52 protein-coding genes, 10 tRNA genes and 1 other RNA gene (2 of these 63 running past the window's edge) are annotated in these 57,671 nt (G+C 46.1%); 52 read left to right on the top strand and 11 right to left on the bottom strand.

The annotated features are described in order from the left end of the window. Positions 1-129, top strand: the final stretch of a protein-coding gene (locus VER99_RS11995; protein WP_014233014.1) for an oxidative stress defense protein. Its footprint begins 564 nt before the window's first position; the window shows 129 of its 693 coding nt (coding positions 565-693); the start codon falls outside the window, past its left edge; its stop codon occupies positions 127-129. 66 nt (positions 130-195) lie between these two features. Here VER99_RS11995 and serA read toward each other — a convergent pair whose 3' ends face one another. The 5 genes from serA to VER99_RS11970 all read right to left on the bottom strand — a co-directional run bounded on the left by serA (position 196) and on the right by VER99_RS11970 (position 3,516). Continuing rightward, a complete protein-coding gene (serA, locus tag VER99_RS11990) occupies positions 196-1,428 on the bottom strand; it encodes a phosphoglycerate dehydrogenase (RefSeq protein WP_014233013.1) in 1,233 nt (410 codons plus the stop codon). Between the two features lie 273 nt (positions 1,429-1,701). After that, positions 1,702-2,358, bottom strand: a complete 657-nt coding sequence (gene rpiA / locus VER99_RS11985; protein ID WP_014233012.1) for a ribose-5-phosphate isomerase RpiA — start codon at positions 2,356-2,358, stop codon at positions 1,702-1,704. Positions 2,359-2,416: 58 nt separating this feature from the next. Beyond that, on the bottom strand, positions 2,417-3,010 hold the full coding sequence (locus tag VER99_RS11980) for a 5-formyltetrahydrofolate cyclo-ligase (RefSeq protein WP_020333987.1): 594 nt from the start codon (positions 3,008-3,010) through the stop codon (positions 2,417-2,419). A gap of 4 nt (positions 3,011-3,014) precedes the next feature. Further along, a non-coding RNA gene (gene ssrS, locus VER99_RS11975) (6S RNA) lies at positions 3,015-3,199 on the bottom strand. Positions 3,200-3,207: 8 nt separating this feature from the next. After that, the gene (locus tag VER99_RS11970) at positions 3,208-3,516 is read right to left on the bottom strand and encodes a cell division protein ZapA (RefSeq protein ID WP_020333986.1); all 309 of its coding nucleotides are present in this window, start codon (positions 3,514-3,516) and stop codon (positions 3,208-3,210) included. A 248-nt stretch (positions 3,517-3,764) separates the two neighbouring features. Between VER99_RS11970 and VER99_RS11965 the strand changes: the two genes are divergently transcribed. From VER99_RS11965 to VER99_RS11955, 3 genes are read left to right on the top strand one after another with little or no spacing between them, the layout of a single operon-like run. Beyond that, positions 3,765-4,343, top strand: coding sequence for a YecA/YgfB family protein (locus VER99_RS11965; RefSeq protein WP_020333985.1), 579 nt, complete (start codon positions 3,765-3,767; stop codon positions 4,341-4,343). Between the two features lie 27 nt (positions 4,344-4,370). Continuing rightward, positions 4,371-5,549, top strand: a complete 1,179-nt coding sequence (ubiH, locus tag VER99_RS11960; RefSeq protein WP_020333984.1) for a 2-octaprenyl-6-methoxyphenyl hydroxylase — start codon at positions 4,371-4,373, stop codon at positions 5,547-5,549. Positions 5,550-5,591: 42 nt separating this feature from the next. Beyond that, positions 5,592-6,800, top strand: a complete 1,209-nt coding sequence (locus VER99_RS11955; protein ID WP_020333983.1) for an FAD-dependent 2-octaprenylphenol hydroxylase — start codon at positions 5,592-5,594, stop codon at positions 6,798-6,800. A gap of 60 nt (positions 6,801-6,860) precedes the next feature. Here the strand turns inward: VER99_RS11955 and VER99_RS11950 are convergent, their stop codons facing one another. The 3 genes from VER99_RS11950 to ygfZ form a co-directional block, all read right to left on the bottom strand. Next, positions 6,861-7,067 (bottom strand): DUF1107 domain-containing protein, encoded by a 207-nt coding sequence (locus tag VER99_RS11950; RefSeq protein WP_014233006.1) that lies wholly within the window; start codon positions 7,065-7,067, stop codon positions 6,861-6,863. A gap of 633 nt (positions 7,068-7,700) precedes the next feature. After that, complete coding sequence (locus tag VER99_RS11945) at positions 7,701-8,174, bottom strand: aminoacyl-tRNA deacylase (protein WP_020333982.1); 474 nt, start codon at positions 8,172-8,174, stop codon at positions 7,701-7,703. After that, entirely contained in the window at positions 8,167-9,135 is a 969-nt protein-coding gene (gene ygfZ, locus VER99_RS11940) for a tRNA-modifying protein YgfZ (RefSeq protein WP_020333981.1), read from the bottom strand. The genes VER99_RS11945 and ygfZ overlap by 8 nt, the downstream gene beginning before the upstream one ends. Before the next feature lie 185 nt (positions 9,136-9,320). Here ygfZ and VER99_RS11935 point away from each other — a divergent pair, with 185 nt between their 5' ends. Then, positions 9,321-9,581: an FAD assembly factor SdhE gene (locus VER99_RS11935; RefSeq protein ID WP_014233003.1), complete on the top strand. Its 261-nt coding sequence runs from the start codon at positions 9,321-9,323 to the stop codon at positions 9,579-9,581. Continuing rightward, positions 9,550-9,975, top strand: a complete 426-nt coding sequence (locus VER99_RS11930) for a protein YgfX (RefSeq protein WP_236614654.1) — start codon at positions 9,550-9,552, stop codon at positions 9,973-9,975. The genes VER99_RS11935 and VER99_RS11930 overlap by 32 nt, the downstream gene beginning before the upstream one ends. Positions 9,976-10,003: 28 nt before the next feature. On the opposite strand, the gene nadB is transcribed toward VER99_RS11930, so the two are convergent. Next, entirely contained in the window at positions 10,004-11,626 is a 1,623-nt protein-coding gene (nadB, locus tag VER99_RS11925; RefSeq protein WP_014233002.1) for an L-aspartate oxidase, read from the bottom strand. Positions 11,627-12,200: 574 nt separating this feature from the next. Between nadB and rpoE the strand changes: the two genes are divergently transcribed. The 11 genes from rpoE to acpS all read left to right on the top strand — a co-directional run bounded on the left by rpoE (position 12,201) and on the right by acpS (position 21,572). Next, positions 12,201-12,779 carry an RNA polymerase sigma factor RpoE gene (gene rpoE, locus VER99_RS11920; RefSeq protein ID WP_014233001.1) on the top strand — a complete coding sequence of 193 codons (579 nt, stop codon included), beginning with the start codon at positions 12,201-12,203 and terminating at the stop codon, positions 12,777-12,779. Positions 12,780-12,805: 26 nt separating this feature from the next. Beyond that, positions 12,806-13,432 (top strand): sigma-E factor negative regulatory protein, encoded by a 627-nt coding sequence (locus tag VER99_RS11915; protein ID WP_014233000.1) that lies wholly within the window; start codon positions 12,806-12,808, stop codon positions 13,430-13,432. Continuing rightward, positions 13,429-14,388 carry a sigma-E factor regulatory protein RseB gene (gene rseB, locus VER99_RS11910; RefSeq protein ID WP_014232999.1) on the top strand — a complete coding sequence of 320 codons (960 nt, stop codon included), beginning with the start codon at positions 13,429-13,431 and terminating at the stop codon, positions 14,386-14,388. The genes VER99_RS11915 and rseB overlap by 4 nt, the downstream gene beginning before the upstream one ends. A gap of 16 nt (positions 14,389-14,404) precedes the next feature. Then, complete coding sequence (locus VER99_RS11905) at positions 14,405-14,875, top strand: SoxR reducing system RseC family protein (protein ID WP_014232998.1); 471 nt, start codon at positions 14,405-14,407, stop codon at positions 14,873-14,875. 160 nt (positions 14,876-15,035) lie between these two features. Further along, complete coding sequence (lepA, locus tag VER99_RS11900) at positions 15,036-16,829, top strand: translation elongation factor 4 (protein WP_020333977.1); 1,794 nt, start codon at positions 15,036-15,038, stop codon at positions 16,827-16,829. Between the two features lie 104 nt (positions 16,830-16,933). Then, positions 16,934-17,833 (top strand): signal peptidase I, encoded by a 900-nt coding sequence (lepB, locus tag VER99_RS11895; protein WP_014232996.1) that lies wholly within the window; start codon positions 16,934-16,936, stop codon positions 17,831-17,833. Between the two features lie 148 nt (positions 17,834-17,981). Continuing rightward, on the top strand, positions 17,982-18,659 hold the full coding sequence (gene rnc, locus VER99_RS11890) for a ribonuclease III (protein ID WP_014232995.1): 678 nt from the start codon (positions 17,982-17,984) through the stop codon (positions 18,657-18,659). Next, positions 18,652-19,614 (top strand): GTPase Era, encoded by a 963-nt coding sequence (era, locus tag VER99_RS11885; protein ID WP_014232994.1) that lies wholly within the window; start codon positions 18,652-18,654, stop codon positions 19,612-19,614. The genes rnc and era overlap by 8 nt, the downstream gene beginning before the upstream one ends. Positions 19,615-19,719: 105 nt before the next feature. Next, positions 19,720-20,451: a DNA repair protein RecO gene (gene recO / locus VER99_RS11880; protein WP_014232993.1), complete on the top strand. Its 732-nt coding sequence runs from the start codon at positions 19,720-19,722 to the stop codon at positions 20,449-20,451. Next, entirely contained in the window at positions 20,448-21,179 is a 732-nt protein-coding gene (pdxJ, locus tag VER99_RS11875; protein WP_020333976.1) for a pyridoxine 5'-phosphate synthase, read from the top strand. Before recO ends, pdxJ begins: the two co-directional genes overlap by 4 nt. 12 nt (positions 21,180-21,191) lie before the next feature. Next, a complete protein-coding gene (gene acpS / locus VER99_RS11870; protein ID WP_020333975.1) occupies positions 21,192-21,572 on the top strand; it encodes a holo-ACP synthase in 381 nt (126 codons plus the stop codon). 83 nt (positions 21,573-21,655) lie between these two features. Here the strand turns inward: acpS and barA are convergent, their stop codons facing one another. Next, a complete protein-coding gene (gene barA / locus VER99_RS11865; protein ID WP_020333974.1) occupies positions 21,656-24,454 on the bottom strand; it encodes a two-component sensor histidine kinase BarA in 2,799 nt (932 codons plus the stop codon). Between the two features lie 192 nt (positions 24,455-24,646). Here barA and rlmD point away from each other — a divergent pair, with 192 nt between their 5' ends. The 13 genes from rlmD (at position 24,647) to rpoS (ending at position 39,042) form a co-directional block, all read left to right on the top strand. Then, positions 24,647-25,966, top strand: a complete 1,320-nt coding sequence (gene rlmD / locus VER99_RS11860) for a 23S rRNA (uracil(1939)-C(5))-methyltransferase RlmD (protein WP_020333973.1) — start codon at positions 24,647-24,649, stop codon at positions 25,964-25,966. Positions 25,967-26,086: 120 nt separating this feature from the next. After that, complete coding sequence (gene relA, locus VER99_RS11855) at positions 26,087-28,306, top strand: GTP diphosphokinase (RefSeq protein ID WP_014232988.1); 2,220 nt, start codon at positions 26,087-26,089, stop codon at positions 28,304-28,306. A gap of 272 nt (positions 28,307-28,578) precedes the next feature. Next, positions 28,579-29,370 (top strand): nucleoside triphosphate pyrophosphohydrolase, encoded by a 792-nt coding sequence (mazG, locus tag VER99_RS11850; RefSeq protein WP_020333972.1) that lies wholly within the window; start codon positions 28,579-28,581, stop codon positions 29,368-29,370. A gap of 214 nt (positions 29,371-29,584) precedes the next feature. After that, on the top strand, positions 29,585-31,225 hold the full coding sequence (locus VER99_RS11845) for a CTP synthase (protein WP_020333971.1): 1,641 nt from the start codon (positions 29,585-29,587) through the stop codon (positions 31,223-31,225). 81 nt (positions 31,226-31,306) lie between these two features. Beyond that, complete coding sequence (gene eno, locus VER99_RS11840) at positions 31,307-32,608, top strand: phosphopyruvate hydratase (RefSeq protein WP_014232985.1); 1,302 nt, start codon at positions 31,307-31,309, stop codon at positions 32,606-32,608. Between the two features lie 458 nt (positions 32,609-33,066). Next, positions 33,067-33,348: a cell division protein FtsB gene (gene ftsB, locus VER99_RS11835; protein ID WP_014232984.1), complete on the top strand. Its 282-nt coding sequence runs from the start codon at positions 33,067-33,069 to the stop codon at positions 33,346-33,348. 1 nt (position 33,349) lies between these two features. Continuing rightward, entirely contained in the window at positions 33,350-34,057 is a 708-nt protein-coding gene (gene ispD / locus VER99_RS11830) for a 2-C-methyl-D-erythritol 4-phosphate cytidylyltransferase (protein ID WP_020333970.1), read from the top strand. 13 nt (positions 34,058-34,070) lie between these two features. Next, positions 34,071-34,550, top strand: coding sequence for a 2-C-methyl-D-erythritol 2,4-cyclodiphosphate synthase (ispF, locus tag VER99_RS11825; protein ID WP_014232982.1), 480 nt, complete (start codon positions 34,071-34,073; stop codon positions 34,548-34,550). Between the two features lie 42 nt (positions 34,551-34,592). Continuing rightward, positions 34,593-35,636, top strand: coding sequence for a tRNA pseudouridine(13) synthase TruD (truD, locus tag VER99_RS11820; RefSeq protein ID WP_020333968.1), 1,044 nt, complete (start codon positions 34,593-34,595; stop codon positions 35,634-35,636). A 29-nt stretch (positions 35,637-35,665) separates the two neighbouring features. Next, the gene (gene surE, locus VER99_RS11815) at positions 35,666-36,412 is read left to right on the top strand and encodes a 5'/3'-nucleotidase SurE (protein WP_024372917.1); all 747 of its coding nucleotides are present in this window, start codon (positions 35,666-35,668) and stop codon (positions 36,410-36,412) included. Continuing rightward, positions 36,412-37,038: a protein-L-isoaspartate(D-aspartate) O-methyltransferase gene (locus VER99_RS11810; RefSeq protein WP_014232979.1), complete on the top strand. Its 627-nt coding sequence runs from the start codon at positions 36,412-36,414 to the stop codon at positions 37,036-37,038. The genes surE and VER99_RS11810 overlap by 1 nt, the downstream gene beginning before the upstream one ends. A 13-nt stretch (positions 37,039-37,051) precedes the next feature. Beyond that, complete coding sequence (locus VER99_RS11805; RefSeq protein WP_024372916.1) at positions 37,052-37,975, top strand: peptidoglycan DD-metalloendopeptidase family protein; 924 nt, start codon at positions 37,052-37,054, stop codon at positions 37,973-37,975. Between the two features lie 80 nt (positions 37,976-38,055). Then, complete coding sequence (rpoS, locus tag VER99_RS11800) at positions 38,056-39,042, top strand: RNA polymerase sigma factor RpoS (protein WP_024372915.1); 987 nt, start codon at positions 38,056-38,058, stop codon at positions 39,040-39,042. Positions 39,043-39,116: 74 nt separating this feature from the next. Here the strand turns inward: rpoS and mutS are convergent, their stop codons facing one another. Beyond that, positions 39,117-41,678: a DNA mismatch repair protein MutS gene (gene mutS, locus VER99_RS11795; RefSeq protein ID WP_014232976.1), complete on the bottom strand. Its 2,562-nt coding sequence runs from the start codon at positions 41,676-41,678 to the stop codon at positions 39,117-39,119. A gap of 84 nt (positions 41,679-41,762) precedes the next feature. Between mutS and pncC the strand changes: the two genes are divergently transcribed. The 22 genes from pncC to VER99_RS11685 form a co-directional block, all read left to right on the top strand. Further along, a complete protein-coding gene (gene pncC / locus VER99_RS11790; protein WP_020333963.1) occupies positions 41,763-42,254 on the top strand; it encodes a nicotinamide-nucleotide amidase in 492 nt (163 codons plus the stop codon). 190 nt (positions 42,255-42,444) lie between these two features. Next, positions 42,445-43,491 carry a recombinase RecA gene (recA, locus tag VER99_RS11785; protein ID WP_014232974.1) on the top strand — a complete coding sequence of 349 codons (1,047 nt, stop codon included), beginning with the start codon at positions 42,445-42,447 and terminating at the stop codon, positions 43,489-43,491. Between the two features lie 114 nt (positions 43,492-43,605). Then, on the top strand, positions 43,606-44,073 hold the full coding sequence (recX, locus tag VER99_RS11780) for a recombination regulator RecX (RefSeq protein ID WP_020333962.1): 468 nt from the start codon (positions 43,606-43,608) through the stop codon (positions 44,071-44,073). Positions 44,074-44,215: 142 nt separating this feature from the next. After that, positions 44,216-46,798 (top strand): alanine--tRNA ligase, encoded by a 2,583-nt coding sequence (gene alaS / locus VER99_RS11775; protein WP_020333961.1) that lies wholly within the window; start codon positions 44,216-44,218, stop codon positions 46,796-46,798. Positions 46,799-46,994: 196 nt separating this feature from the next. Next, positions 46,995-48,182 (top strand): aspartate kinase, encoded by a 1,188-nt coding sequence (locus VER99_RS11770; RefSeq protein ID WP_020333960.1) that lies wholly within the window; start codon positions 46,995-46,997, stop codon positions 48,180-48,182. Between the two features lie 91 nt (positions 48,183-48,273). Further along, positions 48,274-48,471, top strand: a complete 198-nt coding sequence (gene csrA / locus VER99_RS11765) for a carbon storage regulator CsrA (RefSeq protein WP_004415691.1) — start codon at positions 48,274-48,276, stop codon at positions 48,469-48,471. A gap of 243 nt (positions 48,472-48,714) precedes the next feature. Further along, positions 48,715-48,807 (top strand) — tRNA-Ser (locus tag VER99_RS11760). A gap of 43 nt (positions 48,808-48,850) precedes the next feature. After that, positions 48,851-48,927, top strand: a tRNA-Arg gene (locus VER99_RS11755). 48 nt (positions 48,928-48,975) lie between these two features. Then, positions 48,976-49,068 (top strand) — tRNA-Ser (locus VER99_RS11750). A 67-nt stretch (positions 49,069-49,135) separates the two neighbouring features. After that, a tRNA-Arg gene (locus tag VER99_RS11745) sits at positions 49,136-49,212 on the top strand. An 80-nt stretch (positions 49,213-49,292) separates the two neighbouring features. Then, positions 49,293-49,369: transfer RNA gene (locus tag VER99_RS11740), tRNA-Arg, on the top strand. A 63-nt stretch (positions 49,370-49,432) separates the two neighbouring features. After that, positions 49,433-49,509, top strand: a tRNA-Arg gene (locus tag VER99_RS11735). 62 nt (positions 49,510-49,571) lie between these two features. Beyond that, positions 49,572-49,648: transfer RNA gene (locus tag VER99_RS11730), tRNA-Arg, on the top strand. A gap of 62 nt (positions 49,649-49,710) precedes the next feature. Continuing rightward, positions 49,711-49,787 (top strand) — tRNA-Arg (locus VER99_RS11725). Positions 49,788-49,849: 62 nt separating this feature from the next. Then, positions 49,850-49,926: transfer RNA gene (locus VER99_RS11720), tRNA-Arg, on the top strand. A 62-nt stretch (positions 49,927-49,988) separates the two neighbouring features. Then, positions 49,989-50,065, top strand: a tRNA-Arg gene (locus VER99_RS11715). A gap of 555 nt (positions 50,066-50,620) precedes the next feature. Next, positions 50,621-50,878, top strand: coding sequence for an oxaloacetate decarboxylase subunit gamma (locus VER99_RS11710; RefSeq protein ID WP_014232970.1), 258 nt, complete (start codon positions 50,621-50,623; stop codon positions 50,876-50,878). A gap of 32 nt (positions 50,879-50,910) precedes the next feature. Continuing rightward, on the top strand, positions 50,911-52,698 hold the full coding sequence (gene oadA, locus VER99_RS11705; RefSeq protein WP_020333959.1) for a sodium-extruding oxaloacetate decarboxylase subunit alpha: 1,788 nt from the start codon (positions 50,911-50,913) through the stop codon (positions 52,696-52,698). 9 nt (positions 52,699-52,707) lie between these two features. Beyond that, entirely contained in the window at positions 52,708-53,838 is a 1,131-nt protein-coding gene (locus VER99_RS11700) for a sodium ion-translocating decarboxylase subunit beta (protein WP_020333958.1), read from the top strand. Between the two features lie 137 nt (positions 53,839-53,975). Beyond that, complete coding sequence (locus VER99_RS11695) at positions 53,976-54,926, top strand: NADP-dependent oxidoreductase (protein WP_020333957.1); 951 nt, start codon at positions 53,976-53,978, stop codon at positions 54,924-54,926. Next, positions 54,920-55,381, top strand: coding sequence for a YqaA family protein (locus VER99_RS11690; protein ID WP_020333956.1), 462 nt, complete (start codon positions 54,920-54,922; stop codon positions 55,379-55,381). Before VER99_RS11695 ends, VER99_RS11690 begins: the two co-directional genes overlap by 7 nt. 9 nt (positions 55,382-55,390) lie before the next feature. Beyond that, a protein-coding gene (locus VER99_RS11685) for a M16 family metallopeptidase (RefSeq protein ID WP_020333955.1) crosses the window boundary here: on the top strand, positions 55,391-57,671 show its 5' portion. The gene runs 563 nt beyond the window's last position; the window shows 2,281 of its 2,844 coding nt (coding positions 1-2,281); the start codon lies at positions 55,391-55,393; the stop codon falls past the right edge of the window.

The raw sequence follows: 57,671 nt of genomic DNA, 5'->3' as shown, positions 1-57,671 counted from the left end.
AACAACACTTACCCAACACCAGTTTTAATGCGCTCCATGGCGATGGAAGGCAAGCAGAATGCCAATAGTTATCAGGACTCTACGATGGTGATCCGAGATCAGGTAGAGGTTATCTACAAGCTGAAATAAGGCGCATCCTATTTTCAGATATAAAAAAGGCAGGGAAATTCCCTGCCTTTATTGTTTCTGTGCTTCTTAGTGAAGAATACGAGAACGAATCGTGCCTTCGATACTTTTCAGCTTGATAAGTGCTTCTTCTGAACGTTCAGTTTCCACATCGATAACCACGTAGCCGATTTCAGCTGCAGTTTGCAGGTACTGTGCGGCGATGTTGATGCCTTCTTCAGCAAAGATAGTGTTTATCTGAGTCAGGATACCTGGGCGGTTTTTGTGGATGTGTAGCAAGCGAGAAACTTCACCACCGTGCTCAGGTAGAGATACTTCAGGGAAGTTTACGCTTGAAAGCGTTGAACCGTTGTCAGAGTATTTCGCTAGTTTGCCAGCCACTTCTACACCGATGTTTTCTTGCGCTTCTTGCGTAGAACCACCGACGTGTGGAGTCAGAATAACATTGTCGAACTTCTGTAGTGGAGATTCGAACGGGTCTGCGTTTGTTTTTGGTTCAACAGGGAATACATCAATAGCTGCACCAGCCAGATGACCTGCTTCTAACGTGCTGCAAAGAGCTGGAATATCAACAACGGTACCACGAGCAGCGTTGATAAAGATTGCGCCTGGTTTCATGCGAGCAAACTCTTCTTCACCCATCATGTTCTTCGTTTCAGGTGTTTCTGGAACATGCAGTGAGATAACATCACATTTATTCAGTAGTTCGCTCATGGTATGAACTTGCGTGGCATTACCAAGAGACAACTTGTTTTCGATGTCGTAGTAGTAAACGCGCATACCAAGGTTTTCAGCGATAATACCCAGCTGAGTTCCGATGTGGCCGTAACCGATAATACCAAGACGCTTACCACGAGCTTCGTAAGAGTTATCTGCGCTCTTTTTCCAAATGCCGCGATGTGCAAGTGCGTTCTTTTCAGGAATGCCTCGTAGAAGCAATAGAATCTGACCAAGAACCAGCTCGGCTACGCTTCGAGTGTTTGAGAAAGGTGCGTTAAACACAGGAACGCCACGTTTTGCAGCCGCGTCGAGATCGACTTGGTTAGTACCGATACAAAAACAGCCAATAGCAACCAGTTTGTTTGCCGCATTGATCACTTCTTCCGATAGATTAGTGCGGGAGCGAATGCCGATGAAGTGAACATCTTTAACCGCTTCAATCAGTTCCTCTTCAGGAAGTGAACCTTTGTGGTATTCAATGTTGGTGTAACCAGCAGCTTGAAGAACTTCAACTGAAGAAGGGTGAAGTCCCTCAAGTAAGAGGATCTTAATCTTGTCTTTTTCCAGCGAAACTTTGGCCATTTTTTCTCGTCCTTAAAATGGAAAGGTGGGCTAATATGGCGCACATTGGGCAAAACCATTAAAAAGGGGATAATTAATAGTTTTGTAGGAGGACAAACGTTTCCTTGTGCGTCTTCTGTTCAATAAAGTAACAAAAAAAAATAGCTTTGGGTAAGAAAATTACGGAATAAGGAATAATTTTATTTGGTGAAAGAATGAAAAACGGTGCTTTGCAGCACCGTATGTAATGAAATAACCGAAAAATGAACCTGATAGGCGAATTATCTAGGTTTTTTACTCTTCGATTTTTGCACCTTCAGGCGTGCCTGTGATAACCACATCCGCACCACGATGAGCAAACAGACCATTAGTGACAACACCTGCGATGCTGTTGATCTTATCTTCCATTTCTTTCGGGTTAGTGATCTGCATGTTGTGTACATCCAGAATCACGTTGCCGTTATCTGTCACTACGCCTTCGCGGTAAGCAGGGTCACCACCAAGTTTAACCAATTCACGTGCCACGTATGAGCGAGCCATTGGGATCACTTCTACAGGTAATGGGAACTGACCTAGAACATCTACTGCTTTTGTATCGTCCACAATGCACACGAACTTTTCTGAGATTGCTGCGACGATTTTTTCACGTGTTAACGCGGCGCCACCACCTTTGATCATGTCACGCGTTGGGTTGATTTCATCCGCGCCATCAACATAAACATCTAGCTTAATTACGTCGTTACACTCAAATACTTCAATACCAAGCTCTTTTAGACGCTCAGTCGAAGCTACAGAGCTAGAGACTGCACCTTTGATATCGTCTTTGATAGTCCCTAGTGCATCGATGAAGTGATTCACGGTAGAGCCAGTGCCTACACCGACAATGCTGCCTTTTTCAACATATTTTAATGCTGCCCAACCAGCCGCTTTTTTCATTTCATCTTGAGTCATGCCAATCTCCTGAATAGATGTTCGTTAACATTTGCGGCGTGATTATAGCGGGTAAGTGCTAGTTTTCCCATTGCCAGATTCGGCTTGGAGTCACGATCTTAGGCAGTGGAATGTCCCAGCTTTCAATTGGCAGGCGTTCAACATGCTGGCAGTCATGAGCGATACCAACAGGTGTGGCACCTTCACCACTGGCAAACCAATGTGAAAGGGTGCGATCGTAATATCCACCGCCCATTCCTAGACGATGGCCAATACTGTCGAAACCTACCAATGGCGTGCAGATAAGATCGAGCTGGCGAACAGGCATAAGGTGGCGAATATCGAGCTTTGGCTCAAGAATGCCATATTTGTTGTAGATGAGTTGATCATCACTCAGGTACTGAAGAAACAGTAACTGACCTTTTGAAAAAGGATGGATGACTGGTAGATATATTGATTTCCCTTGTTGCCATAGCCACTCGATAAGGGGCTTGGTATCCAGTTCACCATCCGCAGAAAGATAAATAGCAATGTGCTGAGAATGCTGTATTTCAGGAAGTTGGGAAAATTGACTGACTAGGTCGAGCGCCGCTTGAAACTGTGTGTCACTACATAGAGCGTTACGTTTTTCACGGATCAATTTACGAAAGTCTTGTCGAGAAAGTTCTGACATAGAGGAATACCCCAGGGTGCCGTTGAGGATTGTGGCCCTTGAACCAGCTGGTTCAAGGCGGATCAGCACTGATAACCGTAGGCTTCTCGGTACATGCCAAGCTTGCTCAATAGTTACCAAATACTAACCCTTAGGTATTGCTTATCGGCTCAGGGACTTACATCCTGCTGACGCACACCCCAGGGTAAATTTTGTATTTACTGCTGTCCTTGCGTAACTTTACTTAATGCGTTCTCTAGAGACGCAGTGAGCTGTTCCATTCGCTCAGTAATTTCTTGCTGTTGCCCGCTCGATTCGTATGACTTGGTCTGTAATTCATAACAAATGTTCAACGCGGCAAAAGTCAGCAGCTGAATTTCATTGGTTACCTTAGTACGTTCGCTCATCTCTTTCAATCGTCGATCGAGATCTTTTGCTGCTGCAACGAGAGACTCTTCTTGGCCCGCAGGACAATTCACTCGAGTTACTTTGCCTAGTATTTGAACGTCGATCGCTTGATTGCTCATGATGAATAAACTCTATATTCGCGCTATCTAAGGTGTTGCTCTATGCAACTACCGAGGAGGAAACTATAGGAAAACCGCTATTAAGATTCAAGCATTTCCCATCACAGAAAGAGAAATGATGACGTGATCACACAGGAATTCGGCAAATTGAGCAAATGGTGTTCAAAATGAATTTGATAGTCGTTTCGGACGACTAGGCTTGATGGTAGGATATATCGAAACAAATTTATGCAAGAATGAGCCAAGCTATGAGTGAAATCACCCTTCCTGAATACCAATCTATTGCTGCTGAGTTAAAATCTGCAAGTCTGGCGGTTACCCCGGCAGAGTTACACGGGTTGCTTGTCGGCATGCTAAGTGGTGGATTGGCGATTAACGACCAAACCTGGCAACCAATCCTGTTTGATTACACTAACGACGGCATGGGCTGGCCTGCTACATCGTTAGCGTTCGCACAGAGCGTATTCAAAGTTTCTGTCAGTGAGCTTACCGGCTCTTCAATGGAGCTGTCGTTGTTACTGCCAGATGAAGCTGGTGAAGAAGGTTTGTTTGCTTTAGCCGACGGTTTGTCTGATTTTGTTAACCACTTTATCTCTGGCTTAGGTTTGGCTGGCATTGCGATTGGCAAAGCTTCTGACGATGTAAAGGAAGCGTTGGCCGATTTAGAAGAAATTGCCAAGTTGGGTATTGATGAAGACGACGATCTTGGCGAGCAAGCGCAGCTGCTTGAGCAAGTGATCGAACATGTTAAAGCGTGTGTTCTGACTATCCATGCCGAGTTTGGTGCACGACCTGATAGCAGTGACAGTAAACCAACGATCCACTAATTACAGATTGTTCAGAGGTAAGTAAGCATGAGGCAATATGATGTAGTCATTGCTGGTGGTGCTATGGCTGGTGCGACGTTGGCACTGGCGATCGAACACTTATCCAAGGCGGCTCTGCGCATTGCTGTCGTCGAGCCATTTAAAGCTCAGTCGGATTCCCACCCCGGGTTTGACTCGCGCTCTATCGCCTTATCATACGGAACCGTTAATCTTCTGCGCCACTTACAGCTTTGGTCAGTCATCGAGCCTTTTGCTACGCCAATTGAACATATCCATGTTTCTGATCGTTCTCATGCAGGGATGACTGATATCACCAAGCAAGAGGTTGGGGTTGAAGCGCTGGGATATGTGGTTGAGCTTGCTGATGTCGGGCGTGTTTACCAAGAGCTACTTACAAGTAGTGCCTCGATAGATTTCTTCTGTCCCGACTCCGTCACCTATATTGAGCGAGAGCAAGATCATACTCAGGTTGAATTAAGCAGCGGGGAAAAGCTAGAAGCTAAGCTTTTAGTCGCGGCCGATGGTGCCGTTTCACAGTGCTGCCAGCAAGTCGGATTAGAGTTGTCTGAACATGACTTTGAGCAAGTGGCTATAATTGCTAACATCGTAACTCAGGAGCCGCATCAAGGGCGTGCGTTTGAACGTTTTACTGAAAACGGCCCCGTCGCTTTGCTGCCGATGAGTGACAACCGTATGTCGCTGGTGTGGTGTTTGCACCCGGATGAAGCTGAATCCGTTTTGGCACTCTCTGAGAGTGAATTTCTTGCACGCTTACAGCAGGATTTTGGCTGGCGTTTAGGTGCCCTTAAGAAAGTAGGGCTACGTGCAAGTTACCCGCTATTGCTACGTCATCGTAAGCAGAATATTTCACACCGTTTTGCAATTGTGGGCAACGCCGCTCAAACACTGCACCCGATCGCCGGGCAAGGCTTCAACCTGGGTATTCGTGATGTGGTGTCTCTGGCTGAAGAAGTTATTAAGCAGAGTGAAGATGTTGGGCGTTATCAAGGCTTGATGCGTTTTAGTCAGCGTCGTGAAGCAGACCGTAGAGAAACCATCTGGTTAACGAGCTCGCTCGTGCATGTTTTTTCAAATGATTTACCCGCGATGCGAATCGGGCGCAATGCCGCTTTAGCCGCGATGGATAACCTTTCTATTTTTAAGCAGCCACTTCTACGCCACACTCTTGGCTTAGTAAAACGATGATCGGTTGCAACGAATTAGCTAAAAACTAGGTAAGTAAAAGCAATGATGCAAAGTGTAGATATCGCCATCATCGGCGGAGGAATGGTTGGGTTAGCGCTTGCCGCCGCATTCAAAGACAGTGACCTGCGAATCGCTGTCATTGAAGGTAGTGTACCTGACGATAAACTGAATGAACTGCCCGATGTGCGCGTGTCTGCATTGAGTCGCTCTAGTGAAACCATATTACGTAAGCTGGGAGCCTGGCAGGGCATTGAACAGCGCAGAGCGTCGCCATACTATGGTATGGAAGTTTGGGAACAGGACAGCTTTGCCAAAATAGAGTTTGATGCCCAAAGCATGGCGCAGCCTGATCTGGGCCATATTGTTGAAAACAGAGTGATTCAACTGGCACTGCTGGAGCAAGTTGAGAAGCAAGACAACGTGACGCTGTTTATGCCTGCCCGTTGCGCTACATTGGCCGTTGGTGAGCAAGAAAGCTGGCTAACACTGGATAATGGACAAGCGATGACGGCCAAACTAGTGGTTGGTGCGGATGGTGCAAACTCTTGGCTGCGTCGTCAGATGGACATTCCTCTTACTCATTGGGATTACGGCCATAGCGCGTTGGTCGCAAATGTAAAAACTGCCGAACCGCATAACCATATCGCGCGTCAGATTTTTACTCCACATGGCCCATTGGCACTATTACCAATGTCTCAACCTAATATGTGCTCCATTGTTTGGTCGACAGAGCCAGACAGAGCTGAGCATTTACTTGCTATGGATGAACATGAATTCAATAAAGCGTTAACCAGTGAGTTCGATGCACGTCTTGGCTTGTGTGGGGTTGTAGGCGCACGCGCCGCATTTCCGCTTAAAATGCGTTATGCACGAGACTTTGTCGTCGAACGAGTAGCATTAGTGGGTGACGCTGCGCATACCATTCATCCACTTGCTGGCCAAGGTGTGAACTTGGGGCTTCTGGATGCAGCAAGTTTGGCTCAGGAAGTTCTGGCTTTATGGAATCAAGGGCAGGATATTGGTAGTAAGCGTAACCTTCGCAGTTACGAGCGCTGGCGTAAAGCGGAATCGGCTAAGATGATTGCTGCTATGCAAGGTTTCCGTGACTTGTTCTCTGGTGAGAATCCGGCTAAGAAGCTGATACGTGGTATTGGTTTGAGCCTGGCTGGGCAATTACCTGGGGCGAAAGATGAGATCATGAAACGAGCGCTCGGCTTGAAAGGTGATCTGCCAGAGTTAGCACGTCAATAGATGTTTATCTGAGAACAAAAAAAGGCTGAATCATTCAGCCTTTTAATCAGTGAGTGTTAGCTAAGCATATGCGCATCGGAGTTTCATTATTTCTTTGTTGATCTCTTTTACGGCTCTGAAGTGACGTTGCTCCGCTTTCTCAGGCAGCATTAGTTTGCCGTTATCAAACTCGAATTTACCGACCCCGTAAATATAAATTCTTCCCTTAAAAAGACGACTTATATGTTTAGCAATCATACCTGGTGTATAGCGCTTAAACAGTCTCATATTTACTTTCCTTTTTTCTTACCTAGCTCAGGTTATTCTACGTTTTTCACGCGAAATTATTGTGATAGCAATACTACTAAGTGCAGGTGAGATGTAACAACTTAGAGATTTGTGCTGTCTTTGGCAAATTGACGGCTTTATGTCTCAAATTGCGTGAGGATTACCCCAAAATTCACCTATTAAGAAACGTTATTCGTTCTTTATTCTTTTGTACGTGGTGCATTAAGCAATAGTTTTGTTACAGGATTAAGAATAGAAGGAAATTGAATGTTTGCTAAATGTTTCTTTTTTAACGCTCATTCCATTTTCTCTTGTTACTTATTCTTAGAGTAAGAAGGCTGAGAAAAAGTTCATACAAAAAAAAGCCCGCTTTAGCGGGCGAATAGTCACAGATGCATTACACAAAAGTGGATTGCTGACTTAACAAAGACTGTTATCGAAATCAGCGGATTCACTTTATGTCGGCTGAGTCCTGTTGAAAACTCAACCAACACAAGCATCATATACGAGTTTTTTCTTAGTGACTATTTATGTTTTAAAAATGATTAAAAATTCTCAAGCAATTTACGCGTGATGTGATCTGTGTCACGTGTTGGGGGCTGGTCTTGTAATCGATTACGCTCGTAGTCTAAATCAACGACAAATATCCGCGACGACAGGCTGACATAGCTTGACTAGGTCATCGATTGATAAAGCGATGCCTGCCATTCGATCACCACTGCTGATCGTGACTTCCCCTTCGTTTAAGAGGCTTGGGTCAAAAACGATTGGCATATGACGTTTAAGTAACAGCGGAGTCACTGTGCCAATTTTGTATCCGGTAATGCTTTCAACATCCGCTTGGTCGACACAAGTCATGCGTCGGCATTGAAGGAGTGAGCGAACCTTTTTAGGGTCAATACTTCGGTCTCCTGGAGCACAGGCAAGTGCATAAAGATTCCCCATATCTCTCAGCAGGATAGCTTTAACCATTTGAGAAGGGCGAATGCCACGCTGCTGCGCGGCATCTTCAATGGTGGTAGAAGGTCTTTGATGCGGTAGCAAGCGAAACGTGATGTTTTGCTCTGCCAAAAACTGCATTAAAGGGGTTTCAATGAGTTTACTCATCGTCAAGGCTGTAAGGCAGTTCTGCGATGGTCCATTCACATTCTGGCTGAGAGACTAAACGCAAACGCGTGTCGTCATCTAAGTTATTGGGTAAGACGATCAAGCCAATTGCTTGGTTATCGGCAAACTGGTAATGAGTCAGTAGAGCACCGACTGAGCGCCAGTTCTCACCAACACTACGTTCTAGTTGGACTGGTTCATCATTGAGGTTTGTCGCTGTTGCGCCTTTCACGATGTACATCGCACGTTTATTCGTACCGCGGTATTTGGCACGTGCCACGGTTTCTTGCCCAGTGTAACAACCTTTAGTGAAGCTGATACCACCAAGTGCTTGCAGGTTGAGTGCTTGTGGAATGTGCTCGTTTTGCGCCGCTGCTGGTACAAATGGTAGTGCCGCTTCAATCTCAAAACGGTTCCAAAGTTCATGTGTCGTCAGTGTAGCGTCACTGTTTTCAATCATCGATTGAGCCGCATCGCTGGTCAATAGCAGCAGCCAGCGGTTGTCTGCCACTTTGACGGCAGTGCCGCCGTTAATCGCACGTACATCACCAGACTCTTCGCTGATGCCATCGATAAACGAATTGGCTTGAGAGCCAGCAACGCCAAGAATAATGTCGTTGGATTCTTCGATCGTAACTTTGGAAAATACAGCGTATTTCTTAATTTCTTTTAATTCGATTTCAAGGGCTGACTTTGGTTGGATCAGTCCATAGCCATCTTGGTGATGGAATAAGCGGAAAACACTCCACACTTTGCCTTTGGCATCACAATGTGCCCCAAGTGTTGATTGGTCTTTCTCAAGAGAGACAACATCGCAGGTGACCTGGCCTTGTAAGTATGATTTTTTGTCATCACCCACCATGGTGATCACGCCTAGGTTATCCAACAGTGAGATAGAGAGCTCAGGTAAAGTATCTTGAGTTGATAGGGGTAGAGCTGAAAAGCGAGTTTGCCATTCCATGATTACAATGCCTTTTGAAGATGTTTTCAGCTATGTTAATTCGAGAATCGTTATTTGTCAGCTTTCATTATAAGCAAGTACTCTCAAGGGGTTTGGTTCGCGTATTGTGACCCGTACACTAGTTGCGTAGCATATCCCTTGTTACACTCCGCACTTATAACAAGACATCTATGAAGGAATAATGAATGTACACTCCTGAAGAAAAGGCGCGTATTAAATGGGCTTGCCGCAGAGGTATGCTTGAGCTGGATGTGGTGATTATGCCGTTCTTTGAAGAGTGCTTTGATGCGCTGAGTGAGCAGGAACAGCATGACTTTGTTTCTTTGCTTGAGTGTGATGACCCTGATCTGTTTACCTGGATTATGGGACACGGACGTAGTGAGAACCTGAGCCACGCTTCAATGGTTGATAAAATTGTCGCCCACAACCTCAGTAAAGTTCGTTAATCTCACACTTTCCTCCTCAAATACTGCCCGAGTTATTAGCTTTGTTCTTCTTTTCTCTATGACTTGGGCGGTCACCCTTTCCGATACCCCAATTGTATTATCTATTTATCTGTTATTAATGATCGCGAAGCTGCACTTTGGTCAACTTTTGGTTGCGCCTGCCAGCCAAGGTATCTGGCATGTTCATTGTGATGGCACGATAAGAAGCGAATCAACACAGACTCAGATCAAGCAGATCGACTTGTCGACCCTGCCTTTTAATATCACCATTACACTGCAATCTGGAGATAGTGTGACAGTATGGCGCGATAGCTGCGCCGATACACAATACCGTCAGTTAAGCCTGGTATTGCGTCAGTGGGAAATGAAACAGGGAGCTGATGCTCCCTGTTGATATGTTGCATTAAGCACTGTCACCAATATTATTTATCAGACAGTTGCTTCGCCGGAGTTAGAATTGTCGGTCCACTGTTTTCCAATTGGTTTGGGTAATCCAGTGTGTAGTGCAGGCCGCGACTTTCTTTGCGTTGCATCGCACAACGTACCATCAGTTCAGCGACTTGAAGTAGGTTTCGCAGCTCAAGCAAGTTATTGGATACGCGGAAATTACTGTAGTACTCGTGCGTTTCTTGCTGAAGCATTTGAATGCGTCGTAGTGCACGTTCCAAACGCTTATCCGTACGCACAATGCCCATGTAGTCCCACATAAACAGACGCAATTCGTGCCAGTTATGCTGGATAATGACTTCTTCATCACTGTTGGTTACCTGGCTTTCGTCCCAGCAAGGCACTTGAGGAGCCAGTTCAACTTCAGAGCGGTGTTTCAGAATGTCTTTTGCCGCAGACCATGCGTAAACCACACACTCTAATAGCGAGTTAGATGCCATGCGGTTTGCACCGTGAAGGCCGGTGTAGCTCACTTCACCGATCGCATATAAGTTTTTAAGATCGGTACTTCCGTTTCTGTCTACGATGACACCACCACAGGTGTAGTGGGCTGCCGGAACAATCGGAATCGGCTCTTTGGTCATATCAATTCCCAGATCCATCAAGCGAGAGTAGATCGTCGGGAAGTGCTTGGTAATGAAATCCGCTGGCTTATGGCTAATATCGAGATACATGCAATCAGCACCCAGACGCTTCATTTCAAAGTCGATCGCACGAGCGACAACATCGCGTGGGGCTAACTCTTTACGTTCATCAAAATCCGGCATGAAACGAGAGCCATCAGGGCGACGTAAATATGCGCCTTCACCACGCAAAGCTTCTGTAAGCAGGAAGTTACGCGCTTCAGGGTGGTACAAACAAGTTGGGTGGAATTGGTTGAACTCCAAGTTTGCTACGCGGCAGCCAGCACGCCACGCAATGGCAATACCATCACCAGATGAAACGTCTGGGTTGGATGTATATTGGTACACTTTTGAAGAGCCACCTGTCGCAAGAACCACAAATTTTGCACGTACGGTTTCTACATGCTCTTCGTTACGGTTCCAGATATAAGCGCCGATGACTTTATTTTTGTCACCACCAATTTTATCTTCCGTGATCAGGTCAAGCGCATTGTGTCGTTCAAGAACATGAATGTTTGGATGATTGTGTGCGTTATCTTGCAGGGAAGTTTGCATCGCCATACCCGTTGCATCCGCAGCGTGCAGAATACGGCGACAACTGTGTCCGCCTTCTCGGGTTAGGTGGTAACGAGGTTCTTCGTCGGAGTCGTCTTCTTCACGATCGAATGGAACACCGCCATCAATGAGCCACTGTACACATTCTTTTGAATGCTCAGCGATAAATCTCACGGTCTCTTCATCACAGATACCATCACCTGCGATTTGGGTGTCTTCAACGTGTGATTCAATTGTATCTGACTCATCAAACACCGCTGCGATACCACCCTGAGCGTAATAGGTCGCCCCTTCGCTACGTGGCCCTTTACTAAGTACCATTACTTTACAGTGATTTGCGACACGTAAAGCCAACGACAAACCTGCGGCTCCACTCCCTACCACTAACACATCACATTCATGTTCACGATTTGTGTTCATATAACTTTCATAATCCCAAGCTAAGACAACAACGTTATCTTGTATATTATTTGCACACCATGTGCACTTCCATTAGCGTGACATCCGTCACTAAGGGCTAAGTTGGGAGTTTCATCTAAATTACAGTTACTCTGGTGACTTGAGCCACTCTTCTTTTTAAGTATGCCCAGGTCGGAGACCTTAAATTACATACGAATATTTTTGAGCTTTATTTAACAACGCGTTATTCAGACAGCCAACAGCCATGCAAATGATAAGTAATAGTTTATCAATATCATTGCTTTTCCATGCTCTACCCAGCACAATTTGGACAGAGGGCGATTATTATACCCATTTCCCCCTAATTTGCTCGCCTGACAAACTTAGATTTAAGTTTAAGAAGAGTAGGGATTTGGCGCATGACATCACACTGTGAAAAAACAATGATAAAAATTTGGGAAGTCCCGGAACTTTCTCATTCACATTGCAGTCACAATAGTGCTCAAGTAAGCAGTGGTGTCAATACTACGTTTTGCAGAAATAGTACCCATATCTGAGAAGAGTAGGGGCATAACAAATAGGAGTATCCGCTCGAATGAACGAGCAGCTGACCGATCAAGTATTGATTGAGCGAGTTCAGAATGGCGATAAGCAAGCATTCAACCTGCTGGTAACGAAGTATCAGAACAAGGTATGTAATCTTATCTCCAGATACGTAAGTAATCCTGGCGATGTTCCAGATGTAGCACAAGAAGCGTTTATCAAGGCTTACCGAGCTATCCCCAGTTTTCGAGGGGAAAGTGCGTTTTATACGTGGCTGTATCGCATTGCAGTGAATACTGCGAAAAATCACATTGTGGCCCAAGGGCGAAGACCCCCAGCGACAGATGTTGATGCTGAAGATGCTGAATTTTACGAAACAGGTAGTGCACTTAAAGAAATTTCGAACCCTGAGAACTTAACGTTGTCCAAAGAACTGCAACGGGTAGTGTTCAGTGCAATCGAAGCCTTACCTGAAGATTTAAAAACAGCAATGACGTTGCGAGAGCTTGACGGCTTGAGCTATGAGGAAATTGCTGAAGTAATGGATTGCCCGGTAGGAACGGTACGCTCACGTATCTTCCGTGCTCGTGAAGCGGTGGAAAAGAAAATCAAACCTCTTTTACAACGCTAGTACAAGTAATAACTATGGTGAAAACAATGGCTGACAAAGAAAAACTTTCAGCTCTCATGGATGGAGAATTGATCGATAAGGCTTTAATTCAAGAATTAGGGCAAGATCAAGAGAGCCGTAAAGCTTGGCAGAATTATCACCTGATTGGTGATGTGATGCGAGGCGAAGCGCCAGCAAAACCAGAGTGGAATATTGCTGAAAGCGTGGCGTTAGCGTTAGAAGATGAACCAGTGCATCGTGCTGTCGATTCACATAGTGCCAACGTGATATCAATTACGGATGCACCTAAAGAGTCGCAACCAGAACCGCAAAAAGCCAAACGTCAGCTACCAAGTTGGTTGACTCAATTTGGACAAGTTGCCGTTGCTGCGTGTGTATCGCTAGTCGTCATCTTAGGTGTACAGCAGTACGGTGGAAGTGATTCTACGGTGCCTCAAGCTGAACAGTTGCCTGTATTGCAAACCGTTCCATTCGCGGGTAGCGCAGAACCTGTGAGTTTAACTCGTGAATCTGTAGAGCGTTCTATGGGTGAAGCAAATATGCAGGAGCAACGTAAACGTGTTCATGCTATGCTGCGAGACTACGAATTACAGTTAAGAATTAACAGTGATGCATCTCAGCAAGATGCGACTCTGACTCCGGATGTTGAATGAATAAATTCCTGATCAGCGCTTGCGCTCTGTTCAGTATGATGTCTTCACAAGCCTTTGCTGGTGATAAACCAGCGGAGGCTTTATTGCATCAAATGAGCGAGGCAAGTAAGAATTTAAGCTACGAGCTCTCTTATATCCTCATCAAAAAGAACAGTATTGAACCTTTACTGTACCGCCACGCGACTCACGGTGAAGAGCAATACGCCCACCTTATTTATCTCAGCGGCCCTGTGCGTGAAGTCATTCTCCGTGGTAGTGAAGTCAGCTACATCGAAACAGGTGCAGAGCCTTTCACGATAGAATCTGGAAAAATGGTTGCACCGACCATCCCAATGCTAAATACCAACATTGATGAACTGAATCGCTATTATGACTATGTTCAGGTTGGTCGAGCTCGTGAAGCCGGTGTTGCTACTCAGGTGTTGCGTATCGTACCGAAAGATGGCTTACGCTATTCATATATCCTTTGGGTTGATGAAAAGAGCAAGCTTCCACTGCGAGCTGATCTTGTTGATCGCGATGGCGAAGTTCTAGAGCAATACCGTACGATTTCATACACAGTGAATACTAAAATTGCTGAGCTCATGAGTGGCTTAGAAGATGTTCAGTTACCTGCTGTTCTTACCATGCCTAAAGGTGAGGTAAGCACCAGCGACTGGGTTGTCGGTTGGATACCAGATGGTTTTGAGGCTAATGAACTCAATCGCTACCGCATGGCGGTCAGTGATCAAATGGTAGAAAGCCAAATGTATTCCGATGGGTTATTTAATTTCTCGGTTTATGTAGCGAGTAAAGATGAGCACTCATTGAAAGGTCAGCTTGTACGCCAAGGTCGCAGAACGCTGCACAGCTACGTAAATGGCGATTATGAAATCTCCGTCGTAGGCGATATTCCTCCTGCAACCGCGCAACGTATAGCTCAATCTGTTACATTTAAAGTAACCAATAATCAGTAAACATGAGTAACGTGCGATGATGACTGCGCTAGCGACTGTGACAGGGGTTGAGCGTCACGGTAAGCGATATGAAATTGACCTGAGCTGCGAGCAGCAAACCAGTTGCAGCAGCTGCTCGTCTCAAAAAAGTTGTGGCACTGGTGTGGTCACGAAAGCCATTGGTAATAAAAGCCTTTCCTGGCATTTGCGCACAGAAAAAGCCGTGCAAGTCGGACAAGTCGTCGAAATTGGTTTCCCTGAATCCAGTTTAATTAAATCTGCGATGGCGGTGTACCTGCTGCCACTGTTTGGTCTGATACTCGGTGCACTTTTCGGTCATCTACTGTTTGCTCCTCTCATCGCAGGTGGTGAAGGCGTAATTATTCTCTCTTCAGCACTATTTGCTGCTGGTGGCGTTTGGTTAGCGAAGCGTGTATCCAAGCCACTTGAAGATGAATCGCAGCGCCAAGTCACGTTAGTTCGAGTGCTTGGAGAGCCGATCCAGTAAGCTCTGACCCCGCCCCCTTTCAGTCACTTGGGTTTATGTACTTTAAATTACGTGCGCCCGCTAACGAAATTCGGTAGAATCTGCCAACTTGATTGAAATGCCATCAGATGATGGCTTTCTTACTGTCCCTATTTTGTAAAGAGTTAGTCAGCCTAAATCTATGAAGCACATTCGTAACTTTTCGATTATCGCCCACATCGACCATGGTAAGTCGACCCTATCAGACCGTTTAATCCAAGTTTGTGGAGGATTGAGCGATCGTGAAATGGCCGCACAGGTTCTGGATTCAATGGATCTTGAACGTGAGCGTGGTATCACCATTAAATCTCAGAGTGTGACGCTAAACTACACCGCTAAAGACGGTGAAACATACCAGCTAAACTTCATCGATACTCCGGGACACGTAGACTTTGCATACGAAGTATCACGCTCTCTAGCCGCTTGTGAAGGCGCGCTATTGGTGGTTGATGCTGGCCAGGGTGTAGAAGCGCAAACGCTAGCGAACTGTTACACCGCGATCGAAATGGATCTGGAAGTTGTGCCAATCCTAAACAAGATCGATCTTCCAGCTGCAGATCCTGAACGTGTAGCAGAAGAAATTGAAGAAATCGTTGGTATCGATGCGATGGAAGCAACCCGCTGTTCTGCGAAAACAGGCTTGGGTGTTGAAGACGTACTAGAAAACATCGTATCAGCGATTCCAGCGCCAGAAGGTGATCCAGACGCACCGCTACAAGCGCTGATCATCGACTCATGGTTTGATAACTACCTTGGCGTAGTATCTTTAGTGCGAATCAAAAATGGTTCACTGAAGAAGAACGACAAGATCAAAGTAATGAGCACAGGTCAAACTTGGGGTGTAGACCGTTTGGGTATCTTCACACCTAAGCAAGTGGACACTGAGGTTCTAAATACTGGCGAAGTAGGCTGGGTTGTTTGTGGTATTAAAGACATCCTAGGCGCACCAGTAGGTGATACGCTGACACTGGCGAAAAACGGCAGTGACAAACCACTACCAGGCTTTAAGAAAGTAAAACCTCAGGTATACGCTGGCTTGTTCCCTGTATCATCGGATGATTACGAAAACTTCCGTGATGCGTTAGGTAAATTAAGCCTGAATGATGCGTCACTATTCTACGAGCCAGAAAACTCTGCAGCTCTGGGCTTTGGTTTCCGTTGTGGTTTCCTTGGCATGCTGCACATGGAAATTATCCAAGAACGTTTAGAGCGTGAATACGATCTAGACCTAATTACAACTGCGCCTACGGTAGTCTACGAAGTAGAGAAAACCGATGGTGATTTGCTGTATGTCGATAGCCCAGCGAAACTGCCTGCGGTAAACGACATCGAAGAAATCCGCGAGCCAATCGCACGTTGTAATATCCTGGTACCGTCTGAATACCTAGGTAACGTTATCACACTGTGTGTTGAAAAACGTGGTGCTCAGGTGGATATGGTTTATCACGGTAACCAAGTAGCCGTGACTTACGATATTCCAATGGCAGAAGTGGTTCTCGACTTCTTCGACCGTCTGAAATCGACTTCTCGCGGTTATGCTTCTCTGGATTACAACTTCCAGCGCTTTGAAGCGTCGAACATGGTTCGCGTAGACGTACTTCTGAACGGTGACACGGTTGACGCGCTAGCGATGATCACACACAAAGATCAGTCTCAGACTCGTGGTCGTCAGTTGGTTGAGAAGATGAAAGAGTTCATCCCTCGTCAGATGTTTGATATCGCGATTCAGGCTGCGATCGGTAACCACATCATCGCGCGTTCGACGGTTAAACAGCTACGTAAGAACGTTATCGCGAAATGTTACGGTGGTGACGTTAGCCGTAAGAAGAAACTTCTGAAGAAACAGAAAGAAGGTAAGAAGCGTATGAAGCAGATCGGTAACGTCGAACTGCCTCAAGAAGCGTTCCTGGCGATTCTTCACGTAGGCAAAGACTAGAATTGAACTTTGTTCCATTCTTGTTGGTCATAAGACGTTAGAACTTAAATTAAGTGAAAGAGTTAGCGCTCTTTCACTTTCGCATTTTTAGATAAGGGAATTTAATGGCGAATACATTCTCACTGATTCTGGTTATCGTGACCTTGGTAACTGGTGTAGTTTGGCTTTTGGAAAAACTGGTGTTTGCAAAGAAACGTCAGGCAAAAGTCGCAGAGATCGAAGCGCAAACAGCTAACGGCTTAGATGCAGTCACCCTGCAAAAAGTAGAACGCCAGCCTTGGTGGGTTGAAAACAGCGTCTCTATTTTCCCTGTGATCGCGTTTGTACTCGTATTACGTTCTTTTATCTATGAACCGTTTCAAATCCCATCTGGCTCAATGATGCCTACTTTGCTGGTTGGGGATTTCATCCTGGTAGAAAAGTATGCCTACGGTCTGAAAGATCCCGTATGGCGTACTGAGCTGGTAGAAACAGGCAAACCAGAACGTGGCGATATCGTCGTGTTTAAATATCCTCCTCACCCTAGCATTGATTACATCAAGCGTGTGGTTGGTCTACCAGGGGATATCGTGCGTTACTCAAACGACAAGCAGATTTGTATTCAAAGCAAAGGTGAATCGAGCTGTAAGCCAGTTAAACTGAGTAATGTCGAAGAGAGTCAATTTAGCTCAAATGGTATCCCGATGATCCAGTTGGATGAAAAACTGGGTAACGTTGAGCACAATATTTTGGTTAACCCAATTGTTCGCAATCATGTGGAGCAGTACTTCCCACGTAGCGGAACAACAGAATGGGTTGTACCACAAGGTCAGTACTTTGTGATGGGTGATAACCGTGACAACAGTGCAGACAGCCGTTACTGGGGCTTTGTTCCTGAAGCAAACCTAGTCGGCAAAGCTGTCGCCATTTGGATCAGCTTCGAGTTTGAGCGTGGCGCAGATAGCGTTCTACCTTCATGGATTCCAACGGGTGTGCGTTTTAACCGCATCGGTGGTATTCACTAACTTCTCGTCATATTTGAAGTCGCAGCGTTGTTGACTGCATAAATCCCCCCTAGTTACATAGTACATCTATGCTCATAGGGCTGAATTTATTTGTCGCCTAGCTGCAACTTCAACTATATAGAGAAATAAACATTAATGTCGAGAGAGTATGAATTCTCCAATTGATAAACTAGAGCGTAAGCTCGGCTACCAGTTTAAAGATGCCGAGCTTATCAACTTGGCGCTGACTCACCGCAGCGCCAACAGTAAGCATAACGAACGTCTTGAGTTTCTGGGCGATTCAATTTTAAGTTTTGTCATCGCTGATGATCTGTACCATCGTTTCCCGAAAGTGAACGAAGGTGACATGAGCCGTATGCGTGCTACTTTGGTTCGCGGACACACATTGGCGGAACTGGGTCGTGAATTCGATCTAGGAGATTATTTAAAATTAGGTCCAGGTGAATTGAAGAGTGGTGGCTTTCGCCGTGACTCTATTCTAGCCGATGCGGTGGAAGCCATTATTGGTGCAATTTACCTAGATAGTGATATTGAAGCAGTGCGTGGCATTGTACTGAGCTGGTACAAGTCTCGCCTTGAAGCCATTAAGCCTGGTGTATCACAAAAAGACCCAAAAACTCGCCTCCAAGAGTTCCTGCAAGGCAGAAGAAAACCACTGCCTGTTTACACAGTGACTAATATTAAAGGTGAAGCGCACAACCAAGAATTTACGGTTGAGTGTGAAGTCGCAGGTGTGGATAAACCTGTAATCGGTAAAGGCACCAGCCGCCGCAAGGCAGAACAGGCGGCAGCGGAAACAGCACTTGAGCAATTAACTAATGGCTGATAACGAATTCGATATCGATGCATACTTTGCATCACATGGTGAAACGAGTTCACCAGAAAACCAGCACTGCGGCTTTATCGCCATTGTTGGTCGTCCAAATGTAGGTAAATCGACCCTTTTAAACAAAATCTTGGGTCAGAAGATTTCGATTACCTCTCGCAAACCGCAAACCACACGCCACCGTATTATGGGTGTGGACACTGACGGTGACTATCAGGCGATTTACGTCGATACACCTGGACTTCATATTGAAGAAAAGCGTGCAATCAACCGTTTGATGAACCGCGCGGCAAACTCTTCGTTGAGTGATGTGAACTTGGTATTCTTCTTAGTCGATGGTACCCATTGGACTAAAGACGACGAGATGGTACTGACGAAGTTGCAGAAATCGAACTTCCCTGTTGTGCTGTGTGTAAACAAAGTCGACAACGTACAAGATCGCAATGAAGTGATGATGCACATGGCGGACATGTCTAAGAAAATGGACTTTGTCGACGTTGTGCCAATCTCAGCGAAGCAAGGCAAGAACATCGATGTACTGCGTAAACATGTACGCGACCATTTACCAGTAGCGACGCATCACTTCCCAGAAGAGTACGTGACAGACCGTTCACAGCGCTTTATGGCATCTGAAATTGTTCGTGAGAAGCTGATGCGTTTCACGGGTGAGGAGCTTCCTTACTCAGTGACGGTAGAGATTGAACGTTTTGACTACAACCCGGAAACCGATGGCTTCCATATCAATGCACTGATTCTGGTTGAACGTAGCGGTCAGAAGAAAATGGTGATCGGTAAAGGTGGCGAGAAGATCAAAACCATCGGCCGTGAAGCTCGCCTGGATATGGAAGAGCTGTTTGGTCGTAAGGTTTATCTCGAAACTTGGGTTAAAGTGAAATCTGGTTGGGCTGACGACGAACGTGCGCTGCGCTCACTGGGTTACATCGACGATCTATAAACTTGAAGCGAAGCCACTTCGCTCCAACATCGATTAGAATAAGGAGCCGCTTGGCTCCTTATTTTTTATTACTCAGTAATTAGACGATTAGGCACACCGATATAGATGAGTAACCAGTCCTCTGAAGGCTTACAACGCTGCTTTGTTTTGCACCGAAGACCTTACAGTGAATCGAGCTTGATACTTGATGTGTTCAGTGAGGAGTATGGCCGCATCACATTGATGGCCAAAGGCGCGCGTAGTAAACGTTCGAACCTGAAAGGGGCGCTACAGCCATTCACGCCACTGTTACTAAAATGGTCAGGCAAAGGGTCAATGAAAACCTTAAGACAGGCCGAGCCTATCAGCCTTGGCTTACCCTTAACAGGTATTAACCTTTACTCTGCTATGTACGTTAATGAATTGATTGGACGTGTATTGATGGCAGAAGTGCCAATGCCAGCCTTGTTTCACGATTATCTGCATGCATTAACCGAACTTGCTCAGTGCGATAATCCTGAGCCAGCACTGCGACGATTTGAACTGGCCTTGCTTTCTACGATGGGGTACGGCGTCGATTTTATGCACTGTGCAGGGACAGGTGAACCTGTCGAAGCGAACATGACTTACCGTTATCGTGAGCAGAAGGGATTTATTGCTTCCGTGAGGCGAGACAACCTGACATTTTTAGGTAATGAATTGATTGCAATCAGTGAGCGGCGCTTTGTCACTAAAGAGCAGTTAAAAGCGGCAAAACGCTTTACACGTATAGCCTTAAAGCCGTATCTTGGCGGCAAACCTTTAAAAAGTCGTGAATTGTTTATTCACACACCCAGAGCACGGAGTAATGGAAAATGAGCTCAATCTATTTAGGCGTTAATATCGATCATATTGCTACTTTACGTAACGCACGTGGTACAAAATATCCGGATCCTGTTCATGCTGCTGAAATTGCAGAGCGAGCGGGTGCTGATGGTATTACTATTCACTTGCGTGAAGACCGCCGACATATTTTGGACCGTGATGTACGTATTCTGCGTGAAACTATCCAGACGCGCATGAACCTAGAGATGGCTGTAACCGATGAAATGGTTGAGATTGCTCTGAAAACCAAACCGGAATTCGTTTGTCTAGTACCGGAAAAACGTGAAGAACTGACGACAGAAGGTGGCCTGGATGTGGTTGGTCAACTGGCTAAAGTGAAGGCGGCAACGGAGAAACTAACCGAAGCGGGTATTAAAGTTTCTCTGTTTATCGATGCAGACCGTCAACAGATTGATGCAGCTAAGCAATGTGGCGCGCCTTATATTGAACTTCACACTGGTCACTATGCTGATGCGACAACTGAGGAAGAGCAGCAAGCGGAACTGAAAAAAATTGCAGCTGGCGCAAGCTATGCTGACGATTTGGGTATCATCGTTAATGCGGGTCATGGTTTGACTTACCATAACGTTGCCCCTATTGCAGCGTTACCAGAAATCTACGAACTGAACATTGGTCACTCGATCATTGGCCGCGCTGTCTTCGATGGCTTAGAGAAAGCGGTTGCTGATATGAAAGCTTTGATGATCGAAGCTCGTAAGTAATCAGGCATACGAATGGCTATTTTAGGTTTAGGCACTGACATCGCGGAAATTGAGCGCATTGAAAAAGCGCTGGATCGCACTGGCGAGTCATTTGCTCAGCGCATTCTTTGTGAAGAAGAGATTCTGAAGTTTTCACAGCTAAAGCAAAAAGGGCGTTATCTTGCCAAACGTTTTGCAGCCAAAGAAGCGGCATCGAAAGCACTGGGAACCGGCATTGCAAAAGGGGTGACCTTTCACGACTTTTGCGTGACTAACGATGATCTGGGGAAGCCGGTAATTTCCTTGTCTGGTACGGCGCAGCAAATAGCTCAAAAATTGGGGGTGAACCATGTTCACCTTTCGATCTCCGACGAGAGACACTACGCTGTTGCGACCGTGATTTTAGAGTCCTGAATCGTCTGAATTTCTTGTAAAGAAACCAAATAGCAAAAAGCCAGAGCATCTGCTCTGGCTTTGTCGTTTTAGTCAGCGGACATTTACTGCTCTAGATAAAGCTTAGCGGTGGTCGTGACCTTAATCATTTCATCCTGTAGCTCAAACATTTCCGGCTCAATGTCGTTAAGTTCAGCGCCTGAGCGAAGTGCTTGCTCCAGCGTCGCACATAATGATTTTAATCTTGGAACGCCGCAATACGAGCTACTGCCGTGCAGCTTGTGAATGACATGAATAAGCTCTTCACGGGCAAAGTTTTCTTCTTCTAGAGCTTGAGCAACCACTCCATCCACTTCTGGGATAAAGTCGATTAACATGCGCAGCATATCTTTGGCCAAATCTTCTTTATTCGCACTCTGTTTCAACGCGGCTTGCCAATCGATAATGACATCTTGGTGAGCCTTTTCTGTTGCATTTAGTGCTTCACCTTCTTGTTCATCAACATACGAAGGTGTGACTTTTCTGAAGCTTTCCGCGCAAGCATTTGGGTTCCAGTGAACCAAAACCTGTTGCAGCACATGCTCTTCTATTGGTTTGGTGAGGTAATCATCCATACCCGCTGCGAGTAGACGGTCACGCTCGCCTGCCATCGCATGTGCGGTTACCGCAATGACTGGCGTATCTTTGTTGAGCTCAATCTGCTTGATATGTTTACAGGCGGTCACCCCATCCATATGTGGCATTTGGATGTCCATGAATATCATGTCGTACTTTTTCTCGGTCGCCAGATTCACGGCTTGTTGACCGTTACTGCATGCGGTTACCGTTTCAACGCGCTCTTTCAGCAAGGCCGATATAAGCTTCAGGTTGGCGGGGTTATCGTCAACAGCGAGAACGTGCAGTGGTAAACGTTCTTCTTCTACCGTCTTAATTGGCGCTTTCAGTGGCTGAGGCGATTCAACATGTTCGCTGATCAGACTTTGTAGTAATCGACGGCGGGACAAAGGCTTGGTCAAACACTGGATTTGATGTTCCTTCATGATCTGGTCTGCCAGAGCAAGCTCGGTACTTGGCGTCCCCATGATCACGCTTGGTGCCATTTGCTTAGCTTGTTCTATCCAGGCTTCAACCGATTGTTCATCGTAAGTCTGGTTTGCAGCCAAATTAAGTAACACGTAATCGTAGTGCTCATTTGCTTCAGGCAACGAGGAGCGATAAGTGACTAAGATGCCTTCCTGGCTTAGGATCTGCTGCGTTACTGATGCTGCCTGCATGTTTGGTTCCACCAATAACAGCTGTTTGCCAGTAAGCAGTTCAATCTCGATAAGGTCGCTCATTGGCATTTCTGTCGAGTTGAGGCGAAGGGTAAACCAGAACGTAGAGCCCTGGTGCAAGCGGCTGGTCAGGCTGATTTCTCCCCCCATCTGGCTAACCAGTTTCTGGGTAATGACCAGACCAAGACCTGTACCGCCATAACGGCGAGAGATGCTGGCATCGGCTTGGCTAAATGCCTGGAAGAGCTGCGCTTGCTGACGCTCTGAAATACCGATACCGGTATCGCGAACCATAAATTGCAATTCGACCGAATCGCCAGACTGGGAACGCATTTCCACACTGATATCAATGTTGCCGCGCTCAGTAAACTTGATCGAGTTACCAACCAGGTTAGTAAGAATTTGCTGAATACGCAGAGGGTCACCAACCAAGCCTGGTGGAATTTTAGGATCGACTTTGAGCGTAATTTCCAGCCCTTTCTCATGCGCACTGGTCGCTTGAAGGTTAACGACTTCTTCCAGACTTTCACGGAAATCAAACGGGATGTTTTCCAGAGCCAGCTTACCCGCTTCCAGTTTAGAAAAGTCGAGGATATCGTTAATAATATTCAGTAGGTTGTTTGCTGACTTTTCGATCGTTTGCAGGTAATCCGTCTGACTATTAGAAAGTTGCGTTTTGAGCATCTGGCGCGTAAAGCCAATCACGCCGTTTAGCGGGGTACGCAGTTCGTGCGACATATTGGCCAGGAACTCTGATTTCACACGTGCGGCTTCTTGAGCACGCTTCTTCGCGATGTCTAACTCAACGTTCTGGATTTCCAGCTGTTCTAATGTTTCACGTAGGTCAGAGGTAGCCTGATCGATACTGTGTTGCATCTCGACGTGGTATTCCGAAAGTGAGACGGCCATGGCGTTGATACCATTTTTCAGCTGATCAAGCTCACCGTGCATTTTCCCTTCGATACGAACGTCTAAGTGGCCGCGTCGAATACGGTCTACAACGTTTTTCATGTGTGTGATCGGCTGAGTCACATCATGCATTAAACGAGAGGCGAACACGCTGGCAAGACCGAGTCCTAAAATAAGTACCAAAAAGGCTGAGAAGACTTCCTGATATTGCTGAAGACGCAGAGACGAGAGATCCAGCTCCACGGCAATGTAGCCGATGGCTTTGGTCGCTTGGCTTTTGTTAGACAGATCCGTCAGGTAATGCCCTTCAGATAAAATAGGCACACGCAAAATCAGGTAATTATCGTAGATTTCCGAATTTCCCAACTGTGGGATAGGCTTATCTTTCGGAAACATCAACGCTTCGAAATTAGGGTGGAAGTTTGAGGTTACAAACAGTTCATGATGCGCATCGAAGACGGCAATGCTTCGAACCAGTTTCGAGTTTTTGCGGTGAGCGTAGCTGATAAGGCGTCGGACTGCTTCACGGCTTTCTGTCATTAGGTGAGATTCACTGGCAATCGCTAGCGGTTCGATGATGCTATTACCTGTGGTGATAACTTGTTTCTCAAGATCCTGATAGCGGTTAAATGAGAAAAAGCCGCTCAGCAATAAGCCAATAATGAGAGTGGGAGCGAGAGTCAGTGTAATTACACGTGCTCGTAAGCCATATCTGGTCATGTTATCTAATTACATCGGAGTCTGGATATGGGAAAATAACGCATTATTTCTCAAGCGCACGATAATGCCTTGAGTAAAGAAGTGACGTCACCGAATAAACGGTAAGCATAATCAAGTCACTCGAATCACACAACGGCTGCAATCAAGAATAGTGAAGCCGTAGGGCAATTAGACACAAATCAGGCACAGAGCATGGCACGCATCTTTCAACCGAAAAAGAAAACCCAACTCAACACTCGTCACCAGCAGGTGCACGTTGAACGTTTGGATCATCATGGCGCGGGTATCGCTTACCTAAAGAAAAAGCCGCTATTTATTGATGGAGCGCTGCCAGGTGAGGAAGTGGTGACACAGCTGGTGGAAGAGAAAAGTAAGTTTGCCCGCGGTAAGCTGATCAAAATTTTGCAGTCAAGTGACACTCGTGCTGAACCATTCTGTCCGCATTACCATGAGTGTGGTGGCTGTGATTTACAGCACTTGGAATATGACCAACAATTGACGCACAAACAGCAGACACTGCGTCAGCTCATGCGAAAATTTGCAGGCAGTGATATCGAACTTGATGCGCCAGTATTAGGCGAGCAGCTTGGCTATCGACGTCGAGCACGCGTAAGTCTGTTTGTGGATAAAAAAACGCGCCAACTGCACTTTGGTTTTCGCAAAAAACAAAGTAAACAGATTGCTCAGGTGACCGATTGCCCAGTGTTGGCTCCACAGCTGAACGTTTTGCTTCCGGAAATTTACGCAGAGCTAAAACAATTTAAAAAGCCCGATCAACTTGGTCATGTTGAGCTGGTCTTAGGCGATAACGGACCTTGTATTACGCTGCGCCACATGAGTAATCTGACTGAACCGGAAGTTGAGGCTTTGGTTAAGCTTGCTGAGCGTCATAACGCCACGCTGTACCTGATGCCGCAAACTGATCAGCTTGATTTAATTTCAGGCGAGATACCGTTTTATCAGGAAAATGGTGTGAAGGTACCTTTCACGCCAAATAACTTTATTCAGGTCAACCAAGCGGTAAACCAAAAAATGGTGGCTCAGGCCATCCAGTGGTTAGACCCGCAAGACAGCGATCGAGTGTTAGATTTGTTCTGTGGGCTGGGTAACTTTAGCTTGCCAATCGCTAAGTTGGCGAAACACGTTGTGGGTATAGAGGGGGTCGCTGAAATGGTAGAAAAAGCGACAAATAATGCATCCTTGAACCAAATCAACAACGCACAATTTTATCACGCTAACCTAGAGCAGGACTTTGACGGTCAGGTTTGGGCGGCAGAGAAGTTTGATAAAGTACTGCTCGATCCGGCGCGTGCCGGAGCGAGCGGGATCATCGATCAAGTTTCCGCTCTTGGGGCTCAGCGCGTGGTTTATGTTTCTTGTAATCCTGCTACCCTTGCAAGGGACAGTCAGAGCTTAATTGAACAAGGCTACAAATTAACCAAATTAGGTATGCTCGATATGTTCCCGCATACCAGCCATTTAGAATCCATGGCCTTGTTTGAAAAGTCCTAGCAATAGGGCGTTGGCCCTTTACTTGTGGTGGGGTCAAAAAGTCAGCACTCTATGCTGGCGAAAGAACTAATCTGGACGGTGTTAGTCAAACCACACGAATATAATAATTAGGACGATGAGATGGTTGCGGTAAGAAGCGCGCATTTAAATCAAAACGAACAGTTTGAACTCGAGCATTGGGTGGCTAGCCTGGGGCAAGAGAAAAACACAGCATCACGCTTAATTGAAGTGTACAGAGATTGCCAAAACATTTTGGCAGATCACGAGCAAGCGGAGTTATTGCTGTGGCGTGGACGAGAAATGATCGAGATTTTGATCACCTTGTCTATGGATAAAGCTACCTTAGTGGCAGCACAACTGTTCCCATTGGTTTCAAGTGGTGCTTTCAAGAGAGAACTGCTGGAAGAAAAATACAGTAAAGAAATCATAAAGCTGATAGATGGCGTTGAAGAGATGGCCGCCATCGGTCAACTTAATGTCACCATGGAAGGGGGCGCTGCGTCGTCTCAGGTAGATAACGTGCGTCGCATGCTGCTTGCCATGGTTGATGATTTCCGCTGCGTTGTTATCAAGCTGGCAGAGCGCATCTGTAACCTGATTGAAGTTAAGAAAGCGCCGGACGAAGTCCGTCGTGCTGCGGCAAAAGAATGTGCCAACATTTATGCGCCATTAGCGAACCGTCTTGGTATCGGTCAGCTCAAGTGGGAGATCGAAGATTACGCATTCCGCTACCAGCAGCCAGAAACCTACAAACAAATCGCGAAGCAGTTATCTGAGCGTCGTATTGTTCGTGAGCAGTACATCAAAGACTTTGTTGAAGACCTTACAGAAGAGATGAAAGCTTGTGGCATTAATGCTGAAGTGAGTGGGCGGCCAAAGCACATTTACAGTATCTGGCGAAAAATGCAGAAGAAGAGTCTGGCGTTTGATGAGTTATTTGACGTCAGAGCGGTGCGTATTATCGCCGATAAGCTGCAAGACTGTTATGCCGCGTTAGGTGTTGTGCACACCAAATATAAGCACTTACCAAGTGAGTTTGATGACTACGTCGCGAACCCAAAACCAAACGGGTATCAGTCCATCCATACCGTGATTCTTGGCCCTGAAGGGAAAACCATCGAGATCCAGATCCGAACCAAGCAAATGCATGAGGAATCGGAGCTCGGTGTTGCCGCGCACTGGAAGTACAAAGAAGGCGCGAGCGCACGTAGCGGGTACGATGAAAAGATCACCTGGCTGCGTAAACTTCTGGATTGGCAAGAAGAGATGTCCGATTCTGGTGAAATGCTGGACGAGCTACGAAGCCAAGTATTCGATGATCGCGTTTATGCCTTTACGCCTCGTGGTGATGTTGTCGACTTACCAATGGGCGCGACACCATTGGACTTCGCTTATCATATTCACTCCGAAGTGGGGCACCGCTGTATTGGCGCTAAAGTCGGAGGTCGAATCGTACCATTTACCCATAAGTTGCATATGGGTGATCAGGTCGAAATCATCACCTCGAAAGAGCCAAACCCGTCACGTGACTGGCTAAATCCTTCACTAGGTTTCGTTCATTCAGGTCGAGCTCGCGCCAAGATCAATGCTTGGTTCCGCAAGCAAAGTCGCGAGAAGAACCTAGAGGCCGGTCGTGAAATCCTAGAGCACGAACTAGTGAAAATTGGCGCGACCATGAAAGATGCAGAGCGTTACGCGCTGAAGCGATTCAACGTCAATACGCCAGATGAGCTGTACGTCGGTGTCGGAAGTGGTGACTTACGTATCAACCAGATCATCAACCACATCAATGCACTGGTTAACAAGCCAACCGCAGAAGAAGAAGACCAACAAGCCCTAGAAAAGCTGCAAGAAGCCGAGCACAAAGCGCCAGCACAAAGCCGACCGAAGAAAGATGCGGTGGTAGTGGAAGGGGTTGATAACCTGATGACGCATCTTGCGCGTTGTTGTCAGCCAATCCCGGGTGATGATATCTGTGGCTACATTACACAAGGTCGTGGCATTTCAGTGCACCGTAGCGACTGTGAACAGCTCGAAGAGCTAAGACATCACGCACCAGAACGTATTATTGATACCGTCTGGGGCAGTGGTTTTGTCGGTTCGTACATTCTCACCGTTCGAGTTGAGGCGATGGAGCGTGGTGGTTTGCTGAAAGACATCACCACTCTATTTGCGAATGAGAAAATCAAAGTCACCAGCATGAAGAGTCGTGTCGATTACCGTCGTCAGCTAGCCATCATGGACTTTGATCTCGAAGTGACCAATATCGAGGCGTTGTCGCGTGTTTCTAAACGTGTTGAGCAGATTAGAGATGTGATGTCTGTAAAACGTCTCGGCTAACTTTCACGTTGTACTTGTCATTTTTACTGCGTTAACTTCGCTTTCTCGCTCCATCACATGGTGAACCATGCTCAGGAGTCTCGAAAGCTTGTTGCCTTGTTAAAATAACAATTACTTAGTGAAAGGTGAGTACTAAAAGAAGCTACGCGGTGTTTGCTGTAAGCGAATTAATTAGAGGTGAGTGGTTATGCTGCTCGCCTTTTTGTTTAAAGGAACTCTTTGTTTAAGGGAGCTCTTTGTTTAAGGGAGCTCTTTGTTTAAGGGGAAAATATATGAGTCATCCAATTGAACAGCTTGAAGCGATCATGGCGAAGTTGCGTGATCCGGAGGGAGGGTGTCCTTGGGACCTGAAGCAGAGCTTTGACACCATTGTTCCGCATACGATAGAAGAAACCTATGAAGTTGTGGATGCGATTCAAAATCGAGACTGGCCAAATTTAAAAGAAGAGCTGGGTGATTTGCTGTTTCAGGTTATTTTTTACAGCCAATTGGCGAAAGAGCAGGATCTGTTTGATTTTTCAGACGTGGTCGAAACCGTAAATGAAAAATTAACTCGTCGTCATCCTCATGTTTTTTCCGATGTGGAGTTTGAATCCGATGCTGATATCAATGCCAATTGGGAAGCAGAAAAAGCGAAAGAAAAAGCACAAGTAGGCAAACAAGAAGAAAGTATTCTAGACTCAATACCAAACTCTTTGCCTGCACTTTCTCGTGCTACAAAGATTCAGAAAAAATGCGCGAAATATGGATTTGATTGGGACTCGCTTGGGCCTGTTGTGGAAAAGGTTCAGGAAGAAATCGATGAGGTAATGGAAGAAGCGATTCAAGTTGACCCAGACGATGAGAAAGTAGAACTCGAACTGGGTGATTTGCTTTTTGCTACGGTTAACCTGGCTCGTCATCTTGGTAAAGATCCAGAAGTGGCATTAGGTAAGGCGAATTTAAAGTTTGCGCGACGCTTTAAGCAGGTAGAGGTGAAGGTGGCTCAATCGGGCAGGGGATTAAAAGATTGCTCTTTGACTGAGCTTGATAAATTCTGGGATGAAGTCAAAAAAGAAGAATAGAGAGGGTGTCAATCGACAGCAAGCGGTTTTGAGACAAGTTTGACTCAGAAGATAAATATGCAGCCGTCTTCTCTTTGCTCACTTTGATTTGAAGCAAAAAATAAAAAATAGCAGTGTGATAGATTTCACGTTGTGGCGGTAAGGAGCTTCTGGTATATTTATCTCCCGTCCAGAAGCACTCCATTTCCCTCATTCAACCAATTTCAGGTTAAACATGACGACAAATTACATTTTTGTTACTGGCGGGGTTGTATCCTCTCTAGGTAAAGGTATTGCAGCAGCATCTCTTGCGGCTATTCTAGAAGCTCGTGGTCTTAAAGTGACTATGATGAAGCTTGACCCTTACATCAACGTTGATCCAGGCACAATGAGCCCGACTCAACACGGTGAAGTGTTCGTCACGGAAGATGGCGCAGAGACTGACCTTGACCTTGGTCACTACGAGCGTTTCATCCGCACCAAGATGACCAAGCGTAACAACTTCACTGCAGGTCGTGTTTATGCCGACGTACTTCGTAAAGAACGTCGTGGTGACTACCTAGGCGCAACAATTCAGGTTATCCCTCATATCACTAACGCAATTAAAGACCGCGTGATCGCTGGCTCTGAAGGTCACGATGTGGCTATCGTTGAAGTTGGCGGTACTGTTGGTGATATCGAATCATTGCCTTTCATGGAAGCGATCCGTCAGCTAGCGATCGAAGTTGGCCGTGAAAACGCAATGTTCATGCACCTGACGCTTGTTCCTTACCTGGCCGCAGCGGGTGAAGTGAAAACTAAGCCGACTCAGCACTCTGTAAAAGAGCTGCTATCTATCGGTATCCAGCCAGATATTCTAGTTTGTCGTAGCGATCGCATGATCCCAGCGAACGAACGTAAGAAGATTGCTCTATTCTGTAATGTTCCAGAAAAAGCAGTTATCTCAATGAAGGATGTGGATTCAATCTACAAGATCCCTCAACTAATTAAAGCTCAAGGTTTAGATGACCTTGTATGCTCACGCTTTGGTATTACAGCTCCAGAAGCTGACCTGTCTGAGTGGGAACAGGTTATTTATGAAGAAGCAAACCCAACTGGTGAAGTGACCATTGGTATGGTAGGTAAATACATCGAACTACCAGATGCTTACAAATCTGTAAACGAAGCGCTTAAACACGCAGGCTTGAAGAACCGTCTAAACGTGACAATCAAGTACGTTGACTCTCAAGATATTGAAACCCGTGGTGTTGAGCTTTTAGAAGGGCTTGACGCAATCCTGGTTCCTGGTGGTTTCGGCGATCGTGGCGTTGAAGGAAAAATCCGTGCAGCTCAATACGCACGTGAGAACAAGGTTCCTTACCTAGGTATTTGTCTAGGTATGCAAGTTGCCCTAATCGAATACGCGCGTAACGTTGCGGGTATGGAAGGTGCACATTCAACAGAATTTAACAAAGAAACGAAGTACCCTGTGGTAGGTTTGATCACAGAATGGGTAGACGAATCAGGTAACGTTGAAGAGCGTACTGAAAAGTCTGACCTAGGCGGTACTATGCGTCTTGGTTCACAGCTTTGTCACCTACAGAAAGGAACAAAAGCTTACGAACTATACGGTAGCGCGACGATCCATGAGCGTCACCGCCACCGTTACGAAGTGAACAACGTGCTTCGTCCGCAAATCGAGAAAGCTGGCCTGAAAGTGTCTGGCCTGTCTGCGGACAAGAAGCTGGTGGAAATGATTGAGAACCCAGAGCACCCATGGTTTGTTGCGGCTCAATTCCACCCAGAATTCACATCGACGCCTCGCGATGGTCACCCATTGTTTGCAGGTTTCGTTAAGGCCGCGGGTCAATTCTCACGCGGCGAGTTCGAGAAGTAAGTAAGGGATACGGGCGGCGGCGAAGGTTGTGCTGCCGCCCTTTAAAATTGACATTTATATTTGAAACGAGAGGAAACATTAATGTCTAAGATCGTTAAAGTTCTAGGTCGTGAAATCATCGACTCACGTGGTAACCCAACAGTAGAAGCTGAAGTTCACCTAGAAGGCGGTTTCGTAGGTATGGCAGCAGCTCCATCTGGTGCATCTACTGGTTCTCGCGAAGCTCTTGAGCTACGTGACGGTGACAAAGCACGTTTCCTAGGTAAAGGTGTTCTTAAAGCTGTTGAAGCTGTAAACGGCGCAATCGCTGAAGCTCTAGTTGGCAAAGATGCTAAAGATCAAGCTGCAATCGACGCAGTAATGATCGAACTAGATGGTACTGAAAACAAATCTAAATTCGGTGCTAACGCTATCCTAGCTGTTTCTCTAGCAAACGCTAAAGCTGCAGCAGCAGCTAAAGGCATGCCTCTATACGAGCACATTGCTGAGCTAAACGGCACTCCTGGTCAATTCTCAATGCCTCTACCAATGATGAACATCATCAACGGTGGTGAGCACGCAGACAACAACGTTGACATCCAAGAGTTCATGATCCAACCAGTTGGCGCTAAAACTCTTAAAGAAGGTCTACGTATCGGTGCAGAAGTATTCCACAACCTAGCTAAAGTTCTTAAGTCTAAAGGCTACAGCACTGCAGTTGGTGACGAAGGTGGTTTCGCTCCTAACCTTAAGTCTAACGCTGAAGCTCTAGAAGTTATCGCAGAAGCTGTTGCAGCTGCTGGTTACGAACTAGGTAAAGACGTTACTCTAGCTATGGACTGTGCAGCATCTGAGTTCTTCGACAAAGAAGCTGGCATCTACAACATGAAAGGCGAAGGTAAAACTTTCACTTCTGAAGAGTTCAACCACTACCTAGCTGAGCTAGCGAACCAATTCCCAATCGTTTCTATCGAAGATGGTCTAGACGAGTCTGATTGGACTGGCTTCAAGCACCAAACTGAACTACTAGGTGACAAGCTTCAACTAGTAGGTGACGACCTATTCGTTACTAACACTAAGATCCTTGCTGAAGGTATCGAGAAAGGCGTAGCTAACTCTATCCTTATCAAGTTCAACCAAATCGGTTCTCTAACTGAGACTCTAGCTGCAATCAAGATGGCTAAAGACGCAGGTTACACAGCAGTAATCTCTCACCGTTCTGGCGAAACTGAAGATGCAACTATCGCTGACCTAGCGGTAGGTACAGCTGCAGGTCAAATCAAAACTGGTTCTATGAGCCGTTCTGACCGTGTTGCTAAGTACAACCAACTTATCCGTATCGAGGAAGCTCTAGGTGAGCGCGCTCCTTTCAACGGTCTTAAAGAAGTTAAAGGCCAAGCTTAATTCTTAATTGAATAAAGTTTAGCTAAATAGCTTTTTGAAACCCTCGCTACGGCGGGGGTTTTTGTTTATTGGGGGTTGTTTAAAAGCAGATGCTTAAGAGCAATGAGCCGTTCTGACCGTGTTGCTGCTATACCTAAAAGAAAGCAACCAACTTATCCGTATCGAGGAAGCTCTAGGTGAGCGCGCTCCCCCTTTTTTCGCAAGAAAGCGGTCTTAAAGAAGTTAAAGGCCAAGCTTAATTATTAGCTTAACTTTATAGTTCTTTTAAATACCTCGCTTAGGCGGGGTATTTTTTTGCCTGAAGAATCTTTATGTGAATACGGTTCCAAAAGCTTTTCTTTACACTCTTTCATGTGAGGAGTCTGTGAGTCTTCCTTTATGCCCTAGAGGCAATCCCGCATTTATGCTATATATATCATCTTATCTAATTCCTTCCGGTACAGAATGTTAGCAACGATATGCGAATCTTTGTTATAGCCCTTACGTTACTGTTTGGCTTACTTCAATACACTCTATGGTTCGGTAAGAACGGGGTGTCTGATTACTATGCAGTAGAAGATGAAATCGAAGTACAGCAACAAGTAAACAGCAAGCTACAAGCTCGCAATAATGAAATGTTTGCTGAAATTGATGACCTAAGACAAGGTATTGATGCCATTGAAGAAAGAGCACGCCATGAGCTTGGCTTAGTCCGAGATGGTGAAACTTTCTACCGAATTGTTGGTGAGGAAAACCAGTAAGATGTTGGATACTGTCCCATCTCATATCGCTATTGTGCCAGCAGCTGGTGTCGGTAGCAGAATGAAAGCCGATCGTCCCAAACAGTATTTGTTGATTGATGGAAAGGCGGTATTAGAGCATACGGTCGAGAAGCTTCTTTCCCACTCTAAAATCGCTAAAGTAGTGGTGGCGGTTACCGAAGGTGATCCTTATTACCCTGAGTTATCTATCGCAAATCATCCCGACGTCATACGTGTGGATGGAGGCAAAGAAAGAGCCGATTCTGTACTTTCAGGGCTAAACTATGTGAGTACGGAACTCGCCAGTGAGTGGGTGCTGGTTCACGACGCAGCAAGACCGTGCGTAACGTTAACAGATATAGACCGTTTGATTGATGTTTGTATTGATCATCCTACTGGCGGCATTCTTGCTTCACCAGTGAGAGATACGATGAAACGTGCTAATTCAGTACAAAACATTGATCATACTGTCGACAGAGAAGCATTGTGGCATGCATTAACCCCACAAATGTTTAAAACTCAGCCCCTAAAAAATGCTCTGAGCGACGCTTTACAACAAGGCATCGCCATTACTGATGAAGCCTCCGCTTTGGAGTGGAAGGGCGAAGCGCCCGCTTTAGTTCAGGGCAATGCGAGCAATATAAAAATTACTCAACCAGAAGATCTCGCATTAGCTGAGTTTTATTTAAGCCGTGAGCGCGGCGAATAAGTAAGGATAGAAAATGATTCGAATTGGTCACGGTTTTGACGTACACAAATTTGGTGGTGAAGGCCCAGTTATTATTGGCGGAGTCTCTGTTCCTTATGAACAAGGGCTTATCGCACATTCAGATGGTGATGTGGCCTTACATGCGTTGAGCGATGCGTTGCTTGGTGCAATCGCGGCTGGTGATATTGGCCGCCACTTTCCAGATACTGATGACAAGTGGAAAGGCGCTGATAGCCGTGAGTTGCTGAAAGATGTCTACCGCAGAGTAAAAGAACAAGGTTATCGATTAGGTAATGCAGACATTACCATCATGGCACAAGCGCCTAAAATGGCACCGCACATAGAAGCAATGTGCGCGGTCATTGCTCAAGATCTTGAAACTGATATCAGTAACATAAACGTTAAGGCAACCACGACAGAACGCCTAGGTTTTACAGGACGTAAAGAAGGCATCGCTACAGAAGCTGTTGTTCTTTTGTTTAAGCAACAATAATCAACTTGTTCCCTAATGCTGCAAGAGCAGTGGAATTAAATCATGTCAGACATTTTATCTTCATTGGCATACCTAACGGGTAAGCCTGTCGCATCAGCAAAAATCAAAGCGCAACCAGAACATTTTCAGGTTAGCGAAGATCTCGGCTTTGCCTTTACTGGCGAAGGGGAGCATTTGATGGTGCGTATTCGTAAAACGGGTGAGAACACCAGCTTCGTTGCTAACGAGTTAGCTAAAGCGTGTGGTGTTAAATCTAAGGATGTGAGCTGGGCTGGCTTAAAAGACCGCCATGCGGTGACAGAACAATGGTTGAGCGTTCATTTACCAAAAGGTGAAACACCGGACTTTTCCGCGTTTTTAGCTCAGTACCCTAATATCGAAATTCTGGCAACGGATCGTCACAACAAAAAGTTACGTCCGGGTGATTTGGTTGGAAACGGATTTGTCGTCACTTTGTCTGAAGTGACAGACATCGCGGACGTAGAGCGTCGTCTTGAAAAAATAAAACAAGTTGGCGTGCCGAACTACTTTGGTGCTCAGCGCTTTGGCAATGATGGGAATAACCTAGAAGAAGCCCGTCGTTGGGGGCGTGAAAACGTACGTACTCGAAATCAAAATAAGCGCAGTATGTACCTGTCAGCCGCGCGATCTTGGATTTTTAACCGCATCGTTTCTGCGCGTTTAGAGCAGGGCATGTTCGACAAGTTTGTCGAGGGTGATGTTGCACAAACCTCCGCAGGTAACGTGACGGTTGATGCGAGCAATATAGCGGCGATGCAAGCTCAGTTTATCGATGGAGACGCGGCTATTACTGCTGCACTTGCTGGTGATAATGCATTACCGACCCAAGCCGATGCTTTGGCATTAGAGCAACCGTTCCTAGATGAAGAGCCTGACTTGATGGCGCTTATCCGTGGTAATCGCATGCGTCATGATCGCCGTAATGTTGCACTAAAGCCACAAGATCTTGCTTGGAGCGTTGAAGGTAACAATATTACGCTGACTTTCTCATTAGATGCTGGCTCGTTCGCTACATCCATTGTTCGTGAGTTAGTCAACGAGGTAAAAGTAGAAAGAGAATACTAATGGAACAAGATTCACCAAACGCTAAGTCACTGCGAATTCTGATTAGCAATGACGACGGTGTTTATGCTCAGGGAATTCATGCGCTTGCAGATGAATTAAGAGACATTGCCGAAGTGACAATTGTTGCGCCAGACCGAAACCGTTCTGGTGCTTCAAACTCGCTGACCTTAGAGCAGCCGCTTCGAGTGACACAGATTGCACCAAACACATATTCTGTTCAGGGAACACCGACGGATTGTGTTCATTTTGCTTTAAATGAGTTAATGAAAGATGACCTGCCAGACCTTGTTCTGACTGGTATCAATCATGGGGCAAATTTAGGTGATGACGTCCTGTATTCAGGGACTGTCGCTGCCGCAATGGAAGGGCACTTTCTCGGTGTTCAGTCTGTTGCATTTTCATTGGTTGGAAAGCGCCATTTTGAGTCTGCGGCAAAAATTGCTCGTAAGCTCGTACAACAACATCTCGCTATGCCAATTCCAACCAACCGCTTGTTGAACGTGAATGTCCCTGATCTTCCTTTGGAACAACTGGGCCAAATTGAAGTCACCCGCTTAGGTGCACGTCATCACGCAGAGAACATGATAAAGCAGAAAGATCCACGAGGGCATGATATTTACTGGTTAGGTCCTCCAGGAAAAGAGCAAGATGCTGGTGAGGGTACTGACTTTTATGCGATTGAGCGCGGTCGGGTTTCTATTACCCCGTTGCAAGTTGATCTTACGGCTCATGAATCACTGCGTGCTATGGATAGTTGGTTGAAGGAAGAGAAGTAATGAGTAACCCACATGCTGACCGGTTGATTGAATATCTCGTCGCCAGTGGCATTAAAGATCAACGTGTTCTGGATGCGATACATCACCTGCCGAGAGAACGGTTTGTTTCTCAAGCAATGATGCACCAAGCCTATGACAACAATGCGTTACCGATTGGTCAGGGACAAACTATTTCTCAGCCTTATATTGTTGCACGTATGACGGAGTTATTAGAACTTGAGCCTTCAAGTAACGTTTTGGAAATTGGCACTGGCTCTGGTTATCAAACTGCGGTTTTAGCGCAACTTGTCGAGCGTGTGTACTCCGTTGAACGCATTAAGTCTTTACAGTGGGAAGCCAAGCGTCGACTCAAGCAACTTGATATCTACAATATCTCTACTAAACATGGAGATGGGTGGCTTGGCTGGGAAACGAAAGGTCCATTTGATGCCATTATTGTCACCGCAGCAGCAGAAGTCATTCCCCAAGCACTTCTGGCGCAGTTGAAAGACGGTGGTAGGATGGTTATTCCTGTTGGTGAAACGGAACAACAACTATTGAAGATTGAACGTAAAGGCGATGAATACCTTTCCACCGTGGTGGAGATGGTGCGGTTCGTTCCTTTAGTGGCGGGTGATTTAGCGTAAGGGTTAAAGATTGGTGAGTAAGTTATTACGTCGAACTAGTATTAGCTTTATGTTAGCTGCAGGACTTCTCGGTTGTGCGGCTCACTCACCAGCGCCTGTTTCTAGCTTAAAAAAAGATTACTCAAATGTTGAGCGAGGCAGTTATAGAGGGAGTTACTATGAAGTAAAGAAAGGAGACACCCTTTATTTCATAGCATACGTCACAGATAAGGATGTAAATGACCTCGTTCGTTACAATGAGCTTGCTCAACCTTACACTATCTATCCAGGTCAGCGTCTAAAACTTTGGGCTCCGAAATATATTGCTCCGAAATTCGGGCAAAAAGTGGAACCCGTTGTGGCACCTATAGTTGCGAAGACTCCGGCTCCAGTGACTAAAATATCAACGGTATCCAAGCCTGTTGATTCAAGTAAAAGCTCTACCCCAAAAGTGCAGCCAACTACCCCTAAAGTGGTGCAAAAACAGCCTCCAAAGAAGGTTGAACAATCCAAAACAAAGGAGTATGTTGGTTCAAAAGATAACCAAAATGTGAAGAAAAATCCGTCTACAACGACTACTAAAAATGCGAACGTATCGAAGTGGTTGTGGCCAACAAAAGGGAGAGTAATCAAGAACTTCTCGGCGGGAGAACAAGGAAATAAAGGTATTGATATCGCAGGACAGCGTGGTCAGCCTATCGTTTCAACCGCAGCCGGCACTGTTGTTTATTCGGGCAATGCACTACGAGGTTATGGCAACCTAATTATAGTGAAGCATAATGACAATTATCTAAGCGCATATGCTCATAATGACAAGCTGCTGGTATCCGAAGGACAAAGTGTTAACAGTGGACAAAAAATCGCAACCATGGGTAGTTCTGGTTCGAAATCCGTCAAACTGCACTTTGAAATTCGCTACCAAGGTAAATCAGTGAATCCAAAACGCTATTTACCGTAAAACTTTGAATAACAACTTGCGAAACCATTTAGCGACATATTGAGTTGTCATGTCTTGCTAACTCGCCAGGGGGAGGCGTTATGAGTATCAGCAACACAGTAACCAAAGTTGAAGAGTTTGATTTTGACGATGAGTCAGTGAAGACCGTTGCGAGTCAACTCGGAAAATCATCATCCACAGAAAGCAAAACTGCTGCGCGTGAAGAATTCGATGCAAGCAGCAAGAGCTTAGATGCCACCCAATTGTATCTAGGTGAAATTGGCTTCTCACCTCTACTCACTGCTGAAGAAGAAGTGCTTTATGCTCGACGCGCATTACGTGGCGACGAAGCTGCTCGTAAGCGCATGATCGAAAGTAACTTACGCTTAGTTGTAAAGATCTCTCGTCGTTACAGCAACCGCGGTTTAGCCCTTCTGGACCTTATTGAAGAAGGTAACCTTGGCTTGATCCGTGCAGTTGAGAAATTCGACCCAGAACGCGGTTTCCGTTTCTCTACCTATGCAACATGGTGGATTCGACAAACGATCGAACGTGCGTTGATGAACCAAACGCGTACCATTCGTTTACCGATTCACGTTGTGAAAGAGCTGAACATTTATCTGCGTACTGCGCGTGAACTTTCTCAGAAGCTCGATCATGAACCAACAGCCGAAGAGATTGCAGCGCAACTTGATATTCCTGTTGAAGATGTCAGCAAAATGCTTCGCTTGAATGAGCGTATTAGTTCTGTCGACACGCCAATTGGTGGTGATGGTGAAAAAGCACTACTTGATATTATTCCAGATGGTAACAATTCTGACCCTGAAGTTTCGACACAAGATGACGATATCAAGTCTTCTCTAATCCATTGGCTTGAAGAGTTGAACCCGAAACAGAAAGAAGTGTTGGCTCGTCGTTTTGGTTTATTAGGTTATGAACCTTCAACGCTGGAAGAAGTAGGGCGTGAAATTGGACTTACTCGTGAACGCGTTCGCCAGATCCAAGTGGAAGGTCTACGTCGTCTACGCGAAGTATTGATTAAACAAGGCCTGAATATGGAAAACTTGTTTAACGTCGAAGATGACTAATCGACATACATAAAGAGAAAAGGCTATGGTGAACCATAGCCTTTTTGCGTTTTAAGCAGGGTATCCAATTACAGCTAAAGCATTTTTTTCAAACGATACAGTTCTTCAAGTGCCTGGCGAGGCGTCATCTCATCGGGATCGATGTTTGATAAAGCTTGCTCCACTTCGCTTGGCTCAGGAATAAGGCTGAGCTGATTCGCCACATCGACCGCTCCCGGGCGAGGGGAGTCGTTACCATGACTTAACTGTTCAAGTTGAGATAACTTCGCACGTGCATTTTTGATCACGGTTTTTGGGACACCAGCCAAGCCAGCAACTGCCAGACCGTATGATTTGCTGGCTGCACCTTCTTGAACTGCGTGCATAAACGCAATGCTGTCTCCATGCTCGACCGCGTCTAAGTGGACGTTGGCCAGATTTGGCAACTGACTTGGTAGTTCAGTCAGCTCAAAGTAATGGGTGGCGAACAGTGTCATCGCGCCGATTTGTGTTGCCAGCCATTCTGCGCTTGCCCATGCCAAAGACAGACCATCATAAGTACTGGTGCCTCGACCAATTTCATCCATCAGTACTAAGCTGTTTTTCGTTGCGTTGTGCAGAATATTCGCCGTTTCCGTCATTTCCACCATAAACGTTGATCGCCCGGAGGCTAAGTCATCAGAAGCACCAATACGAGTGAAAATACGATCTAACGATCCAATCTGAGCTGATTCAGCTGGAACGTACGAACCGATGTGAGCCATCAGCGCGATCAATGCAGTTTGGCGCATGTATGTCGATTTACCACCCATGTTCGGACCCGTAATTATCAACATCTTACGCTGTGGGTTTAGCTCTATTGGGTTGGCGATAAATGGGTCACTGGTGACTTGCTCTACAACAGGGTGGCGACCTGATTGGATTTGGATACCTGGTTCTTTGACTAATGTCGGACGGCAGTAATCGAGTGAATCAGCACGTTCTGCCAGGTTTTGTAGTACATCCAATTGAGAAACCGCAGAGGCCAAATTCTGTAACTGTTCTAGGTTCGGCATCAACAGATCAAACAGCCCTTCCCAAAGCTGCTTTTCTAACGCGAGTGCTTTTGACTTAGAGTTAAGCACTTTGTCTTCGTGTTCTTTCAGCTCAGGAATGATATAGCGTTCTGCGTTTTTAAGAGTTTGGCGACGCACATAGTGTGGCGGTACCAAATGGCTTTGACCACGGCTAACTTGAATGTAGAAGCCATGCACATTGTTGTAACCAACTTTAAGTGTATCAATGCCATGACGTTCACGTTCGTCCGATTCGAGTTTTTCTAAGTATTCTGTTGCGCCATCAGCGAGTTTACGCCACTCATCCAGCTCTTCATTATATCCCTCGGCGATAACGCCACCGTCGCGAATCACAACAGGAGGGTTTTCTTTGATTGCACGTTCGAGTAATTCGCACACATCATCGATTGGTGCTGCAAACTGAGCCAGCTTCACGAGGTATGGATGAGTCAGTGAGGCAGTAATGGCTTCTAGCTCTGGCAATTGCTGCATAGCGTGACGTAGACGAGCCATGTCACGAGGACGGGCAGATCGTAACGCCAGACGGGCTAAAATTCGTTCAATATCACCAATCTGTTTTAAAGTGGGCTGAAGATCGGCAAATAGGCTTTGGTCTTTAATTTCACCGATGGCATCAAGGCGATTGTTTAATGTATCGATGCAGCGCATTGGTTGATGGAGCCAACGCTTGAGCATGCGGCTTCCCATTGGGGTTGCACAGTGATCGAGAACAGCGGCCAACGTATTGTCTGTCGAGCCTGCAAGGTTTTGAGTAATTTCGAGGTTACGACGCGTGGCGGCATCCAGAATGACAGAGTGATCCTGACGATCAAAAGTCAAAGAACGAATGTGCGGTAGCGCAGTACGCTGGGTGTCTTTTACATACTGGATCAAACAACCTGCGGCACATAATCCGAGTGACGCGTGTTCCACGCCAAAGCCAATCAAATCTTTGGTACCGAATTGCTGATTCAGTTGTTGTTTCGCGGTATCTAATTCAAATTCCCATACCGGACGACGACGGTTACCGTTGCGGCTCGACATCAAATGGACGGGTTCAAAATCTTCAGGAAACAGTAACTCACGTGGTGCGGTGCGTTGCAGTTCAGCCGCCATTGCCTCTTCGGTTTCAGGTTCCGTTAATTGAAAACGTCCTGAAGTGACATCCAGCGTCGCATAACCAAACTTACCGTTGTGGTGATAAATCGCTGCAATTAAGTTATCGAGGCGCTCAGAGAGAAGAGCTTCGTCAGTGACGGTACCCGGAGTAACAATGCGCACGACTTTACGCTCAACAGGCCCTTTACTGGTAGCGGGATCACCGATCTGTTCACAGATTGCGACAGACTCACCAAGCTGAACAAGTTTGGCCAAATAGCCTTCTACGGCATGAAATGGCACACCCGCCATAGGAATAGGCTCTCCTGCAGATGCACCACGTTTAGTCAATGAGATATCAAGCAGTTGAGAGGCACGCTTAGCATCATCATAGAAGAGCTCGTAGAAATCGCCCATGCGGTAAAACAGCAAAATATCAGGGTTCTCAGCCTTTAGCTTGAGGTATTGCTGCATCATCGGAGTGTGTTTTTGTTCAGCTTTCACAGGTAAGTTCTTTTGTTTATTTCCGGAGCGGCTTAGGATACGTGAATCCCTATCAAGTAAAAAGAGACAAAGGGCATTTTGGCTATGGAAAGAACAACAAAATTAAGCGCAGATTTAGGTGTGTTACTCGAGCAGCATGGACATGTGATGACGACCGCGGAATCTTGCACCGGAGGTGGTGTTGCTGCCGCCATTACAGACATTGCTGGCAGTTCAGGCTGGCTGGATCGTGCATTTGTGACTTACAGCAATGAAGCGAAAATGGAGATGCTCGGTGTTAAGCAAAAGACACTGGAAATGCACGGAGCCGTCAGTGAACCCGTTGTGATTGAAATGGTTCAAGGTGCGCTTGAGCATTCGAATGCAACGATAGGCGTCTCGATCAGTGGTATTGCCGGACCAGGTGGCGGCAGCGAAGAAAAGCCCGTTGGGACAGTATGTTTTGCATTCGCAGATAATCAACAATGGCTTTTGGTTGAAACCATGCACTTTGACGGTGATCGTGCAGCCGTTCGTGAACAAGCCGTGTTTCATGCACTGACTCGAATCTATCAGCATTTGGATGAGAAAATTTAAAAGTACGTTAGCCCAGACGTGATAAGCTCTGCGGCAAAGTTATACGTAGATCAGCTAAAGTTTTTTCTATACAGGTATAGACACTGTATGAATCAACAGTATAATAACTTTCATTGCTGAGCGATTAACTGCTCAAGAAAAGTTTAATGACTATTCGTCGCCCAAAAAGATGAATAAATCGGAGAAAGTAATGGACGAGAACAAACAGAAAGCGCTCGCCGCTGCGCTAGGTCAAATTGAAAAACAATTCGGTAAAGGCTCAATCATGCGCCTTGGCGATAACCGCGCAATGGACGTAGAAACCATCTCAACGGGTTCTCTTTCTCTTGATATCGCTTTGGGTGCTGGTGGCTTACCGATGGGCCGTATTGTTGAAGTATACGGTCCGGAATCTTCGGGTAAAACGACACTAACTCTTGAACTTATTGCAGCAGCACAGCGTGAAGGCAAAACTTGTGCGTTTATCGATGCGGAGCACGCTCTGGATCCTGTATACGCGAAGAAGCTTGGCGTAGATATCGATGCACTTTTGGTTTCTCAGCCTGATACGGGTGAGCAAGCGCTAGAAATCTGTGACGCATTAGCGCGCTCTGGTGCTATCGACGTAATGGTTGTCGACTCTGTGGCAGCACTGACTCCAAAAGCAGAAATCGAAGGCGAAATGGGCGACAGCCACATGGGTCTCCAAGCTCGTATGCTTTCTCAAGCGATGCGTAAGCTAACAGGTAACCTGAAGCAGTCTAACTGTATGTGTATCTTCATCAACCAAATCCGTATGAAGATTGGTGTGATGTTCGGTAACCCAGAAACAACAACTGGCGGTAACGCACTTAAATTCTACGCATCGGTTCGTCTTGATATCCGTCGTACTGGCGCAATCAAAGAAGGCGACGAAGTTGTAGGTAACGAAACTCGCATCAAAGTCGTTAAGAACAAGATTGCAGCACCATTTAAAGAAGCAAACACGCAGATCATGTATGGTCAAGGCTTTAACCGCGAAGGTGAGCTGGTAGACTTAGGCGTGAAGCACAAACTGGTTGAAAAAGCAGGTGCTTGGTACAGCTACAATGGCGACAAGATCGGTCAGGGCAAAGCAAATGCTTGTAATTACCTGCGTGAACATACAGAAGTTGCTCAGACTATCGACAAGAAACTTCGTGAGATGCTTTTGTCTCCAGCTGTAGCTGAGGGACCTGAAGCCGGTGAAATGCCAGAGAAGAAAGAAGAAGAGTTTTAACTTCGACTTTAAATAAAAGATATAAAAGCCCTGCGACGCGGGGCTTTGTTGTATTTGCTATATCTAAAGTGCTGAACAACAAATCTGTACAGGAAAAATAGGTTTAGGATCATCATGTACCAAAAGCGTCAAGCGCCAACTCTTTCAAGTAAAGAAGCTGCGATTCAGTTACTGAGCCGTCGTGACCACGGACAGTACGAGCTATATCAAAAGCTGGCATTGAAAGGGTATGAAGAAGCCGATATCGAAGCCGCGATCAATTTTTGTCTGGATCACAATTATCTTGATGATTTGCGTTATGCCAAAAGCCAGATTCGACAACATGTCTATAAAGGTCATGGTGAACGCAGGATCCGTCAGGAATTAGCCCAAAAGCGCGTAGCGGAATCGGTTGTCGAAGAAGCGATGATGGAAGAGCCACAAGACTGGTTTGAACTGGCAAGAATGGCGGCTGAGAAAAAATTCAAAGGCATAAAAGCCAAAGACCAGAAAGAGTACGCCAAACAGGTGCGTTTTATGCAATATCGTGGATACAGCTTTGACCAAATCAGCTATGCACTGAGCTTTGACGAACACGATTGAGCGGGATTCTCCAGCATTTTTTTTTGTTTTTCTTCAAAATTATTCCTCTAAGACCTCTTTTCCGTAAGAAAACTAGTCGTAGCTGATTGCTTGATCTACAATACGGCGAAATTCTAACTCGACTATTTTCAGGAAGAGCTGCATGTACATGAGCACTGACGAGGTTCGTAACTCGTTCCTCAAGTTCTTTGAAAGCAAAGGACACCAAATCGTAGAAAGTTCATCGTTAGTACCACATAACGACCCAACCCTGCTGTTCACAAACGCAGGTATGAACCAATTTAAAGATTGCTTCTTAGGCTTGGAAAAACGAGCCTATACTCGAGCGACTACGGCTCAACGTTGTGTACGTGCTGGCGGTAAACATAATGACCTGGAAAACGTAGGTTTCACAGCCCGTCACCATACTTTCTTCGAGATGCTAGGTAACTTCAGCTTTGGTGATTACTTCAAAGAAGACGCGATTTCATTTGCTTGGGAATTTTTGACTCAAGTACTGAAACTACCTCAAGAGCGCCTGCTGGTTACTATCTACGAAACCGATGATGAAGCATTTGATATCTGGAACCAAAAGGTAGGCGTTCCAGCAGACCGTATCATCCGTATTGGTGATAAAAAAGGTGGTAAGCCATACGAGTCAGACAACTTCTGGCAGATGGGTGACACAGGTCCTTGTGGTCCATGTACTGAAATTTTCTACGATCACGGTGAGCACATCTGGGGTGGTCGCCCTGGTACTCCTGAAGAAGATGGTGACCGTTTCATCGAGATCTGGAACAACGTATTCATGCAGTTCAACCGTCATGCTGACGGTACTATGGAGCCGCTGCCAAAACCATCTGTTGATACAGGTATGGGTATTGAGCGTATCTCAGCGATCATGCAAGGCGTTCACTCAAACTACGAAATCGACGTATTCCAAACTCTGATCAAAGCAGCTGCTGAAGTAGTTGGTTACGAAGACCTGTCTAACCAGTCTCTACGCGTTATCGCAGACCATATTCGTTCATGTTCATTCTTGATCGTTGATGGCGTGATGCCTTCAAATGAAGGACGTGGTTACGTTCTACGACGTATTATCCGTCGTGCTGTTCGTCATGGTAACAAGCTTGGTGCACAAGGTGTATTCTTCTACAAACTGGTTGGTGTACTTGCAGAAGTCATGGGTACTGCTGGTGAAGAACTGAAGCGTCAACAAGCGGTTGTAGAGAAAGTACTGCGTATCGAAGAAGAAAACTTCGGTCGTACGCTTGATCGTGGTATGTCGATCCTGAACGAAGCGCTAGATAACCTGGATGGCAAAGAGCTAGATGGTGAAACAGTATTTAAACTTTACGACACCTACGGCTTCCCTGCTGATTTAACTAACGACGTTGCTCGTGAGCGTGAGTTCACTATCGACGAAGAAGGTTTTGAGAAAGCAATGGAAGAGCAGCGTCAACGTGCTCGTGAAGCTGGCCAATTCGGTACAGACTACAACGCGACAATCAAAGTGGACGCGGAAACTGAGTTCTGTGGTTACACAGGCACAAAAGGTTCAAGTTCTGTCGAAGCCATGTTCGTTGAAGGCAACGAAGTTGAATCACTGTCAGCAGGCGATAAAGCAATCATCGTACTAGGTGAAACACCATTCTACGCTGAGTCAGGTGGTCAGTGCGGTGACGCTGGTGAGATTCGCACAGAGTCTGGCGTATTCCGTGTAGAAGACACTCAGAAGCTAGGTAATGCAATTGCGCATTACGGTGTAATGGCTGAAGGCGTTCTGGCGAAAGGTGATGATGTTGCAACAATCGTAGACGCTGAGCGCCGAGCTGCAACTTCACTAAACCACTCTGCAACACACTTACTGCACGAGGCACTACGTCGCGTATTAGGTGAGCACGTGCTACAGAAAGGCTCTCTAGTTCGACCTGAAAACCTACGTTTTGACTTCTCACACCTTGAAGCGGTAACGGCAGCAGAGCTAAAAGAAGTGGAGCGTCTGGTTAACGCTCAAATTCGTCGTAACCACGCTATCGAAACCAATATCATGGACATCGAGTCTGCGAAGCAGAAAGGTGCGATGGCGTTGTTCGGTGAGAAATACGACGATGAAGTTCGCGTACTATCGATGGGTGACTTCTCCACTGAGCTTTGTGGTGGTATCCACGCATCTAGCACGGGCGACATTGGTTTGTTCAAGATTACGTCGGAAAGCGGTATTGCTGCGGGTATTCGTCGTATTGAAGCGGTAACAGGTGAAGCAGCTCTAGACGTGATCGAAGCGCAAACAGCTAAGTACGAAGAAAAACTTGCAGAATCTGCGCAAAAATCGAAAGCGCTTGAAAAAGAAATTCAAAAGCTGAAAGACAAGATGGCTGCGGCAGAAAGCGCAAACATCATGGGTAAAGCGGTAGAAGTTAACGGTACAAAAGTATTGGTTGCGGCTCTAGAAGGTGCTGACAGCAAAAACCTACGTACTATGGTTGATGATATCAAGAACCAAATGGGTTCTGGTGTTGTACTTCTGGCTAACATCACGGGTGACAAAGTTGGTTTGATCGCTGGTGTAACTAAAGATCTGGTTGGCAAAGTCAAAGCGGGTGATTTAGTTAAAATGGTAGCAGAGCAGGTTGGTGGTAAAGGCGGCGGTCGTCCTGATATGGCGCAAGCTGGCGGTACTGACGTAGCGGCACTTCCAGAAGCAATCAAAACTGTTCAGCCTTGGCTAGAAGAGCGCTTGTAACAAGCTATAAATAACAAATATACGCTCAATCAATTTGTTTTGATTGGGCGTAATTTTTTTAAGTTGACCAAGTGGTTTAATGGACCAGAGATTAAGCTGGCCCACTAAGCTGCTTGGTTTTTCTTGTAACTACCACTTATATAAACAGAATGTATGTGGTCCGAATGAGACTTTGGTCTTGGGAAGGTGAAGACTGGTGAAAAAGCCCCTTATCGTGCAAAAGTTTGGCGGAACCTCTGTGGGTTCAATTGAAAGAATCCACCAAGTTGCTGAACACATCATTAAGGCGAAAAATGATGGTAATCAAGTTGTTGTAGTTGTGTCTGCTATGTCAGGCGAAACCAATAGGCTTATGGACCTAGCTAAACAGGTAGATAGCGTTCCTACAGCCCGAGAACTTGATGTTTTGCTCTCTGCTGGTGAGCAAGTGTCGATGGCACTGTTGGCGATGACACTGAACAAAATGGGTCATCCTGCACGCTCACTTACCGGAGCACAGGCGAACATTGTGACTGATAACCAGCACAATGACGCAACGATTAAGCACATTGATACTACGAGAGTGATGGCATTGCTTGAACAAGAGCATGTCGTTATCGTCGCAGGTTTTCAGGGTGTGAATGAAAATGGGGATATCACCACATTAGGTCGAGGAGGCTCAGATACGAGCGCAGTGACACTGGCTGGTGCACTACGTGCTGATGAGTGTCAAATCTTTACCGACGTTGATGGTATTTATACTTGTGACCCACGTGTAGTAAAAACGGCGCAAAAAATGGCAGTGATTGACTTTCCTTCAATGGAAGCAATGGCAAGCCGTGGTGCTAAAGTTTTACATTTACCTTCGGTGCAATATGCATGGAAGAACAATGTACCACTACGCGTGCTTTCTACATTCGATGTGAATGAAGGTAGTTTAGTTAAGGGAGAGATTGGCACACAAGCCATCTCTGGTATAGCTATTCAACGAGACCTTGCCATTATTGAAGTAGATAAAGAACATTTGTCCAGTGCTACAAAGCAATGTCAGATGCTAGGTATCGATGTCTGGAATGTGATCGAGGAAACAGAACGGACAGGTATCATGATAAAACAAGATGCATGTGCCAAGTTCGATCTGGTGTTCAGCGATAAAATCCGTAATAGTGAAATGGTAAGCCTGTTGACCGCAGTAGGGCTTGAGGCCAATGGAATGGTCGAGCATGCATGCGATTTGCTGGCTGAGCAAGATATTGCGATCAATTTCTGCGCAACGAATGCACTCACTATGATGCTAGTATTATCTCCTGACTGTGTGGATATGGCGGCAAACATTCTTCATGATGCTTACATTACGTCTAGTGAAGCGTTAAGCATTCAGCAAAAACATGCCCTAATAGGGTGATTTCGCTAACAAGGTAGTTTACGAAAATATAACTTTTGTTGGATAATAGCGTGATAGCAAGAAAATTTAGAGATTACTCAAGGAGCATAGAATGCTAATTTTGACTCGTCGCGTAGGCGAAACACTGATGATTGGTGATGAGGTAACTGTAACTGTACTAGGTGTTAAAGGTAACCAAGTGCGCATCGGCGTTAACGCTCCGAAGGAAGTGTCAGTTCACCGCGAAGAAATCTACATGCGCATTCAAGCTGAAAAAGGCAATGGTAACGTTGCTTCAGGTAACTACTAAGTATCATCTGTTTACAGAGCTTAGTTTGAATGAAAAAGGCTAGCCGAAGGGCTGGCCTTTTTAGTTTCTGATAAATGTCATTTTTTCAGAGAAGACTCTCTTTTTTTCATCATAATAGGGTGGTAAAGTTCGTTTAATAGTCACTTTGATTAAATCGGCATCGGTTAAGTGTTTTTTGCGGTTTTTTTCAAAGAAAGTGTTTGACATATTTTCGGTAAAACGTAATATGTGCCTCCGCAAGACGGTGAGGTGGCCGAGAGGCCGAAGGCGCTCCCCTGCTAAGGGAGTATGTGGTTTGTAGCCGCATCGAGGGTTCGAATCCCTCCCTCACCGCCATTCTTGCCTTGTTTGAGTTAGCATCCAAACAAAGAACAAAAGTGCGTCCTTAGCTCAGCTGGATAGAGTACCTGGCTACGAACCAGGCGGTCGGAGGTTCGAATCCTCCAGGACGCGCCATATTCTTTTACATTATTCTTTGATGATGTATTCGAGTATGAATAATGTGGTGAGGTGGCCGAGAGGCCGAAGGCGCTCCCCTGCTAAGGGAGTATGTGGTTTGTAGCCGCATCGAGGGTTCGAATCCCTCCCTCACCGCCATTTATTGACGTAGCAGTCAATTTTTTTTGTTCTAAAACAAAGTAATGTGATTTATTTCACAAAATGTGCGTCCTTAGCTCAGCTGGATAGAGTACCTGGCTACGAACCAGGCGGTCGGAGGTTCGAATCCTCCAGGACGCGCCACTTTCAAATAAGTCTGACTTTTTTGAAAAAGAATTTAGGGTATTGCCCTGATATTGACTAAAGTTGATATCGAAACGTGTGCGTCCTTAGCTCAGCTGGATAGAGTACCTGGCTACGAACCAGGCGGTCGGAGGTTCGAATCCTCCAGGACGCGCCACTTATTGAAGGGTAATGCCCTGATATTGATTTTCTGTTTATAGACATTGATATCGAAAACTGCGCGTCCTTAGCTCAGCTGGATAGAGTACCTGGCTACGAACCAGGCGGTCGGAGGTTCGAATCCTCCAGGACGCGCCACTTATTGAGGGTATTGCCCTGATATTGATAACCTGTTTACAGGCATTGATATCGAAAACTGCGCGTCCTTAGCTCAGCTGGATAGAGTACCTGGCTACGAACCAGGCGGTCGGAGGTTCGAATCCTCCAGGACGCGCCACTTATTGAGGGTATTGCCCTGATATTGGTAACCTGTTTACAGGCATTGATATCGAAAACTGCGCGTCCTTAGCTCAGCTGGATAGAGTACCTGGCTACGAACCAGGCGGTCGGAGGTTCGAATCCTCCAGGACGCGCCACTTATTGAGGGTAATGCCCTGATATTGGTAACCTGTTTATAGGCATTGATATCGAAAACTGCGCGTCCTTAGCTCAGCTGGATAGAGTACCTGGCTACGAACCAGGCGGTCGGAGGTTCGAATCCTCCAGGACGCGCCACTTATTGAGGGTAATGCCCTGATATTGATAACCTGTTTACAGGCATTGATGTCGAAAACTGCGCGTCCTTAGCTCAGCTGGATAGAGTACCTGGCTACGAACCAGGCGGTCGGAGGTTCGAATCCTCCAGGACGCGCCACTTATTACAAAGCCTCGCTTATGCGAGGCTTTTTTGTATCTGCTATTTGTGCTCTTTCTCTCAAATAAACTCTCTGTTTGTCCGATTTTCAGCTTTTACTGATTTATTCAAAACTTGCCTATCTTAGCCAATTTGTTTTGTGGTGAAGGTTTTCACGCTGAAAATGACGTTTTCTCCCTGTTTAACCTCTTTTCCTTCCTCATTTGTTTTGTTGTGAATACTTTGTTTTTTCTATGTTTTTGAAATGTTAAAATTTAATATCTCATTGTTTGTTATTGGTTTTTATTGATCTTGCCTATCGTTGTTTTGAAGCCCTAATCGCAGTTTTTATATGTGCTTTGATTTAGTCTGTTTATGAATTGAATTGTCACATTACCTGCATTGTTTGCATACGAACTGTGATCTGGGTAGTGAATGAATAATCATTTGTAGGGTTTACTACCAACCTTCCTTAAACAAAATTGACAAAGTTTAACCAGTCGAGATAATCCATGGGTCGGGATATGACACAATTAACATCCTGCACCTGTCAGGATGACAAAGAAAGGAAGCAACATGACTAATATAGGAAGCCTGCTAGTAGATGCAGCCACTCTCATGATTACTGGGATGGCGGTTGTATTTATTTTCCTCACTATTCTTGTTTATCTCGTTCGGCTCATGTCGAGACTCATACCAGAAGAAGTCCTAGAGCCGATCGCTGCACCTAAAATAAAAAACAATAATCAATCAACCTCTTCAGCTGTTAGTCCACAAGTCGTGGCGGCGATCTCGGCTGCGATTCATAAACATCGCACCTCTGTCGCGAAGTAGCCGAAAATAGGATTAAAAAGGAGTTTAAGAGTATGTCTAAACCACTAGCTATTACTGATGTGGTCCTAAGAGACGCCCATCAATCACTGTTTGCTACGCGTATGCGTATCGACGATATGCTGCCTATCGCGGCTGAACTGGACAAGATTGGTTATTGGTCTTTAGAGACGTGGGGTGGGGCAACGTTTGATTCGTGTATTCGATTCCTTGGAGAAGATCCGTGGGAGCGTTTACGAGAGCTGAAAAAAGCGATGCCGAACACACCAATGCAAATGCTACTGCGTGGTCAGAACCTTTTAGGATACCGCCATTATGCTGATGACGTAGTAGAGAAGTTTGTTGAGCGTGCGCATGCCAATGGTATGGATGTTTTCCGTATTTTTGATGCGATGAATGATGTGCGAAATTTCCAAAAAGCGGTTAAAGCAACCGTGGATGTTGGCGCTCACGCACAAGGCACGCTGTCTTACACAACCAGCCCAGTACACAACGCTGACACGTGGGTTGATCTGGCAAAACGTCTGGAAGACCTAGGCTGCCATTCTTTATGTATTAAAGACATGTCAGGTCTACTAAAACCTTATGAAGCTGAAGAGTTGATTACTCGTATCAAAGCATCGTGTGATGTGCCACTGGCACTGCACTGTCATGCAACTACGGGTCTATCAACGGCTACTGCGATTAAAGCGGTAGAAGCGGGTATCGACATTCTTGATACTGCGATTTCATCAATGAGTAGTACCTACGGCCATACGCCAACAGAAACTGTGGTAGCGATGCTTCAGGGTACAGAGCGTGACACTAACCTGAAACTGGAAGAGATTGAGCCGATTGCTGCTTACTTCCGTGAGGTTCGTAAGAAATACGCGAAGTGGGAAGGTCAATTGAAAGGCGTGGACTCTCGCATTTTGATTGCTCAAGTACCAGGTGGCATGTTAACCAACATGGAAGGCCAGCTTAAAGAGCAGGGCGCTGCCGATCGTCTTGATGAAGTACTAGAAGAGATCCCTCGTGTTCGTGAAGATCTTGGTTTCATTCCATTGGTAACACCAACTTCGCAAATTGTCGGCACTCAGGCTGTTATCAACGTACTGACTGGCGAACGCTACAAGAGCATTACCAAGGAAACTGCGGGTCTGTTGAAGGGCGAATATGGTCAAGCGCCTGCGCCAATCAATGCAGAGCTACAAGCTAAAGTTCTGGAAGGTAAAGAGCCTATCACTTGCCGCCCGGCTGATTTACTAGAGCCAGAAATGGAAGCGCTGACAGTTGAGTTGATGGATAAAGCGAAATCTGAAGGCATCAAACTGGCGAGCGAAAGAGTTGATGACGTATTAACTTACGCGCTATTCCCTCAAGTTGGCCTTAAGTTCCTGAAAAACCGTGGCAACCCTGAAGCGTTTGAACCAGCTCCTACCTTAGAATCTGCTAAACCTGCTCCGGCACCAGTTGCTCAAGCATCAGTAGGCGGCGTAGAAACATACAGTGTTCGTGTTGACGGACAAGTTTATGAAGTAGAAGTAGGACCGCAAGGTGAGCTGACGTCGGTAACACCTTCAGCAGCGTCAGCGAAAGCTGCGGCTCCAGCAGTACCAGCTAACACTTCCGCTGAGTCAGTTCCTGCTCCACTTGCGGGCAACATCTTTAAAGTCAATGTACAGCCAGGTGCTGAAGTGGCTGAAGGTGACGTGCTACTGATCTTAGAAGCGATGAAGATGGAAACGGAAGTTCGAGCTGCGCGTGGTGGTATCGTTCAGGAGTTAAATGTGAAAGAAGGTGATGCCGTGACGGTAGGTGCACCTCTTCTTAGCCTGGCGTAAGGGAGTATCATGGACGGATTGATGACCCTATGGTTAGAAACAGGGATCGCTAACTTTGAGTTTGGCCAAATCTGCATGATGCTGGTTGGCTGTACTCTGCTGTTTTTGGCGATTCGAAAGGGTTTTGAACCCCTGCTTCTACTTCCAATTGGTTTTGGTGCGATTTTAGCTAACATTCCTAATGCGGGTTTCACCGAGCCGGGTGGTTTGCTGTACTACGTCTACCACATCGGGATTGAGTCGGGTGTATTCCCGCTGTTGATCTTTATGGGCGTTGGCGCAATGACGGACTTTGGCGCGTTGATTGCGAACCCTAAAACGCTTTGGTTAGGTGCTGCGGCGCAGTTTGGTATTTTTGCAACGCTATTTGGTGCGATTTTGCTGAACTATGTACCGGGCATGGAATTCTCCATGGCAGACGCATCGTCAATTGCGATTATCGGTGGTGCTGACGGCCCAACCGCTATTTTCCTGGCAAGTAAACTGTCTCCAGACTTACTCGGCGCGATTGCGGTTGCGGCATATAGCTACATGGCGTTGGTGCCGATTATCCAGCCACCAATCATGAAAGCGTTAACCACGAAGGAAGAGCGTCAGGTAAAAATGGCTCAGTTGCGTCATGTCGGTAAGTGGGAAAAAGTGATTTTCCCGCTAGCTGTACTGTTGATGACTATTCTGTTTTTGCCATCTGCAACACCTCTGGTAGGGATGTTCTGTTTGGGTAACTTGATGCGTGAAGCAGGGGTCGTCGATCGTTTATCGAAGACAGCCCAGAACGAACTTATCAATATCGTGACCATCTTCCTTGGTCTTGGTGTTGGTTCTAAGTTGCAAGCAGATAAGTTCCTAAACTTGGAAACGCTTGGTATTTTGGCTTTGGGCGCGGTTGCTTTCAGTATCGGTACAGCAGCTGGCGTTCTAATGGCGAAGTTACTCAACAAGTTCTCGAAAGAGGACATCAACCCACTTATCGGCGCGGCTGGTGTTTCTGCTGTGCCAATGGCGGCGCGAGTGGTGAACAAAGTGGGCTTGGATGCAAACCCACAAAACTTCTTGTTGATGCACGCTATGGGTCCTAACGTAGCGGGTGTTCTTGGCTCTGCAGTAGCGGCAGGTATTCTGCTTGCACTGGTCGGCTAGTGTGTGGGTAACATACTCGCGCAGTGACTGTGTGGGGGATTAAATTATCCGCTTACAGCCATTAACTTAGCTAAACAAAATGGTTTATAGTCAAAGGGATGCTTCGGCATCCCTTTTTGTCTTTCAAGGAATGGTTTATGGAACACAAACAAATAGTTATCACTGAATTTGGAGAAGCAAGCGTACTTGCGGTTCAACATGCCCCAACACCGTCACCACAGTCAGGTGAAGTGTTAGTTAAGGTTTCTTTTTCTGGCATTAATCCTATTGATGTGAAGACTCGTGCAGGTCTGGGCTGGGCTGCGGCGCAAAACAAAGACAATCTGCCTTGGGTTCCGGGATATGACATTTCAGGGGAAGTCGTATCTTGTGGAGAGCAAACATCCCGCTTTGCTGTTGGAGATAAGGTAGCTGGTTTCATTGGTTTTCCAGTAAGAGGTGGCGGATACAGTCAATATGTATCTGTGCCTGAATCAGAACTGAGCCGCGTACCAAGTAATGTTCCTTTGGAATCGGCGGCAGTGCTTCCTCTTGCCGGCCAAACCGCGGCTCAGGCACTGGAGAAAGCTAACGTCACAGAAAGCGATCGTGTTTTAGTGCTTGCTGGTGCGGGTGGCGTAGGACACATTGCGGTGCAACTGGCTGTCGCAAGTAAGGCTGAGGTTTTTACAACTTGTAGTGAGCGAAATGTCGATTATCTCACCTCACTTGGTGCCCATGCAGTGAACTATCAATTAGGACCAGTGTCAGAACGTGTTGAAGATATAGATGTTTTAATTGATTTAGTGGGTGGAGATGCGGCTCTGGACGCTCTCAAATGTCTCAAGCCTAATGCTAGGATTGTGACTATTCCTACGATTACTGCCGAGAAGATTTGCGAACAAGCGAAACAGTTGGGCTTAGAAGCGAACGGTATGTTAGTTGAGCCTAAGCCAGAGCAGCTGGATTCTTTACTGTATATGGCTGATGTAGGTTTACTAAAAACAGAGGTTCAACATGTCTACCCAATGGACGAGGTTGTCGCAGCTCACGAACAAGTGGAGTCTGGGCGCACTCGAGGCAAGGTTTTGCTTGATATGACATGTTAGAAGCATTCAATGCTGGCTTTGAGAACATCGCGCTTTGGTTTTCTGGGTCAGCATTGTGGGTGCTTTTTATGACAGGTTTTCTCAGTGCTACCTTACTTCCTGGTGGCTCTGAGGCTGGTCTCATAGCGACCCTCTCTCTAAATCAATATTCCGTCTTTTCCATCATCACTGTAGCTACGATTGGTAATACCCTTGGTGGTTTGACCAATTACTGGCTTGGATTATGGATTCCCAATAAAACCCAGGATGAAAAACATGGCCATACCGCGTTAAAGTGGTTATCAAAATATGGTTACTGGGCTTTATTTTTCAGTTGGCTACCTATTGTTGGTGACCCGCTGTGCTTAGCGGCAGGGTGGTTAAGGATGAAATTCCTGCCGTGTGTAATGTTAATATTTTTTGGAAAGGCCGCTAGATACAGCCTTCTAGCAGCCATCTATCTCGGATTATTTTAAGGAAAGTACATGAGAATGTTTTGGGTTGGCGCGTGTTCACTGCTCGTGATCACGGGTTGTGCATCACAATCCCCTGTTTCTTCACTGCCAGAGGGGATCACTTTCGTAGAGTCATCACAAGCGGAAGAAGGCAAAGTTAAAATCCCATACCAAAAATACAAGCTTGATAACGGATTGACCGTCATTCTCGCACCAGAAGATTCAGATCCGCTGGTGCACGTTGATATGACTTATCATGTTGGTTCTGCCCGTGAAGAAATCGGTAAGTCTGGGTTTGCACACTTCTTCGAGCACATGATGTTCCAAGGCTCAGAGAACGTGGGTGACCAAGAGCATTTCAAAATCATCACTGAGGCTGGTGGTACACTCAACGGGACAACCAACCGAGACCGAACTAACTACTTTGAAACTGTACCAGCCAATCAGCTAGAGAAAATGCTTTGGCTCGAATCTGATCGTATGGGTTTCTTGCTTGACGCAGTTTCACAGCATAAGTTTGAAATTCAACGTTCTACGGTTAAGAACGAACGTGCTCAACGTTACGATAACCGTCCATATGGTTTGATTTGGGAACGCATGTCAGAAGCGTTATATCCAGAAGGCCACCCTTACTCATGGCAAACAATCGGTTATGTGGAAGATTTAGATCGCGTTGATGTTAATGATCTGAAAGCCTTTTTCTTGCGATGGTATGGCCCAAATAACGCCACGCTGACGATAGGTGGTGATCTGGATGTTGAAAAGACGCTGGCTTGGGTTAACAAGTACTTTGGCTCTATTCCTCGTGGTCCAGAAGTTGAGAATGCGGCAAAACAACCAGCAACGCTGACCGAAAGCAAATACATTACGCTAGAAGACCGTATTCAGCAGCCAATGGTGATGATCGCGTGGCCAACGACTTACGATGGCGAAGCAAGCCAAGCGTCACTGGATACCTTATCCGAAGTACTTGGTGGCGGAACCAACAGCTTACTTTATCAAGATCTGGTGAAAACACAGAAAGCGGTTGATGCGGGTTCATTCCACGACTGTGCAGAGCTGGCATGTACCTTCTTTGTCTATGCGATGGGAGACTCTGGCGACAAAGGCGATTTATCTAAACTGTATGACGACGTAATGCAGTCTTTAAATAAATTTGCTGACACAGGTGTAACAGAACAGCGTCTCGAGCAGCTTACCGGTAAGGCTGAAGCCGATGCGATTTTTGCGTTGGAAAGCGTAAAAGGCAAGGTGACACAGTTAGCCTCTAACGAAACTTTCTTTGGCCAGCCTGACTTAATTGAAAAGCAGCTAGAACAAATTCGAGCTGTGACTCCTGACTCTGTTGATAAAGTGTACCGTGATTTTATTCAGGGTAAATCCAAAGTGACCTTAAGTGTGGTTCCAACGGGTAAAACCGATCTTGCTGTCAAACCAGCGACGTTTGTCACGCCTGAGCGTACACTACCTGAATACAAAAAGATCACTGATGATCAGCTTGCTTACCGCCGAGCTACCGATAATTTTGATCGCTCCGTTCAGCCACCAATTGGTGATCCTGTACAAGCCACTATGCCGGACTTATATGATGTGCACTTCGACAACGGCTCTGAACTCTTGGGTGCAGTGAGTAATGAAACGCCTACCGTTATGATGCAATTCAGCCTGCCAGCAGGCACTCGTTTTGTCGAAAAAGGTAAGGAAGGGCTGGCACAGCTAACCGCTTCGATGCTTCAGGAAGGCACAACCAAACGCAGCATGGAAGAGATTCAGGCTGAGCTGGATAAGCTCGGTAGTGTTATTTCTGTCGATGCAACAGGATATACGACCAACATCAGTGTTTCTGCTTTGGAGAAAAACCTAGCGCCAACCTTGAAGATCGTCGAAGAGATGCTGCTATCACCTGCATTCAAACAAGAAGATTTTGAACGCGTGAAACAGCAAGCTCTGGAAGGATTGGTTTATGAGCACCAAAGCCCAAGCTGGATGGCTTCGCAAGCTAGTCGCCAGGTACTTTTCGGTGATTCCATTTTTGCGCGCCCTAAGGATGGTACGCAAGCCGGAATGGAAGCGCTGACCCTCAATGATATCCGTGAGTTTTACGCAACACACTACACCCCACAAGGTGCACAGATCACCGTGGTAGGTGATGTGAGCAAACAAGATATCGAGCAACAGTTAGCGTTCTGGGCTAACTGGCAGGATGACGCAGCACCGCTATATGCGCCGCAAAGTATTCCAGCATTGGGAACGCAAAAAGTTCACCTTGTCGACAAACCAGGAGCACCACAAAGTGTGGTTATGATGGTTC

The organism is Vibrio natriegens NBRC 15636 = ATCC 14048 = DSM 759 (assembly GCF_035621455.1).
GTDB classification, from domain to species: domain Bacteria; phylum Pseudomonadota; class Gammaproteobacteria; order Enterobacterales; family Vibrionaceae; genus Vibrio; species Vibrio natriegens.
This window is presented reverse-complemented; position numbering and strand designations above follow the sequence as displayed.

Excerpts from the sequence above, each read along its gene's own strand:
- serA (WP_014233013.1), bottom strand. The coding sequence starts at position 1,428 with ATGGCCAAAGTTTCGCTGGAAAAAGACAAGATTAAGATCCTCTTACTT.
- rpiA (WP_014233012.1), bottom strand. The coding sequence starts at position 2,358 with ATGACTCAAGATGAAATGAAAAAAGCGGCTGGTTGGGCAGCATTAAAA.
- VER99_RS11980 (WP_020333987.1), bottom strand. The coding sequence starts at position 3,010 with ATGTCAGAACTTTCTCGACAAGACTTTCGTAAATTGATCCGTGAAAAA.
- VER99_RS11970 (WP_020333986.1), bottom strand. The coding sequence starts at position 3,516 with ATGAGCAATCAAGCGATCGACGTTCAAATACTAGGCAAAGTAACTCGA.
- VER99_RS11965 (WP_020333985.1), top strand. The coding sequence starts at position 3,765 with ATGAGTGAAATCACCCTTCCTGAATACCAATCTATTGCTGCTGAGTTA.
- ubiH (WP_020333984.1), top strand. The coding sequence starts at position 4,371 with ATGAGGCAATATGATGTAGTCATTGCTGGTGGTGCTATGGCTGGTGCG.
- VER99_RS11955 (WP_020333983.1), top strand. The coding sequence starts at position 5,592 with ATGATGCAAAGTGTAGATATCGCCATCATCGGCGGAGGAATGGTTGGG.
- VER99_RS11950 (WP_014233006.1), bottom strand. The coding sequence starts at position 7,067 with ATGAGACTGTTTAAGCGCTATACACCAGGTATGATTGCTAAACATATA.
- VER99_RS11945 (WP_020333982.1), bottom strand. The coding sequence starts at position 8,174 with ATGAGTAAACTCATTGAAACCCCTTTAATGCAGTTTTTGGCAGAGCAA.
- ygfZ (WP_020333981.1), bottom strand. The coding sequence starts at position 9,135 with ATGGAATGGCAAACTCGCTTTTCAGCTCTACCCCTATCAACTCAAGAT.
- VER99_RS11935 (WP_014233003.1), top strand. The coding sequence starts at position 9,321 with ATGTACACTCCTGAAGAAAAGGCGCGTATTAAATGGGCTTGCCGCAGA.
- nadB (WP_014233002.1), bottom strand. The coding sequence starts at position 11,626 with ATGAACACAAATCGTGAACATGAATGTGATGTGTTAGTGGTAGGGAGT.
- rpoE (WP_014233001.1), top strand. The coding sequence starts at position 12,201 with ATGAACGAGCAGCTGACCGATCAAGTATTGATTGAGCGAGTTCAGAAT.
- VER99_RS11915 (WP_014233000.1), top strand. The coding sequence starts at position 12,806 with ATGGCTGACAAAGAAAAACTTTCAGCTCTCATGGATGGAGAATTGATC.
- rseB (WP_014232999.1), top strand. The coding sequence starts at position 13,429 with ATGAATAAATTCCTGATCAGCGCTTGCGCTCTGTTCAGTATGATGTCT.
- VER99_RS11905 (WP_014232998.1), top strand. The coding sequence starts at position 14,405 with ATGATGACTGCGCTAGCGACTGTGACAGGGGTTGAGCGTCACGGTAAG.
- lepA (WP_020333977.1), top strand. The coding sequence starts at position 15,036 with ATGAAGCACATTCGTAACTTTTCGATTATCGCCCACATCGACCATGGT.
- lepB (WP_014232996.1), top strand. The coding sequence starts at position 16,934 with ATGGCGAATACATTCTCACTGATTCTGGTTATCGTGACCTTGGTAACT.
- rnc (WP_014232995.1), top strand. The coding sequence starts at position 17,982 with ATGAATTCTCCAATTGATAAACTAGAGCGTAAGCTCGGCTACCAGTTT.
- era (WP_014232994.1), top strand. The coding sequence starts at position 18,652 with ATGGCTGATAACGAATTCGATATCGATGCATACTTTGCATCACATGGT.
- recO (WP_014232993.1), top strand. The coding sequence starts at position 19,720 with ATGAGTAACCAGTCCTCTGAAGGCTTACAACGCTGCTTTGTTTTGCAC.
- pdxJ (WP_020333976.1), top strand. The coding sequence starts at position 20,448 with ATGAGCTCAATCTATTTAGGCGTTAATATCGATCATATTGCTACTTTA.
- acpS (WP_020333975.1), top strand. The coding sequence starts at position 21,192 with ATGGCTATTTTAGGTTTAGGCACTGACATCGCGGAAATTGAGCGCATT.
- barA (WP_020333974.1), bottom strand. The coding sequence starts at position 24,454 with ATGACCAGATATGGCTTACGAGCACGTGTAATTACACTGACTCTCGCT.
- rlmD (WP_020333973.1), top strand. The coding sequence starts at position 24,647 with ATGGCACGCATCTTTCAACCGAAAAAGAAAACCCAACTCAACACTCGT.
- relA (WP_014232988.1), top strand. The coding sequence starts at position 26,087 with ATGGTTGCGGTAAGAAGCGCGCATTTAAATCAAAACGAACAGTTTGAA.
- mazG (WP_020333972.1), top strand. The coding sequence starts at position 28,579 with ATGAGTCATCCAATTGAACAGCTTGAAGCGATCATGGCGAAGTTGCGT.
- VER99_RS11845 (WP_020333971.1), top strand. The coding sequence starts at position 29,585 with ATGACGACAAATTACATTTTTGTTACTGGCGGGGTTGTATCCTCTCTA.
- eno (WP_014232985.1), top strand. The coding sequence starts at position 31,307 with ATGTCTAAGATCGTTAAAGTTCTAGGTCGTGAAATCATCGACTCACGT.
- ftsB (WP_014232984.1), top strand. The coding sequence starts at position 33,067 with ATGCGAATCTTTGTTATAGCCCTTACGTTACTGTTTGGCTTACTTCAA.
- ispD (WP_020333970.1), top strand. The coding sequence starts at position 33,350 with ATGTTGGATACTGTCCCATCTCATATCGCTATTGTGCCAGCAGCTGGT.
- ispF (WP_014232982.1), top strand. The coding sequence starts at position 34,071 with ATGATTCGAATTGGTCACGGTTTTGACGTACACAAATTTGGTGGTGAA.
- truD (WP_020333968.1), top strand. The coding sequence starts at position 34,593 with ATGTCAGACATTTTATCTTCATTGGCATACCTAACGGGTAAGCCTGTC.
- VER99_RS11810 (WP_014232979.1), top strand. The coding sequence starts at position 36,412 with ATGAGTAACCCACATGCTGACCGGTTGATTGAATATCTCGTCGCCAGT.
- rpoS (WP_024372915.1), top strand. The coding sequence starts at position 38,056 with ATGAGTATCAGCAACACAGTAACCAAAGTTGAAGAGTTTGATTTTGAC.
- pncC (WP_020333963.1), top strand. The coding sequence starts at position 41,763 with ATGGAAAGAACAACAAAATTAAGCGCAGATTTAGGTGTGTTACTCGAG.
- recA (WP_014232974.1), top strand. The coding sequence starts at position 42,445 with ATGGACGAGAACAAACAGAAAGCGCTCGCCGCTGCGCTAGGTCAAATT.
- recX (WP_020333962.1), top strand. The coding sequence starts at position 43,606 with ATGTACCAAAAGCGTCAAGCGCCAACTCTTTCAAGTAAAGAAGCTGCG.
- alaS (WP_020333961.1), top strand. The coding sequence starts at position 44,216 with ATGTACATGAGCACTGACGAGGTTCGTAACTCGTTCCTCAAGTTCTTT.
- csrA (WP_004415691.1), top strand. The coding sequence starts at position 48,274 with ATGCTAATTTTGACTCGTCGCGTAGGCGAAACACTGATGATTGGTGAT.
- VER99_RS11710 (WP_014232970.1), top strand. The coding sequence starts at position 50,621 with ATGACTAATATAGGAAGCCTGCTAGTAGATGCAGCCACTCTCATGATT.
- oadA (WP_020333959.1), top strand. The coding sequence starts at position 50,911 with ATGTCTAAACCACTAGCTATTACTGATGTGGTCCTAAGAGACGCCCAT.
- VER99_RS11700 (WP_020333958.1), top strand. The coding sequence starts at position 52,708 with ATGGACGGATTGATGACCCTATGGTTAGAAACAGGGATCGCTAACTTT.
- VER99_RS11695 (WP_020333957.1), top strand. The coding sequence starts at position 53,976 with ATGGAACACAAACAAATAGTTATCACTGAATTTGGAGAAGCAAGCGTA.
- VER99_RS11690 (WP_020333956.1), top strand. The coding sequence starts at position 54,920 with ATGTTAGAAGCATTCAATGCTGGCTTTGAGAACATCGCGCTTTGGTTT.